The organism is Pseudoruegeria sp. SHC-113, assembly GCF_025376885.1.
GTDB lineage: Bacteria > Pseudomonadota > Alphaproteobacteria > Rhodobacterales > Rhodobacteraceae > Pseudoruegeria.
Genome location: NZ_JAHUBR010000005.1, coordinates 57084 through 113281, shown reverse-complemented (window position 1 = coordinate 113281; position 56198 = coordinate 57084). Strand labels below are relative to the sequence as shown.

The window sequence follows — 56198 nt, the reverse complement described above, 5'->3', positions numbered from 1 at the left end:
ATCAGGTCCAGCACCTGCGCCTGCACCGTCACGTCGAGCGCGGTCGTTGGCTCATCGGCGATCAGCAGGCGCGGGTCCAGCGCCACGGCCATGGCGATCAGCGCGCGCTGGCGCATTCCGCCCGAGAGCTGGTGCGGGTAGGCCTCCAGCCGGGCGGCCGGATCGGGGATACCCACGAGCGCAAGCAGCTCCTCGGCGCGGGCGCGGGCCGCCGCGCGCGTGAGCTTGCGGTGATGGCGCAGCATCTGCACGATCTGCGTGCCGATGGTGAAACGCGGGTTGAGCGAGGTGAGCGCGTCCTGAAAGATCAGCGCCATATCCCGGCCCCGCAGCGCGCGATAGTCCCGCGCGGGCAGTGCAAGCAGATCCTGCCCCTCGAAGCTCAGCCGCGCGGCGCTGACCTGCCCCGGAGGCTGCGGCACCACCCCGAGGATGGCCTGCGCCGTGACGCTCTTGCCCGAGCCGCTTTCGCCCAGCACCACCAGTGTTTCACCGCGCTCTAGGCGCATGTCCACGCCGTTGACGGCGGCCACCTGGCCCAGATCGGTGGCAAAGGTGACGCGCAGGCTCTGCACGTCCAGCAGGGGCGGCGTTTCGGATGTGGCGGGGCGGGTCATGTGCGGGCCTTCCGGGCGTTCGTGTCGGACTGGGCGGGTTTGCGCGGCAACAGCCAGCGCCAGCGCTGCACCGGATCAGAGACAGCGCGCAGCCATGCGGCGAGCAGGTTGGCCGAAAGCGCGGTGAGGAAGATCGCCATGCCGGGGAAGGCCACGAGCCACCACGCCAGCGAAACGTAATCGCGCCCCGCCGCCACCATCAGCCCCCAAGAGCTTTCCGGCGGCTGGATGCCAAGGCCCAGAAAGCTGAGCGTGGCTTCGGCGAGGATCAGCTTGGCCACTTCCATCGTCGCCAGCACGATCAGCGGCGAGGACATATTGGGCAGGATATGGCGGCGGATGATCCAGCTGTTGCTGGCCCCCAGCGCCCGCGCGGCCTCCACGTAGGGCGCTTCCCGCAAGGACATCGCCAGCCCCCGCGACACCCGCGCGTAGACAGGCCAGCGCACGATGGCGAAGATCAGGATGATATTGGCAAGGCTCGGCCCCAGCGCATAGAGCACCAGCAGCGCCAGCATCAGGAAAGGAAAACCCAGCTGCAGATCGGCCAGCCGCATGATCACATCATCGGTGCGCCCGCGCAGGGTTCCGGCTGTCACCCCCGCCGCGATGCCGATCGCGCCCGAGACCGCCACGCCGCAGACCGCCACCAGCAGCGAGACCCGCGCCGAGTAGATGATCCGGCTCAGGATGTCCCGGCCAAGCGCATCGGAGCCGAGCAGGTACACCGGGCCATCTGCGGGCCATGCGAGCGGCGGGCTGTTGCGCATCCGCAGCGATTGCGCGGTGGGATCATAGGGCGCAAGCACGCCGGGCATCACCGCGCAGAGGATCAGCAGCAGCACGAAGAGAAGCGCGGCCAGTGTCACCGGATCGCGCAGCAGCGCGCGCATGTAAAGGCTGGCGGAAGGGCGGTCCGGCAGGGCGGAGGCGGCCTCGGTCACGGGTGGGGTCATCGCGGCGGCCTCACTCATAGCGCAGCTTCGGGTCGAGCCAGGCGTAGGCGAGGTCGATCAGCAGGTTCACGAGGATGATCACCACGACGATCACGGTGACGACGGCCTCGATCAGGAACAGATCGCGGTGATAGATGGCCTGCACCAGCAGCCGCCCGATGCCGGGCCATGCGAAGACGGTCTCCACCGCGATGGCGCCACCCATCAGCATGGCCATCTCGTCGCCCGCGATGGTGAGGATCGGGATCGAGGCGTTCTTCAGCGCATGCACGAAGACGGTGGTTTCCGGCAGGCCATTGGCGCGGGCCACGTGGATATAGGGTTTGGCATATTCATCCAGCATCGCGGAGCGGGTGATCTGCGCCATGCGCCCTACCGAACGGTAGGAGAGCGCCAGCGCGGGCAGCACCACGTGGGAGAAGGAGCCGTAGCCGGAGGTCGGGAACCAGCCCAGCGTGAGCGAGAAGACGATGATCAGCAGAAGCCCGAGCCAGAAATCCACCGTGGAAATGCCGCCCAGCGTGAAGACGGTGATCGCACGGTCGATCCATGTGCCTGCGTTGAACGCGGCAAGCGTGCCCAGCAGCAGGGCGAGCGGCAGCGAAAGCGCCAGCACCGTCATCGTGAGGTAGAGCGTCGGCACGATCCGCTGCAGCGCGATCTCCAGCGCCGGGGCCTTCTGCCAGAGGCTGTCGCCAAAGCCGGTAGCCACCCGCTGCAGGAAGGCGACGAACTGGACGGACAGCGGCTGATCGAAGCCGAATTTCGCGCGCATCTCCGCGATCAGCTCGTCAGAGGCTTCGGCCGGGAGCATCAGCTCCACCGGATCGCCGATCACATGGCCCACGAAGAAGACAAGGATCAGCACGGCCGCGGCCACGAAACAGGATTGGAACAGGCGCCGCAGGATGTAGGTCTGCACGGTCGGGGCCTCTTGGTCTAAGCGCCCGTTGCGGGGCTTTTTGGGCGGTGTCGGGCTCCCCCGCGCCCAGAAGGAGCGCGGGGGATGGTTTCAGGCAAGCGACCGGAGCCGGGGAGGATCAGCAGCCTACCTGAGCTTGATATCGGTCAGGCGCACGCCCGCATGCAGCGGTGGCTCAAAGCTCACCCTGTCCGATATTCCGTGAAAGCGCACCTCGTGGTGCAGCGGGATGTACCAGAGATCCTGATAGGTGAGCGCCGCGATCTCTGCGAGCGCCGCCTGACGCTCCGCCCCCACGAGCGAGACAGCCGCGGCGATCTTGGCGTCGATCTCGGGGTTGCAGGCCACCGAAAGCCGCCCCTCGCAGGTGTAAAACGCCATCACCGTGGAGGCGAAATCATAGGGATCGTTGGTGTGCTTGTGCAGCGCGATCAGCCCGCGGGTCGGGTCGGTGGGCTTGGGCGCATGGATGAACACATCCTGCCACGCCGGGCCGCGCTCCATCACCTCGGCGCTCACATTGGTGATGCCGATCTGCTTGAGTTGCTCCAGCATCACCTCCATCACCTGATCGTTGCCGATGAAACCGCCCGACATGGTGGCAAGCTTGAGCGGCGTTGCCTCCACCGGCACGCCATCGGCCTTGGCGGCCTCCACCAGCGCGCGGGCTTTCTCCATGTCGTAGGGCAGCGGCGCGAGATCGCGGTTGTAGCCCGTCGACGCCGGGCCGACGATCATCGTCGCGGGCGCGGCCCCGCCCAGAAGCAGTTCACCGATGGTCTCGCGGTCTACCGCGAGCGACATCGCCTCGCGGATGCGGTGATCGGCCAGCACCGGGTTGGTGCTGTCGAGCCGGAAGTAGGTCGAGGTCGTGTCCGGGCTCTCGATGCAGTTCTCCGCCAGCGCGGCCTTGCACAGCTCGCCCGGCAGGCGCTCGGAGAAATCCACCTCGCCCGCCTGCAGCGCCGCGATGCGCGAAGCCGGTTCGGGGCGGAACAGGAAGGTGGCCTCGGTGAAATCAATCGCGCCATAGGCATCGGCGGCGGAGCTGCCCCACCAGCTTTCGTTGTCCTCCAGCGTGATCGAGGTGCCGCGCGTCCAGTCCTTCACCTTGTAAGGCCCGGTGCCCACGGCCACCTGCCCCCATTCCTCCGGGTGGCTGCGGATATGTTCAGCGGACGGAACGTAAGTCTGCCACACGCGCGTCAGCAGCAGCGGATCCGGGGTTTCGGTCTGCACCTGCACCACCATGTCCGAAACGGCCTCAAAGGACATCTCCGGCCCGCCAAGCGCGCGGATCTGGAAGCCGTTGTCCTTGCTCCAGACATAAGCCAGCGCCTCGGCGACACCGGCGGCGGTGAGGGGCGAGCCGTCGTGGAAAGTCACGCCGTCGCGTAAGGTAAACTGCCAGGTGCTGTCGTCGATCTGCTCCCAGGCGGTGGCGAGCTCGGGCACGAATTCGTTGGTGGCACCATCGCGGCCCACGAGCCCTTCAAAGACATTGCCCAGAACGGTGCGGCTGTTGGCGTTATAGGCGTTGGCCACATCGAGCGAGGGCGGCTCCACCAGCGCCGCGATGGCGATGGTTTCGGCCTGCGCGGCCAGCGGCGCGGCCAAGGGCAGGGCCAGAGCAAAGGCCCCGGCGGCCAGCATCCGGCGCGCTTTTGCGGATTTGGGCGCGGCTGTCCCCGCCTGCGCCCGGAACGGATCAAATCTTGTGGTCATTGGGTCTCCTCCCTGTTTGCGGCGTTGCGGCTTCCTCCAACCGGCACCGTCTTTTCGAGGTGTACCGCCGCTGCACAAAGCGCAGAAGCGAGCGTGAATTTTGTTCCATCTAGTGAAACGCGCGGGCGGCGCGGGGGCGTCACGGCATGCGAAACTCCGGCTGCGCCACCCCCTGCGCCTGCACCCGAATCCGCAAAGGCACCCCTGCCTGCCCTGCCACGTCGAGGATCTCGGCAGGCACATGCATGCGGCAGTTGGTGACGAAAAGCTCCTGCAGGCTCCGGCCGAAAAAGCACAGGCCCGTGGGCAGCGGCACCGGCAGATCGATGCTGCCGATCAGGCGGCCTGAGGGATCAAACCGCAGGATCTGCCAGCCGCCGTAGATCGCCGCCCAGAGGCAGCCCTCGGCATCCACCGTGATCCCGTTGGGCGTGCCCGCGCCCGTGTGGCGTGCAAAGCGGCGCGGGTGGGCCGGGCGGTGGTTGCGCGGGGTCATCTCGAAGCGCAGGATCGTCTGGGAGCCCGCCTCGGTGAGATAGAGGAAGGCCCCGTCCGGGCTCCAGCAAAGCCCCTTCACGCCGCGTTCCAGCGTGAGCATCTTCTCGATCTTACCGTCCTGCCCGAAGGCGTAAAGCCGCCCCTCCGCCGTGCTTTCCGGCGCGGCGGGCTGCAATGTGCCGACCCAGAGCCGCCCGTCCGGGCCGACGCGGGCGACAGAGAAGCGGCGCAGAGGGTCTTCGGGCTCCGGGTGGCTCAGGGCGTGGCGGCGGCCTGTCAGGTAATCCACGATGGCGATGCCATCCCGCGAGGCGACGATGGCGCGCCCACCGGAGAAGGGCACCACCGCGCCGGGCAGGCTGGCGAAAGGCAGCCGCCCCGCCTGCCCGCCGGGGGCCAGCCAGTTCAGCGCACCGCCAAGGCTGTCGCCCCAGATCAGCCGCTGGCTGCGCGCGTCCCAGGCCGGGCTCGTGCCCACCTTGTCGGGCTCAGGCACGCCCGCCATCACGGCGATCTCGGCGGACAGCGCGGCCTTGGTGGGCTTGGGCAGAGGCGTTTTCACATCGCGTTTGCGCGGCCCCAGGTTTCGCCCCATCGAGACCTTCTGCGCCGCCAGCGCCACCTGCCGCCCGATCCGGTGGCGCTCGGCCTCGCTCACCTCGCCGGGCAAGCTGGCAACGCAAAGCGCGGCGACCGGCGCGCCACTGGCGTCGATCACGGCGGCGGCGATGTCATGGCGGCTTTCGCCGGTGTCCCATGTGGAAAAGCCGGTGGCGGCACAGACGCCAAGCCGCAGCGACAGATCGCTGTTGCGCGCGGAATATTCCGGCAGATCCGGCAGCAGCCGCGCGAGCCGTTCCGGCGGCATCGCGGCCAGCACGGCGGTGCCGGCGGCGGAGCGGTCCAGCGCGATCTTCTGCGGCGCCTGCGCCTGCGCCGCCGCGCCCGCGGACTCCATCCCGAAGGGCAGGATCAGCGCCTCGGCCTGCAGGCTTGCGCCCTCCAGCCGCCAATGCCGCACCGGGCGCTCCAGCAGATCGGCGAGCCGCTGGGTTTCAGCACGGAAGATCACGCGCTGCGCCAGATCCGGCTGCGCCGCCGCCGTCAGATCGAAAAGCTGCGGCCCCAGCGTGTAGCGCCGCCCATCCGCCCCCAGCCGCACAAACCCGGCCTCCCGCAACGTGGCGAGGATGCGCGAGAGCGTCGCCTTCGCCAGCCCCGTGCGCGCCTGAATCTGCGCCGAGTTCAGCCCGCCCGGCGCGGCCCCAAGGGCTGTGAGCACGCTCAACCCCCGCGCCAGCAGCCGCGCGCCGCCTGCCTCCTCTGCCATCGGCTCCTCCCGCCTCTGTTTCGCTCAGTGGAACACGAACCCGCGCGCCGGGAAAGAGCGGCGTGGCTTTGGCTATCCCCTTGGCCAGCCCTGCCCCGCTCCAAGGAGACCAAACCCCATGCCGCCCACCCCCAGCAGCCACCTGCGCGCCCCGATTCTGGTGACCTTCCTCGGCCTCGCCGCCGCCGCGGCCCTGAGCCAGCGCATGACGGCGGGCGGCGCGGAAGCCGTGGGCTTCGTGGCCACCGCGCTGATCCTTGCCGGGCTGGAAATCGCGCTCTCCTTCGACAACGCCGTGGTCAACGCCAACCGGCTGGACAATATGAGCGCGCTCTGGCGGCGGCGCTTCCTGACATGGGGCATCCTGATCGCCGTCTTCGGGATGCGGATCGTCTTTCCGCTGGCGATCGTCTGCGTCGCCGCGCGGATCGCGCCCTGGGCGGCGGTGGATGTGGCGGTGAACGATCCCGCCCGCTACGCCGAGATCATCACCGCCGCGCATCCCTCGATTGCCGCCTTCGGCGGGGTGTTCCTGATGCTGGTGGCGCTCTCGTTTTTCGGACAGCAATCGGCGCAGGGCGCGTGGCTGCCCGGTGTCGAGGTGCTGCTGCGGCGGCTTGGGCGCGGCCACATCACGCCGCCGCTGGTGGCGCTCGCCGTCGCGGCGGGCTTTGCCACCCTGCAGCCTGCGGGCCGTCAGTTGGAGTTCCTGCTCGCTGCCGGGGCGGGCGTGGCGGCCTTCCTCGCGCTGGAGGCCCTCGCACAGGTGCTCGACAGGCCCGCCGTCAGCGACAGCGCCCGCGCCGGGCTGGGCGGCTTCCTCTACCTCGAAATGATCGACGCCAGCTTTTCTTTCGACGGGGTGATCGGGGCCTTCGCCCTGACGACCAACCTCTTCCTCATCGCCATCGGCCTTGGCATCGGCGCGATGTATGTGCGCGCCTTCACGATCATCCTCGTGGAGTTCCGCACCCTTTCGCGCTTCATCTACCTTGAGAACGGCGCGTTTCTTTCGGTCTTCCTGCTCTCGGCGGGGCTTCTGCTGAAATCCGCCGTGCACCTGCCGGAACTGGCGCTTGGCACGGTCAGCGTGGCGATCATCCTCGCCGCCCTCGTGGCCTCGCTGCGCGCGCAGGAGGCGCGGGTACCGGGGGGCTGAGCCGCGCTAAGGTAGGATTTCTGTCGCCAGCCTTGTGTCGAGTAGCTCTTCCTCGACTAGCGCATAGATCTGCTCGGGCGGGGTTTTGAGCGAGAACACCATGAGAGCAGGCGCGATCCCCATCTCAAGCAGGTACTCCAGCGTTTCCCCTTGCCCGAACTGGATGCCCTCCACCGCCATCACAACTGGTAGAAACTTCGGCTGCTCGTAGTAGTGCTGATGCACCCCCACAACGCCCCCCTGCCCCACGGCGCGGTCCGGCCCGGCGGCAAGGATATAGGGGCAGCTCGACAGGCAATAGGCCCCGGAGGGCACCACCGTATCGAGCCCGTCCGCACGTATCCGGCGGCCGATCTCAAGAGCTTCCATCACGATCCCGCCGGGGCTGTGCAGGGCAATGCGGGCGGGCGGTGTGGCGCGTTCGGCCAGATGGGCGGCGAAGCGCGCGGCGTCGCCTTCGCCGATGGTGCCCGACAGCAGCAGGACATTGCCAAGCCCTTCGATCTCCCGCTCCTCGAATTCCAGCCGGTCAGAGAAGGTCTGCGGCAGCTCCAGCCCCGGCGGCGCATCGGGGCGGCGCAGCGTGGGCAGGGTGCGGTCGGGGCGGTATTCGCGCGTCTGATCGCCGGGGGAGACAGGGCCGGTGGGCAAGGGCGCGGACGGCGTGAACAGGCCCGACAAGGCCCCCAGCCCATCGGCGGCCACCAGAACACCGGCCATCGCCAGCTGCGCCACGAGGATCAGGCGCAGGCCCCGGGCAACGTCCAGAGCCATCAGCCCGCGCCGCCCTTGTCGGGCTCGGGTTTCGCGCTCGCGCGTTCCTGCAGGGCGGCATCGGCGGCGCCCATGGTGATCTCCACATCCTTCATGGCGTTCATCGCCGCCTTCAGATCCGCCAGCGTGAGGGTTTCCTCAATGCTCATGCCGTCGCGGCCCGAGCGGATCGCGGCCTGCGTGATCGCAAGCACAAACACGAGCACGGCCGGCAGAAGGTCTATCGCGATGGCCCCGGCCCAGCTGGGCGCGAAGTTACCAGCATAGCGCACCACCGCATCGGCGCGGGAGATCGGGTTGTAGGCCGTTTGGATCGGCGGCTCCATCGCCAGCACCTCTTCAGCCGCCGTACGCAGGGTGCGGCTGCGCTGATCCAGCGCGTTCAGCACCGATGTGATGGTGGCCGATTGCGCATCGCGCACCGAGGTGGAGCGCCCGTCCAGCTCCGGCAGCACCACCGAGGCCGGCAGATCCTCCGCCGCGCGGGCCACCAGCGGGGCCACGCTATATTGGTTCAGCTGCGAGATGACGCCCGCGAGCTTCACGCTTTCCTCCGAGAACTGCACCGAGCGGAGGTCCACCGGGCCGGGAGCGACGGTCAGCTCGCGCATCCGGGCCAGAATTGCATTGCCGCGTTCAAAGGCCTCTTCGATCAGCGGCTGCTGCGCGGCGATCTGCTCTTCGAGGTTGCGCAGTTCCTCGCTTTTCTGGGTAAGCACGCGGAAGACGGCCCCGCGCCCCGCCGTGCCGGAGAGATCGCCCGATTGCTCCAGTGCGGCCAATTCCTCAAAGCTCTGGCGCGCGCGCTCAACCTCGCGCCCCAAGGCCTGCCCGCCAAGGGCAATGTCATGGGCCTGTTCCAGCGATTGCTGGTAATCGCGCACGGTGTTCTCCAGATGCTGCTCCACCGCCGCCGAGCCCGCCAGCGCGGCGGCGTTCAGCCAGCTCGACATGGCAATGATCGCCAGCGAGCCGACCACCGTGGCTACGGTGAGGCCGATGAACCCCCCCGCGGTGCGCATCGCCGGCAGGAGCCGCAACATGTAGCTCCAGAACACAAAGATCCCCACCGATACGGCGATGGAATAGGCCACGGCGGCGATGAAAGTGATCGCGCCGTTGTCTTCCAGCAGGGAGGAAACGCCGAGGTAGGTGTAGATGCCCGAGGCCACGGCCAGCACGCCAAGGGCGGCCGAGGTGAAGGAGTCGAGCCAGCGCAGATGGCCTTCCAGTTCCTTGGCGGTGCGCAGGCCCTTGGCCTCTTCCGCCGTCAGGCCGCTCTTCGTCTCGCTCATGTCGCCTCCGCCCAATGTTGCGCCCCTTGCCGGGGCGCTGCCCTGTCATACCTGTGGGCTTCGGGCCAGATTGGCAAGGCGCTGTCGCCCTGCGCGCTGATTCCCGCACCCCCGCCAAAGCTCAGCCACACTGCCCAGTTTGCACAGGCCGCGCCGCAGCCGCTTCCGTTTTGGCAGCCAAAGTTGCCAGTTTGGTTTTTTCGCGCAAAAAATAAATGCTGACGTCGGGTCTGGATCGGCGCGGAGCCGCCCATTCGCGTAAGTTGTATCTTGAAAACCGCCCAAGTTTTCATCTCAACTGAAGCATCCGAACACACAGGGAGACAGACAATGTCGCGTTCGTTCGCGCTTTCCGCGCTTATGCTTTCCACCGCTCTCAGCACCGCTGCCTTCGCCGCAGACGTCCCCGAGGGCACCAATCTCGCCGCAGATCAGACCTTCACCTACCGGGTGCTGGACGAGTTCTCCTCCTTCGACCCGCAGGTCGTTGAGGATGTGAACGGCTCCGAAGTGGTCCGCGATCTGTTCGAAGGCCTCTACAACCAGGACGCCGACGGCAACAACGTTCCGGGCGTCGCGCTGAGCCACGAAGTCAGCGCCGACAACATGACCTACACCTTCACGCTGCGCGACAACGCCAAGTGGAGCGACGGCAACCCGGTGACCGCTGGCGATTTCGTCTACGCCTGGCAGCGCGCCGTAGATCCGGAGCTGGCCTCCCCCTACGCGTGGTTCATGGAGCTGATGTCGATCGAGAACGCCTCCGCCATCATCGCGGGCGAGAAGCCGATCACCGATCTGGGCGTCTCCGCGCCGGATGACACGACGCTCGTCGTGAAGCTCAGCCAGCCGCTGCCCTATTTCGACAAGATGGTGACCCACGCCACCACATTCCCGGCCCCGAAATGGGCGATCGATGCCCACGGCAAGGAATGGACGCGCCCGGGCAACATCGTGTCCAACGGTGCTTTCGTGCTGACCGAGCACGTGCTGAAAGAGCGCTCCGCCCGTGAGCGCAACACCATGTACTGGGACAACGACAACACCGTTCTGGACAAGGTCGTGACGCTTGTGATCGGCGACGATGCGCAGGCCCTGACCCGCTGGCGCGCTGGTGAAGTCGAGAAAACCGAGATCCCGGCAGGCCAGTACCCGGCCCTTAAGGAAGAGTTCGCGGAAGAAGCCTACGCGCTGCCGCGCCTGTGCAACTACTACTTCACCTTCAACACCGTCAGCGGCCCGGAAGCCTTCAAGGACGCCCGTGTCCGTCAGGCTCTGGCCTATGCCATCGACCGCGACGTGATCGTGGAGCGCGTGCTGCAGGGTGGCCAGTTCCCGGCCTACACCTTCACCCCGGCCGCCACCGCGGGCTTTGAAGTGCCCAGCGTGGAGTACGCCGGCATGAGCCAGGCCGACCGCGACGCGAAGGCCAAGGAACTGCTGGCCGAAGCCGGCTACGGCCCGGACGGCGAGAAGCTCGCCTTCACCTACCTCTACAACACCAGCGAAGCCCACAAGCAGGTTGCCATCGTGGCAACCCAGATGTGGAAGCAGAAACTGGGCGTCGAGGTCGAGCTGTCCAACCAGGAATGGAAGGTCTTCCTCGAAACCCGCGGCAACCAGAACTTCGACATGGCCCGTGGCGCTTGGTGTGGCGACTACAACGAAGCCTCGACCTTCCTTGACCTGCTGACGAGCCCCTCCGGCTACAACGACGGCAAATACTCCAACGCCCGTGTGGACGAGCTGATGACGGAAGCGAAATCTTCCGCCGACGCGCAGCCGCTCTACACCGAGGTGGAGCAGATCCTCGCCGACGAAATGCCGGTGGTGCCGGTCTATCACTACTCCACCAACATGATGCTGGCCGACAGCATTCAGGGCTGGCCGGTGAACAACGTCGAGCAGAACTGGTACTCCAAGAACCTCTACAAGGTCTCCGAGTAACCACGTCCCGCAAATCAGGGGCGCGCCCGACCCGGAGCGCCCCGCACCCGCCGCCAGAAGGCGGCGGGTCTTTCGTTCGGAGATCGCATGTTCAATTACAGCGTCCGCCGCCTGCTCACAGCGGTGCCGACAATCCTCATCCTGATTGTCTTCGCCTTCTACCTGATGCGGCTGGCCCCCGGTGGCCCCTTCACCTCGGAAAAGCCATTGCCCCCGGCGGTGATGGAAAACGTGCTCAAGCGCTACGGGCTCGACGAGCCGCTGCACGTCCAGCTTTTCACCTACATCAAGAATATCGTCTGCTGCTTTGATTTCGGCCCCTCCTTCTCCCAGAAGGACCGCTCGGTGAACGACATCATCGCACAGGGCTTCCCGGTGACGCTGACCTATGGCTTCTGGTCGGCTGTCTTCGTGCTGATGCTGGGCATCCCGTTGGGGATCATCGCCGCGCTGCGCCACAACGGCTTCTGGGATTACCTGATGACGGGTCTTGCGATCTTCTCCCAGATCTTCCCGAACTTCGTGCTCGCGCCCTTAATGGTGCTGCTGTTCACGCTGAGCTGGGGCCTGCTGCCCGGCGGCGGCTGGAACGGCGGCCAGTGGCAATACATCGTGATGCCCGCCATCGCGCTTGGCACCTCCTACATGGCTGGCGTCGCCCGCCTGACGCGCGGCTCGCTGCTTGAAGTGCTGAACGCGCCCTTCATCCGCACCGCCCGCGCCAAGGGCCTGCCCGAACGCACCATCCTGATCCGCCATGCGCTGAAACCGGCGCTGCTGCCGACGCTCACCTACATGGGGCCGGTCTTCGTCTACATGATCACGGGCTCCGTGTTCATCGACGTTTTCTTCTCCACCGGCGGCATCGGGCAGGATTTCATCGACGGTGCCTACAGCCGCGACTACTCCGTGCTGCTCGGCCTTGCGATCATTTATTGCGTGCTGACCTTCTCGATCAACCTTGTGCTCGATCTGCTCTACGCCTGGATCGACCCGAAAGTGAGGGACTCCCTGTGACCTCCGCCAAAGCCCGCCTGCAATCGCAGGACTTCGCTCAGGATGTCGCCGAGGAGATGCTCTCCTCGCGCTCCTTCTGGGCCGACGCCCGCGCCCGCTTCTTCAAGAACCGCATGGCACTGGTCTCGATCTTTATGCTCTTCCTGCTGGTGCTCTTTGCCATCTTCGGCAATGTGATCGCCCAGTGGAACTACGAGGAAATCGACTGGAACCTCCTTGGCCAGATCAAGGAGGAAGGCGGCCCCTCCATCGCCAATGGCCACTACTTCGGCGTCGATGAACTGGGCCGCGACATGTACGCACGCGTCGTGCAGGGCAGCCGCACCTCGCTGCTAGTCGGCTTCGTTGCCGGCATCGCCTCGGTGCTGATCGGCTCCACAATCGGCGCTTTCGCCGGCTACTTCGGGGGCCGTTTCGACAGCATCGTGATGGGGGCCTACACGATCTGGCTTTCCGTGCCCTACATCATCTTCTTCGTTGTCTGGCAGGCCTTCTTCGGCCGCTCGCTCGGGCAGATGATCCTCGTGATCATCCTCGTGAACTGGACGGCTGGCCTTCTGATCGTGCGCGGTCAGGTGATGATGCTGAGAAACCGCGAATTCGTGGACGCCGCCCGCATGCTGGGCCTGTCGGACGTCGCCATCATCTTCCGCCATATCGCCCCCAACATCCTCTGGGTGGTGGTGATCTACACCTCCATGGTGGTGCCGGAAGTGATCATGATGGAGAGCCTCGTCTCCTTCCTTGGCGTCGGCATCCAGGAGCCCAACACGAGCTGGGGCGCGCTGATTTCCGAGGGCGCTTCCACCATGACCTTCGGCACGCTCTGGCAGCTGGCCTTCCCGGCGGCCTTCTTTGTGATCGCCCAGGTCTCCCTCTACTACATCGGCGACGGCCTCCGTGACGCCCTCGACCCGAAGGATCGCCTATGAGCCTGCTGTCTGTTCGCAATCTTGCCATCCGCTTTGCCACCGGCGATGGCCATGTGCATGCCGTCAACGACGTGAGCTTCGACATCGCCCCCGGCGAGAAGGTCGCGCTGGTGGGGGAAAGTGGCTCCGGCAAAAGCCAGATCGCGCTGTCGATCATGGGGCTGCTGGCCAAGAACGCCCAAGTGGAGGGCGAAGCGCAGTTTGAAGGCCAGAACCTGCTGGCCCTCTCGCAGCCCGCGCTCAACAAGATCCGCGCCAAGAAGATCGCCATGATCTTTCAGGATCCGATGAGCGCGCTGAACCCCTATATGCGGGTTGGCCGCCAGCTGACGGAAATCGTCGAGCTGCACGAGGGGCTGGGCCGCGCCGCCGCCCGCAAACGCGCCATCGAGGCGATGGAGGCGGTGCAGATCCCGGACGCCAGGAACCGGATCGACGCCTACCCCCACGAGTTCTCCGGCGGGATGCGCCAGCGCATCGTCATCGCCATGGCGCTGATCTGCAAGCCGAGCCTGATCCTTGCCGACGAGCCGACAACCGCGCTCGACGTCACGGTGCAGGCCCAGATCATGCGCCTGCTGGACGAGGTCCAGAGCGAGCTGAACACCGCCGTGCTGCTGATCACCCACGATCTGGGCGTGGTGGCGGGCTTCTGCGATCGCGCCATGGTGCTTTATGGTGGGCGGATGATGGAAACCGCGCCCACCAAGGCGCTGTTTGCCGCGCCAAGCCACCCCTACACGCGCGGCCTTCTGCGCGCCGTGCCCAACATCAACGACGACGCAGAGCTGAGCGCCATCCCGGGCAGTCCGCCCAACCAGCTGCGCCCGCTCACCCATTGCCCCTTCGCCGCCCGTTGCGCGGACGCAGTGGCCGAGTGCCAAAGCACCCTGCCCGCGCTCACCGGCGAGATCACCAAACGCGCCTGCCTGCGCCCCGTGGAGGCCCTGTCATGAGCGATGCCATCCTGACCGTCGACGATCTGAAGGTCGTGTTCGACACGCGGCAAGGCCGCAAATACCCGTGGTCGCCGATGAACAAGGTCCATGCGGTGAACGGCGTGAGCCTGCAGCTCGCGCGCGGCCAGACGCTGGGCGTCGTGGGCGAAAGCGGCTGTGGGAAATCCACCCTGATCCGCGCCATCGCCGGGCTTGTCACGCCTTCTGGCGGCACCGTGCGGCTTGAGGGCAAACCGGTAAACTACCAGAGCCGCTCCGAGGTGCTGGCCCTGCGTCACCGGGTGCAGATGATCTTTCAGGATCCCGTGGCCTCGCTGAACCCGCGCATGACGGTGCGCGAGATCGTGAGCGAGCCCGCCACCCGCTTCCGCAAGGATCTGGACGCGCCCGCGCAGGAAAAGCTCGTGCGCGACATGCTGGACCGCGTCGGCATCGCGCAGCGCAACTTCAACCGCTACCCGCATGAGTTCTCCGGCGGCCAATGCCAGCGCATCGGCATCGCCCGCGCTCTGGCGGTGAACCCGGCCATCCTGCTCTGCGACGAGCCGGTCTCCGCCCTTGACGTGTCGATTCAGGCGCAGGTGGTGAACCTGCTGAAAGAGCTGCAGGCGGAGATGGGGCTGTCGCTGATCTTCGTGGCCCACGATCTGGGTGTGGTGCGCCATATCTCCAACGACATCCTCGTCATGTATATGGGCGGGATGATGGAGAAGGCGGAGTCCGCCGCGCTGGTGAAAGCGCCGAGCCACCCCTACACGCAGGCGCTGCTGTCCTCGGTGCCGGTGCCCGACCCGAACGTGGTGGTCCAGCCGCAGGTGCTGGAAGGCGATCTGCCGAGCCCGCTCAACCTGCCCGAAGGCTGCCTGTTCCAATCGCGATGCCCGAAGCGTCAGGACGTGTGCAAGGCCACCAAACCCGCGCTTCTGACGGAAGCAGGCTGCGACGTGGCCTGCCATTTCGCCGGGGCTTAACTCTGCAGAGCTAAGCGTCCGCCCGGGTGGGCGCGAAAACGCGCCCGCCGTGGGGCGGGCGGGCGCGTGCCTGCCGCTGGCGCGACAGGCTCTCTCTCTAGTCTCCCCCCACCTCGGCCCGGCACCAGACACAATCGTGATCCGAAAGCGGCGTGCCCTCTTGCGAGATGGACGGCAGAACCCCTTTCTCTAGGCAGTCCAGATCGCGGCCCGCCAGCCAATCCAGCGTCATCACCCGGTCCGGGTGCGGCGTGATCAGGCTGGGCCGCGTTGTTGGGCCGTCCGCCGTGAAACCCCAATCGTAACCCCGCGCTTCGCCGAGCCCAAAAAGCGTTTCGCGGCGGTGATCGAAATCCGGCGGCAGGTGGTTACCGGTGTTCAGATCGCCTCCGATCAGCACCGGCATCCCCGGCGCAAACGCCTCCACCGCCTCCAGCAGGATCAAAAACTGCGCCTCCCGATGCGCCGCATCGGCGTTGCTTTCCAGATGGGTGGAGACAACGCAGAGCGGCCCCTCCGCCCCCGGCAGCACGGCGGCAATCGCCATCCGCCCGCCAAGGCGTGGCTGGCCCGGATCCACGTCGCGCTCGTCTGCCGAAAACCAATGGCCGTGATCGTCCAGCCGGATCAGGGCGAGCTTTTCAAAGGGCACCGAGGAGAGCACCGCATTGCCATGCCAGCCTCGCGCGTTGACATCGTCCTTGCAGAAGGCGCGCTCCGTCGCCCCGCCCAGATCCAGCTCGTGGAACTCCACCCCGAAGGCGTAGCCCATGCCAAGGGCGGCGGCCACTTCCTCGGTGGTGTGGCGCTGGCCGGTGCGAGCCATGCCGTGATCCACCTCCGAGAGCAGCACCACATCCGGCTTCAGCGGTGCCAGATGGGCGGCGGTGGCTTCGGGGAACAGGCAGCGCTCCACGTTCCAGGCCGCGACGGTGAAACGTTCAGGCAGCCGTGCGGCCCGGGCCGTGCCGCCCACCTGCAACGTGTTCATCGCAGGGACAGAGGCCAGCAAATCCCGATGCGCCTGCGCGGTGCGCGGGGCAGACAGGATCGCCGCGCGCTCCTCCGCCGTCACCAGCGGCAATGTAGAAACGACAGACTCAATCACAGCGCGCGCCCCGTTTCATGGTCAAAGAGGCGCAGGGCTTCGGGCTTCAACCGCACCCGCATCGCACCTGGGCTGGCCTCGCCGCCTTTCCCGATATGGACGGTGAACGGCTGCTCGGCCAGCCGCCCGTGCAGCAGGCGGTGGCCGCCCAGCTCTTCCACGATCTCCACGTCAAAGCCCAACTCGCCCTCCGGGTGCAGCTCCACATCCTCGGGCCGGATGCCCAGCGTCACGGGGCCAACGCCTTCGGCTGCACGCAGCGGCGTGCCACCATTGACGCGCAGCGCGCCCTCTTCCAGCCGCGCTTCAAGCAGGTTCATCGGCGGCGCGCCCATGAAGCTCGCGACGAAGGTCGAGGCCGGGGTGTGGTAGATCTCCGCCGGGGTGCCGATCTGCTCGATCCGGCCCGCGTTCATCACGATGATGCGGTCCGCCATCGTCATCGCTTCCACCTGATCGTGGGTCACATAAACCGAGGTCACCCCCAGCCGCCGCTGCAAGGCCTTGATCTCGATCCGCATCTGGTGGCGCAGCTTGGCGTCGAGGTTGGAGAGCGGCTCGTCAAACAGGAAGAGCGCCGGATCGCGCACCACGGCGCGACCCATGGCCACCCGCTGGCGTTGCCCGCCCGAAAGCTGGCTCGGCTTGCGATCCAGATACTCCGTCAGGTTCAGCATCTCGGCGGCCTGCGCCACTTTCGCCGCGATCACATCGCTGGCGATGCCCCGGTTCTTCAGCCCGTAGGCGATGTTCTTGCGCACCGTCATATGCGGATAGAGCGCGTAGTTCTGGAACACCATGGCGATATCGCGATCCGCCGGATCAACGTCGTTCACCACCCGATCGCCGATGCGCAGCTCGCCCTCGGTGATCTCTTCCAGCCCCGCGATCATGCGCAGCAGCGTGGACTTACCGCAGCCCGATGGGCCGACGAGCACCAGAAACTCGCCATCCTTGATGGAAAACCCCGTCCGCTCAAGGGCCTGAAACCCATTGGGGTAGACCTTGCGAATATTGCTCAGGGAAACATGTGCCATTGTTGAGCGTCCTTACTTGTCGGAATCCGTGAGGCCCTTGACGAACCAGCTCTGGAAGAAGATCACCACCAGAACCGGCGGCAGGATGGCGATGAGCGCGAGCATGTTGGCGCGCCCGTATTCGGGGATGTTGGTGCCTTCCAGATCCTGCGTGAGCTGCTTGATGCCGCGCACCAGCGTGTACATGCTCTCGTCCGTCGTGATCATCGTCGGCCAGAGGTATTGGTTCCAACCGAAGACGAACATGATGATGAACATGGCGGCGATCATCGTCTGCGACAGCGGGATCAGGATATCGATGAAGAATTTCACCGGCCCCGCGCCGTCGATCCGGGCGGCCTCCACCAGCTCTTCGGGCACCGAGCGGAAGAACTGCCGGAAAAAGAAGGTGGCCGTGGCCGAGGCGATCAGCGGCACGATCAGGCCGGTGTAGCTGTTGAGCAGCCCCAGCTTCTGCGCGATCTCGTAGGAGGGCAGGATGCGCACCTCCAGCGGCAGCAGCAGCGTGGTGAAGATCAGCCAGAAGGCAAAGGTGGCAAAGCGCAGCCGGAAATAGACAAGCGCATAGGCCGCCATCATCCCGATCAGGATCTTGCCAAGGGCAAAGCCGAGGCCAAGGATCAGCGAGTTCGCCAGCATCGACACGCCGGTGTTCTCGCCCGAAAAGCCCGAGGCCTTGAACATGGCGGATTTGAAATTCGCGCCCATCTGATCGCCGATCACCAGCTGGGGGCCGTGTTTGATCGTGTCCAGATCGCTGGTGGTGGTGGTTTGCAGCACCACCAGAAGCGGCACCAGCATGAAGAGCGCGCCGAGGATCAGCACCGCGTGATCCACCACGCGGCCAAGGCGGAAGCCGCGGCGGCGCGGCGCGGGGATCGCGGGGGCCTGTTGCAGAACATCTGTCATCGCGTATTGCCTCAGGTGTAATGGATGCGGCGGTCGATCAGGCGGAACTGGAACACCGTCAGCGCAAGTACCAGAACCATCAGCACCACCGATTGCGCCGAGCTTCCGCCCAGATCATTGCCCCGGAAGCCGTCCACATAGACCTTGTAAACCAGCGTCATCGGGTTGTTGCCGGGCTCGCCCTTCACCATCGTGTCGACGATGCCGAAGGTATCAAACAGCGCATAGGTGATGTTGACGATCAGCAGGAAAAAACCTGTCGGCGCGAGCAGCGGGAAGGTCACGCCCCAGAAACGGGAGGTGGCGGAGCCGTTGTCGATCAGCGCCGCCTCGCGCACCGCCTTGGGGATGGATTGCAGCCCCGAGAGGAAGAAGATGAAGTTCACCGGCACCTGTTTCCAGACCGAAACAAGCACCATCGCGGCGGCGGTATCGGTGAAATTCACCCCCAGTTTGAAATCCCAACCAATCGCGCGGGCGGCCTCGGTGAGGGGGCCCCAGCTCTGGTTGAACATGATCAGCCCGATGAACCCGGCCACCGGCGGGGCCACGGCATAGACCCACATCAGAAGCGTGCGGTAGGTTTTCGCGCCCCGGATCACATTGTCGGCCTTCACCGCCAGCAGCAGCGCCAGCGCGAGGGAAAAGAATGTCACCAGAAGCGTGAAAAGCAGGGTAAACCGCGCGATCTTCAGGTATTCGCTGCTGGCGGCAAGATCGGTGTAATTGTCGAACCCCACGAAGGTCGCGCCGAAGCCGAAGGGATCCTGCAGGAAAAAAGAAGACTGCACCGCATGGGCGGCGGGCCAGTAGAAGAAGATCGTGATGATGGCGAGCTGCGGCAGCAAAAGCAGCATGGGCAGCCAGCGCGTGGTGAAACCGGCGCGTTTCATGGGGACTCCCGGAAAAAAGGGGCGGCCGCAGGGGGGTGCGGCCGCCAGTCGTGTGAGGGTGGAGCGGGTTAGCTCTGGGTCTTGGAGAAGCGGGCCAGCAGGGCGTTGGCTTCGGCTTCGATGGCCTTGAAGGCCTCTTCCACGGTGGTTTCGCCGGTCAGGATGCGGCCGTATTCCCGGTTCATCACGTCGCGGATCTGCACGTAGAAGCCCATGCGGTAGCCCTTGGTGTGCTCACCGGCGGGCAGGGACAGCTGCTGGATGCCCACTTCGGCCGCCGGGAAGCGGTCATAGTGGCCGTCGGCCTTGGCCAGTTCGTAGGCGGCTTCGGTGATCGGCACGTAGCCGGTGTCCTGGTGCCAGAAGTACTGGGTTTCAGGCTTAGTAAGGTATTCGAAGAAAGCAGCGGTGGCCGCGTTTTCCTCGGCACCATGGCCGGCCATGGCAAAGAGCGCCGCGCCGCCGATGAACGTCTGTTTCGGCTCGCTCGTCACGGCCTCCCAATAGGGCAGGTAGGTGGCGGAGAAATCAAAGCCCAGATCCTTCTTGGAGAGCCCGCCGAAGGAGCCCGAGGAGCCCAGCCAGATCGCGACCTTGCCTTCTTCGAACGGGGTCTGGTTGTCACCCCAGCCGGTGCCGAACCATTCGAAGTAGCCTTCTTCCTGCCACTCGGTCACGGCGGTGAAATGGGCTTTGATGGCGTCGTTGTTCACGAGGATCTGGGTGTCGTCGCCGCCGGTGTAGCCGTTGTCGTTCGTGGCGAACGGCAGATCGTGGCGGGACATGAAGTTCTCGGTGAAGATCCACGGCAGGTGGGATTGGCTCAGCGCGGTGTAGCCGGCCTCTTTCAGCGCGGGCGCGGTGACGGTTTGAAATTCTTCCCAGGTCTTCGGCGCGCTCACACCGGCTTCTTCCAGCGCCTGCACGTTGAAATACATGATCGGCGAAGAAGAGTTGAACGGCATGCCGACCATCTTGCCTTCGGCGTCGGCGTAGAAGTAGCGCACGCCCGAGATGTAGTCTTCGATATCGAAGGCGACACCGTTCTCGACCAGCAGATCCTGCACCGGGATCGTCGCGCCTTTGGCGCCGATCACGGTGGCGGCACCGGCGTCAAACACCTGCAGGATGTTGGGCTGCTCACCGGCGCGGAAAGCGGCGATGCCAGCGGTCAGGGCTTCCTCGTAGGTGCCTTTGAACACGGGCGTGATCTTGTAGGCGTCCTGCGAGGCGTTGAAGTCCTCGGCGATCTTGTTGACGGTCTCTCCAAGGGCGCCGCCCATGGCGTGCCAGAAGGTGATTTCGGTTTCGGCCGTGGAAGCATTGGCCACCAGCGCGAAGGCCGCGGCGGCGGCAAAGGACAGGGATTTCATCAGGTCTCTCCGGTTCGAATTGGGCCCGGTGCCGCGCCCGGTCCGGTTCGGGCCGGGGCGCGCACCGGGGCGGTGCATGACCGCCCAATTCGCCGAAGAGGGTGACAGCCGCGTGACGCTTTTGTTTCAGCTCCGCGAAACCTGTCAGGATCGTTTCAAGCGCGGCTCAGGCCGCCGCCATCAGCCGCTCACGCTTGCGCTTTTCCAGCGTCACGTGCCGCCGGTGGGTCGAGAGCCTGTCCACCACCACCGCCGCCAGCAGCACCGCGCCGCGCACGGCGTCGTAGATGTAGGGCGAGGCGTTCATCAGGTTCAGCCCGTTGTCGATCAGCACCAGAAACACCGCGCCGATCACCGATCCGGCCACGGTGCCCGTGCCGCCCGTCAGCTTGGTGCCGCCAAGGATCACCGCCGCGATCACGGTAAACTCGATCCCGATGCCGATGCCCGATTGCAGCCCCCCCACCCGCGCGAGCAGCACGAGCGCCGCGATCCCCGTCAGGAAGCCGCCGATGCCATAGGCCAGCACCGTGACGCGATCCACCGGCAGGCCGGTTTCATGGGCCGAGCGCTGGCTTGCACCAAGCGCGCGGATGTAGACGCCAAAGCGCGTCTGGGTGAAGAGATAGACGCCGAGCAGGAAGACCACCGCAAGGATCAGGATCGGCACCGGCACGCCGAAGATCCGCCCATTGCCCAGAAAGCCCATCTCGCGCGGCACCGGGATGTTCTGCGCCTCCGTCAGGTGGATCGCCGCGCCGCGATAGATCGAATAGGTCGCCAGCGTGGTGATCAGCGGCGAAACGCGAAAGCGCACGATCAGCAGGCCGTTGAGCGCCCCCAAGAGCGTCGCGCAGAGCATGGCCGCGGCGAAAGCCAGCGGGTAGCTGCCGGTCTCCAGCATCAGCTTGGCGAAGAGCGCCGACGTGAAGAAGAGGATCGCGCCCACCGAGATGTCGATCCCGGCCGTGGTGATGACGAAGGTCATGCCGATGGCCATGATCGCGGTGACGCTGGCCTGCACGAGGATGGATTGCATGTTGGCAAACGACAGGAACGCAGGTGCCGCCACCGAAAGCAGCGCGGCCAGCCCCAGCGTGGCCAGCAGGATCGGCATCCATTTCTGCCGTGTCAGCGGGTTCTTGCGGGATTGGCCACTCATGTCTGCTCTCCGGCTTCACCCGTGCTGGCGGCAAGGGAAATGATCTTCACCGCGTCGTAATCCTCGCGCTGGAAGCTGCCCGCAATCCGCCCCTTGCGCATCACCAGCAGGCGGTGGGTGGTGTGCAGAAGCTCCGGCAGATCGGAGGAGACGATCAGCACGCCGCGCCCCTGCCGCGCCAGTTCGGCCACGGCGGCGTGAATGTCGAACTTCGCGCCGATGTCCACGCCCTTGGTGGGCTCATCGAGGATCAGGATATCGGGGGCCATCGCCAGCCAGCGCGCGATCAGCACCTTCTGCTGGTTGCCGCCCGACAGATCGCCGACCGGGTTTTCCACATGGGGCACGGCGATGCCGCGCGTTTCCACGATGCCCTCCGCCACGGCGCGCTCGCCGCCAAAGCCCAGCTTGCGTTTCACGAAGGCCTTCAGCGCCGCCGCCGAGAGGTTCTCGCGCACAGGGCGGTTCAGGAACAGCCCGTTTCGTCGGCGATCTTCCGGCACGTAGCACATGCCGCGCGCCTTCATCCCGGCCACGGTGGCGCGGGGCACGGGCGCGCCCTTCACGGTGATCGCCCCGCCAGAGGGGCGCAGGCCGAAGATCGCCTCGGCCAGCTCCGTGCGCCCGGCCCCCATAAGGCCGGATATGCCCAGAATCTCACCCCGGCGCAGGGCGAAGCTGATGTCGTGGAAATCGGCGGAGCTCAAACCTTCCACGCGCAGGATCTCCTCCGCACCGTGCGCGCCCAGATCGAGCGTGGCATCCGCCATCGCCCGGCCCACCATCATCTCTTCCAGCTGCCGCCGCGAGACATCCGCCAGCCGCCCCTGCCCCACCTGCTTGCCGTCGCGCAGCACGATGAAGCTTTCGCAAAGGCGGTAGATCTCCTCCATGAAGTGGGAAATGAAGATGATCGCCACCCCACGCGCCTTCAGCATGTCGACGATGGCAAAGAGCTTTTCGCGCTCCAGCGCAGTGAGCGAGGTTGTCGGCTCATCGAGGATCAGCACCCGGTCGGCGTGGCGCAGGGCCTTGGCGATCTCCACCACCTGCTGATGCCCCGCGCCAAGCGTTTCCACCAGCGCGCGGGGGTCGATCTTGATGCCGAGGATGCCCAGCTGCTCTTCCGCCACGGCCTCTGCCGCGCGCCAGTCGATGCGCGCCGGGCGGCCCGGCAGATCGGAGATGCAGATGTTTTCGGCCACCGAAAGCGCGCCGAAGAGCGAAAGCTCCTGGTGGACGGCGGAAATCCCGGGCCGCGCGCCTTCGCCCGGCGGCACCGGCGTGCCCGCGATGCGGATCTCGCCCTTGGTGGGCGTCAGCAGCCCGCAGAGCATGTTCTTCGTGGTGGATTTGCCCGCGCCGTTTTCCCCCACCAGCGCGATGGCCTCGCCGGGGTGCAGCGCGAAGGAAACGTCATCCACCACCGTCTTGCCCGCGAAGGCCTTGGACAGGTGGCGCACCTCCAGAACGGGGGCCGTGGTGGCGGGCGTCTCAGCCGCGGGTAGGGATTGCAGCATCACAGGGCCCTCCGGCCGCTCAGTTTCATGGCGACCCATGTGCCAAGGAAGATCAGCACGCCCTGAATGATGAGCTGGTCGTAGAAGGGAATGCCCATCAGGTTCAGCCCGCTCGTGAGTACCGCCAGCAGCGCGACGCCCAGCACGGTGCGCCCGATGCTGCCTTCGCCGCCCGTCATGCTGGTGCCGCCCAGCACCACCGCGCCGATGATGATCAGCAACAGCGTGTCGCCCACGCCGGGGATCGCGTTGCCGAGATTGGCGATGGAGACAAACCCCGCCACCCCGGCCAGCACGCCGGAGAGCAAGTAGACCTCGCATTCGATGCGGGCCACGTTCAGCCCGGCGTAGCGCGCGGCCGAGGGGTTGGAGCCCGTCAGCATCACGTGGCGGCCCCATGTGCTGTGGCCCAGCACCACCGCACCGCCGCCCGCGATGGCCAGCGCCACCACCATGACGGCGGGCAGGCCGAACCACAGAAGAAAGCCGAAATCGAGCAACCCGTAGGGCGTGCCCTTCACCGCGATGCCCTCGCTCATCACGAAAGCCAGCCCGCGCGCGATCAGCTGCGTGGCCATGGTGGTGATGAAAGGGGTCAGTTTGAAATAGCCGATCAGCACGCCGTTCAGCAGGCCAAAGCCCGCACCCACGGCCACGGCAGTGAGCACGCCCAGCGGGATGCTGCCCGTCTGCGCCATCACGATCCCGGCCAGCACGGCGGAGGCGCTGATCACGGTTGAGATCGAAAGATCAATGCCGCCGATCAGGAAAACGAACGTCATCCCCACGGCGGCGATCAGCACTACGGCATTCGCGCCCAGCATCGCCTCGATATTGCCAGCTGTGGCAAAATAGGGCGAGGCGGCAGAGAACAGCGCCAGCAGCAGAAGCACCACCGGCACGGCGGGGTAGGATTTCAGGGCGGCGATGGCCTTGGGCAGCATGGCGGTGGCACCGGGCATTCAGGAAACGTACGGAAAGGCGAAAGCGGGGCGCGCCGGGAAGGCGGCGCACCCCGCGGATCGGTGCGCGAATTACTTCGCGCCCCAGATCTTGGCCTTGTTGGCCTCGGCATCGGCCATCGTGTAGAAATCGCCGGGGATCACGTTGATGCGCTCAACGGCATTGCCCGCGAGGATGTCGGCCACCAGCGCAACCGCCTTGCGGCCCGTCGCCTCGGTGCCCATCACCACGAAACCGTCCGCCACGCCGCCGACAACGGCCTGATAGCCATCGTTGGAGCCGTTCACGCCGGTCACAACCACATGGCCCTCTTCGCCCAGCTTCATCAGCTTGCCGGTGTCCGTCAGTACGGTTTCCACCGCCGGGATGTGGGTGTCGGTGGCGGCGAACACGGCCTTCACGTCCGGGTTGGCCTGAATGGCGTTCTGGGTGCCGGAGAGCGCGCGGGCGGAATCCCAATCGGTCGGCACTTCGATCAGCTTCACGTTCTCAAGCGTTGCGATGCCTTCGCGGAAGCCCTTGGAGCGGTCGATGCCGTTCTGATCGTTCAGCGCGCCGATCAGCTCGACGATGGTGATCTCGCCTTCCACACCGGCCAGCGCCTTGGCGGTGTATTCGCCGGCCAGGCGACCATCAAACAGCGAATCCGGGCCGACGAAGGCCTGCACCACGCGGCTGTCGGGCAGATCGCGGTCATAGGCGACAACCGGGATCCCGGCGCGCTGCGCGGCGATCAGGGCGCGCTCGATGGTGTTCTGGTCCACGGCGCAGACGAGGATCGCGTCCACATCCTGCGCGATGAGCGACTGGATCTGCGCGTTCTGCTGCTGGGCGTCGCCATCGGCCACCACCTCAACCACCTCGTAGCCGCGGTCGGCGGCCTCGGCCTTGATGCCGTTGTTCACCGCCACGCGGCTTTCAAACAGCTGGTCCACCGACAGGCCGATCTTGATGCCCTCGGCATAGACGCTGGACGCGGTGGCAAGCGCGATCGTGGTGATCGCGGCGAAAATCTTCTTCATGGGTCTCTCCTCCCTCTGGTGATGCCCGAATGCGGGCAGACGCGCGTGTCACCGGGCCGAAACGGGCCACACAGGCGAGTCGAATCCCATATGCGCAAATTACTTTTATATGCGCAAATGATTTTTCATATATTTTTCGGTAGTGACAGTCATACGCAGCAGGCGCGACGCTGCCTCAGGCCTGCGCGCTTGTCTCGCCTCCGGGTAAGGTGAGCTGTGCAGATGGTAAGATCACGCGAGCGCCCAAGCCCGCGCGCAGAAAAGCGCCACCCACCGGCAGGCCGGGAGCGTCAACGCGGCGCGGCGAAAGCGGGCTTAAGCGCTTGTTTGCAAACGGCTTCCATGGGCGCGGCGGAAATCCGACGGGCTTGCGCCGGTGTGTTTGCGAAACACCCGGTTGAAATGCGACAGCGAGCCGAAGCCCGAGTCCATCGCGATGTCCACGATGGAGTCCTCCCCCTGCATCAGGAGCGCCTGCGCATAGGAAAGCCGCAGCAGCAGCACATATTGGTTGAGCGTCATCCCGGTGGATTTGCGAAACACGCTCATCGCGTATTTCGGGTGAATCTGCGCCGAGCTGGCGATGGAGGAGGCGTCGATCTCATCCTTGAAATGGCGGCTCATGAATTCAAGCATGGAGCCGATCCTGTCAAAGCTGGGCTGATCCGGCGCTTCCGAGGCCGATTCCCCGGCCGCAGGCGGGCAGCGCACCTCGTAGGGCGCAAGCACCAGCCGTTCGATGCGCAGCAGCATCTCCTCGGTGGCGATGATCCGCGCCGCCGGATCGCCGGAGCGAAAGTAATCCGCCCAGCGGGCAAAGGCGAGGTGATCCTCCGCATGGGGGGCCTTGGTGATCAGCGCGCCGCCGCGCATGAGGGCTTCGCGTAAGGAATCCGGCAGGCGCAGGCGGAAGAACTGCAAGAGCGGCAGATGAATCGCCTCCATCTCGCCATCGGCGGCGCAATCGCTCAGGCGATGCGGCAGCCCACCCCAGAACACCGCCATATGGCCCTCGGGGATCTCCATCGGGAAGCCGTGCATCTCGTAAAACACGCTGCCGCGCCTTGCGTAGTTGATCTCGATCTGCGCGTGCCAGTGCTGCGATTGCATGATCGCCGGGTGCCCGCGGCCAAGGATGATCTCGTTGGGCAACTGCTCCACGGTGCTGCCCGCCGGATCCCACAATCTTTTTTCGACGATCTTACGATCTGGTGACTCGCGCTTCCCCACGGATGAGACGTCCCCCTCGGACTCAGGCATGTTCACGTTCTCATCGATCGTATCAGACAGGGGGAGGAACTCGAAATGAAACGATTCACTGCAAGCGTCGTGGCAGCCATCAGCCTTGCGGCTCCGGCTGCGGCCACGGCGGAAACCGAAATCACCGTCTGGGGCTGGGGTGTCGCCGCCAAGGCGCTGGACGCCACCGTGGCGGGCTTCAACGCCGAGAACCCGGACATCAAGGTCACCGTGGAAAATCTTGGCTACTCGCAGGTGAAAAGCCGCGTGCTGGCCGCCTGCGCCGCCGGGGGCACGGGCCTGCCGGATGTGTTCCAGTTCCAGAACATCGAGATGGAGCTGATCAAGGCACAGTTCCCCGATTGCGCCACCGATCTGGTGCCGCTGGGCTTTGACGCCGACAAACAGGCCGGCTTCCCCGATTTCAAACTCACCGCCCTGCGCGATGGCGAGCGGGTGATCGGGATGCCGTGGGACACCGGCCCGGCCGTGCTCTTCTACCGCCGTGACTTCTATAAGAACGCGGGCGTCGATCCCGAAAGCGTTGTCACCTGGGAGGATTTCCACGCTGCGGGCAAGAAGATCATGGAAGCCAACCCCGGCGTCACCATGTCCAACGACAACCTCAACGGCGGCGCGGAATGGTTCCGCATGATCGCCAACGAGCAGGGCTGCGGCTACTTCTCGGAGGATGGCGAAAGCATCACCGTGAACCAGCCGGGCTGCGTGGCCGCGCTGGAGGTGCTGGGCCGCATGGTCAATGACGGCTTGGTGACGGCGGGCGATTTCAGCGAGCGCGTGCAGAACGCGGGCGCGGGCGTCGTGGCCACGGCGATGAACGGCGCGTGGTTTGACGGCACCCTGCGCGACAACGTCCCGGCCGAGCAGGCAGGCCTCTGGGGCGTCACCCTGATGCCGACAGTCGCCGAAGGCGGCAGCCGCGCGGCCAACGTGGGCGGCTCGCTGCTGGCGATCGCCGACAACAGCGACCAGAAAGACGCGGCCTACAAGTACCTCGCCTATACGCTGGGCACGAACGAGGGCCAGATCACCATGCTGCGCGAATACGGGCTGGTGCCCTCGCTGCTGAGCGCGCTGGAGGATCCCTTCGTGAAGGAACCGCACCCCTTCTACGCGGATCAGACCGTCTGGGAAACGGTGCTGGGCCGGCTCGACAAGATCAAGCCCGCCACCGGCACCCCCTTCTTCGGCGACGCCGATCAGGTGATCCAGGCCACCCAGATCGCCTACATCAAGGGCGAGCATGAAAGCGCACAATCCGCGCTCGACGATGCCGCCAAGCAGATCAGCTTCGCCACGGGCCTGCCCATCGCGAAGTGATCCAGCCCGGCGGGCGTCCTCCCGATTGCCCGCCGGCACCCCTGACCCGGACCAAAGACAATGCGCCTCAGAACCAAAGTGGCTTACGGCTTCCTTGCGCCCTACCTCGCGATCTTCGCGGTGTTCTGGTGCTGGCCGATCCTCTACTCTTTCTACCTCTCCTTCATGTCCACCCGGCGCGCGCCGTGGAGCTTCAACCCGGGCATGACATGGGGCCGCGTGGTACAGGATCCGGCCTATTGGAACGCGCTGGAAAACACGCTCACCATCCTTGTGATTCAGGTGCCGGTGATGCTCACGCTGGCCACGCTGCTGGCGGTCTTCCTGAACTCGCCCTTGCTGCGCGCCCGCGGGCTGATGCGCTTTGCCTTCTTTGCGCCGGTGGTGATCGGCGAGGCCGCCTATGCTGCCGTCTTCCGGCTGATGTTCAACGCCGAGTTCGGCATCGTGAACAAGATGTTCGAAAGCGTCGGCCTGCCCGCGCTCAACTGGTTCGGCGATCCCGACGCCGCCATGGCGGTGATCATCGTCGCCGTGACGTGGCGCTGGGTCGGCTATAACGCGATCATCATCCTGTCGGGCCTGCAATCCATCCCCGAGGATGTCTACGAGGCCGCCACGCTGGACCGCGTCACCCCGCGCCAGCAGTTCTTCCACATCACCCTGCCGCTTCTGCGCCCGATCATCCTGTTTTGCCTCGTGCTCTCCGTCATCGGCTCGATGCAGATGTTCGTGGAGCCCTACCTGATCACCAACCAGGGCGGCCCCGGCGGCGGCACCGAAACCCTCGGCCTCTACCTCTATCGGCAGGGTTTCCTGAACCTCAACTTCGGCTACGCCTCCGCCATCGCCTACACCATCGCGATGCTGGCGGTCGCCATTGCTGCCCTGAACCTCTGGCTCGGGAGGGACCGCACATGACATCCCGCTCCAAGACCCTGCGCCTGCGCGCGCTCGCGCTGCACGCCGTGCTGGTGCCGCTGGCACTGCTCTGGCTGCTGCCGATCTGGATGATGCTCGTCTTTGCCACCATGGGCGATGAGGCGATCTTCTCGCCCCGGATCGAGCTGATCCCGTCGGATCAGTTCCTTGAAAACTTCCGCAAGCTGCAGGCCGATCTGGATTTCGTGCGCACCATCTTCGTTTCCGTGGTTGTGGCCAGCGTTTACACCGTGCTCTCCATGGCGCTCACCTCCATGGCGGGCTGGGCACTGGCGCGCTACCGCTTCCACGGGCGCGGCGCGGTGATCGCCATCATCCTCGGCACGATGACCCTGCCCTATTTCGTCGTCGTCATTCCGCAGTTCATCATGGTGGCGCGCGATTTCGGCCTCTCCGACACATGGGTCGCGCTGATCGTGCCGCCGCTGTTCAACTCGCTCGGAGTTCTGTTCATGCGGCAGGCGTTTTCGATGATGCCCGCCGATCTGTTTGACGCCGCCCGCGTGGAGGGCGTCAGCGAATGGCGCATCTTCTTCTACGTCGCCCTGCCGCTCGCCCGCCCCACGCTGGCCGCGCTCGGCATCATCCTCTTCCTGCACAGCTGGAACAATTACCTCTGGCCGCTGCTGATCGCCAATGACCCGGCCATGATGACGGCCCCCGTCGCGCTTGGCTCGCTGATCGGCATCACCGAAGTGAGCTGGGGCGGCATCATGGTGGGGGCGGTGCTGCTCACCACGCCGATGCTCGCCGTCTTCGTCTTCCTGCAACGCTATTTCATGTCCGGCATCACCGCCGGGGCCATCAAGTAAGGAGCGCCCCCATGGCATCGGTCACCCTGCAAGGGCTCAGAAAATCCTACGGCGCCCATGCCGTGATCCACGGCGCGGATCTGACGGTGGAGGACGGTGAGTTCGTCGTCTTCGTCGGCCCCTCCGGCTGCGGGAAATCCACACTGCTGCGCATGATCGCCGGGCTGGAGGACATCTCCGGCGGCGAGCTGCAGATCGGCGCCACCCGCATGAACGACACCGAGCCGGGCGAACGCGGCGTGGCCATGGTGTTCCAGACCTATGCGCTCTACCCGCATATGAGCGTGGAGGCCAACATGGGCTTCGGCATGCGCATGACAGGCCACGCCAAGCCCGAGACCGAGACGCGCGTGCGCTCCGCCGCTGATGTGCTGCAGCTCGCCCCGCTGCTCGCCCGCCTGCCCAAGGCGCTGTCCGGCGGGCAACGCCAGCGCGTCGCCATCGGTCGCGCCATCGTGCGCGAGCCGGATGTATTCCTGTTCGATGAGCCGCTCTCCAACCTCGACGCCGAGTTGCGCGTGAAGATGCGGGTGGAGATCGCCCGCCTGCACGGCGAATTGGGCGCGACGATGATCTATGTCACCCACGATCAGACGGAAGCCATGACGCTGGCCGACCGCATCGTCGTGCTGCGCGACGGGCGCATCGAGCAGGTCGGCGCGCCGCTGGATCTCTACCACCGCCCCGCCAACCGCTTCGTGGCGGGCTTCATCGGCTCGCCGATGATGAATTTCTTTGAAGGCACCGTCACCGGTGCGGGCCAGGTGACGCTGGAAGCGCACCCGGAATGCCGCCTTGCCCTGCCGCAGGCGAAAGCCCTGCCCCACGGCGCTGCCGTGACGCTCGGCATAAGGCCCGAGCACTTCGCCCCTGCGCCGCTGCCCGAGGGCAATCTCACCCTCACCATCGACGTGATCGAACGCCTCGGCGCGCTGAGCTACGCCTATGCCGAAACCAAGGGCGACGCGCCGGTGATCGTCGCCCGCCCGGAAGACGCAAGCGAAGATCGCCCCGGCGGGCAGATCACCGTCGGCATCCGGCCTGAGCGCGCCCATCTCTTTGCCGCCGACGGCACCCGCCTGCCCTGACACCCTTTTCATCCGACGCTTTGCAAGGACACCAACCCATGCCCGCTTCCGCACGCCCCGCCCAGACCCTCGGCGTCTGCTATTACCCCGAACACTGGCCCGAAGAGCGCTGGCCGTTGGATGCCCGCATGATGGCCGAGGCCGGGATCGAATATGTCCGCATCGGCGAGTTCGCCTGGGGCCTGATGGAGCCAGACCCCGGCACCTACGATTGGGCGTGGCTGGACCGCGCCATCGAGGTGCTGCACAAGGCGGGCCGCAAGATCGTGCTCGGCACCCCCACCGCCACGCCGCCGAAATGGCTGGTGGACAGCATGCCCGACATGCTCCCCATCGGCCCCGACGGGCGCGTGCGCGGCTTCGGCTCGCGGCGGCATTATTGCTTCAGCCATCAGGGCTACCGCGCCGAATGCCTGCGCATCACCGAGGCCATGGCGCAGCGCTACGGCACCCACCCGGCTGTGGCGGCCTGGCAGACCGACAACGAATACGGCTGCCACAAGACAACGCTCTCTTATTCCCAAGCCGCGCTCCACGGCTTCCGCGACTGGCTCGCCCAGAAATACCAAAGCCCTGAAGCGCTGAACCGGGCATGGGGCAATGTCTTCTGGTCGATGGAGTACCGTAGCTTTGACGAGGTCGAACTGCCCATCGGCGCGGTGACGGAAACCAACCCCGCCCACAAGCTCGATTTCCGCCGCTATGCCTCCGATCAAGTAGTGGCCTTCAACCGCCTGCAATGCGACGCGATCCGCCGCCATTCGCCGGGCCGCCCGATCAGCCACAACTTCATGGGCAAGTTCTTCGAGTTCGACCATTACGACGTCAGCGCCGATCTGGACATCGCCGCATGGGACGCCTACCCGACAGGCTTTCTGGACCGCGAGTTGGGCGATCCGGAACTGATCAAACGTTACATGCAGATCGGGCATCCGGATTTTGACGCCTTCCACCACGATCTCTACCGGGCTTGCGGCGATCTGCGCAACGGCACGGCCGCAGGGCGCTGGTGGGTGATGGAGCAGCAGCCGCCGGGGCCGCTGAACTGGGGCAGCTACAACCCTGCGCCACACCCGGAAGCCGGGCGTCTCTGGGTCTGGGAGGCCTTTGCGGCCGGGGCGGAAGTCGTCAGCTTCTTCCGCTGGCGGCAGCCTTCTTTCGCGCAGGAGCAGATGCACGAAGGCCTCCTGCTGCCTGATGGCACCCCCAACAAGGGCTATGCGCTCTGCGGGCAGATCCACGAGGAACTCACCGCGCTTGCCCCGCTCTCTGACCCGGCCCGCGCAGAAGTGGCGCTGGTGTTTGATTATCCCAGCCAGTGGATTACCGAGATCCAGCCCCACGCGCAGGACGCCTCCCATTTCGACACCGCCTTGCGCGCCTACGCCGCCCTGCGCCGCGCCGGGATCAGCGTCGATATCGTGCCGCCCACAGCCGAAGCCATTGCCGGGCGCAAGCTCGTGGTGCTGCCCATGGTCACGCTGATCGAACCCGCTTTCGCCGAGGCGCTCGCCGCCTGCGAGGCCACCGTGCTCGCCGGGCCCTGGGCGGGCAGCAAGGGCCATAACCTGACGATCTCCGAAGGCCTGCCCCCCGGCCCCCTGCGCGCGCTGATCGACATCCGCATCCCCCGCGTGGAAACCCGCCGCCCCTTCGCGCCGATCCCGCTCGCCAAGGGCGGCGCATTCGCGGGCTGGCGCGAGTTCGTGGAGCCCGGCGCGGGCGTCACCGTGGTCGAGGAAACCGTGGACGGCACACCGGCGCTCCTGCAACAGGGCCGCGCCTTCTACCTGCCGGGCCGCCCGGACGAGCCCGCCTTTGATCGCCTCATGCGCCATGTGCTGGACGCGGCGGGCGTAGCGTGGCTCGACCTGCCCCCCGACGTGCGCCTGCGCGACAACGGCCCCCACCGCTTCCTGTTCAACTACAGCGGCGATCCGGTGGACCTCACCGCCCTTTTCGGCGCAGAGGATTTCGCCTTCGGCAGCCCCGAACTGGGCCGTTGCGGCGTGGCCTGCATCACGCGCAAAACCTAAACGCAGGCGGAAACGGGCGGTGGCTCATGCCCCGCCCGCCACCGCGCGCAGGCAATCGGCAAAGACGCTGCGCTCCACGCTGATCGGTGCGGCCCGCGCCACGCTGATCCCCACGGGGCCAGAAAGGAGCGGGCTGGCCAGATCCACCGCCACGAGACTGCCCGCCGCGAGTTCCACCGCCACCACCCCGCGCGAGATGAACCAGAGCGCGTCCGACAGCCCCACGATCCCCCGCCCCACCGGCAGCGAAACCGTCTCGATCCCCGCGCGCCGCTCCGGCAGGCCGATGCTCGCCAGATAGCGCTGAACCGTCTCCCAGATCACCGCGCCCGTCGGGGGCAGGATCAGTTCATGGGCGGCGATGGCCTGCTCGGGCCGGGCCTCGTTCAGGATCGGGTGGCCGGGGCGGCAGACGAGCACCACGTCCTCGATGTAGAGCTGCTGAAAGCTCACGCCCGCACCCGCCTCCCGCTCTGGCATCCGGCCCAGTACCAGATCCACCTCGCCATCGCGCAGCTGGTTGAACAGCAAGCCATTCGGCCCGGTCAGGATATGCAGCCGCACATGGGGCATCTCTTCCCGGAACGCGAGGGCGGCACGGGGCAGCAATTGCGACGAGGCCGTCGGCAAGGCCCCGATCGACAGCCGCCGGGACAGATCGCCCTCCTGCGCCAGCCGTTCCTGCCCGCGCATCAACTCCACCATCGCCGCCGAGGCATGGGCCTGAAACACCCGCCCCGCCTCGTTCAGCCGCAGCCCCCGACCTACGCGATCAAACAGCGGCGTGCCCAGCATCGCCTCCAACTCCTTCAGGCTGCGCGACACCGCCGGCTGGGTGATGTGCAGGGCTTCAGCGGCGCGCGACACGCTCTGCGCGCGGGCCACCTCCAGAAAACAGCGCACATGGCGCAGGCGCATATGGGAGTCGAGATTCATATCCGTATGATTATGAATTAACACAAAACTATCAATATTCATCTGCGATTTGCATGATTAGCCTTCTCCCACCGGCAGGCGCTATCCTGCTCGGGCCAGACTGGGACCAGACTGGGGCCGGACCAAAAGGGAGGAGGATCGGCGCGTGCATCACCCCGTTGTCATCATCGGCGGCGGCCCCTCGGGGCTTCTGCTCGCGCAGCTTCTGCACAAGCGCGGCATCGAGAGCCTCGTGCTGGAGCGCAAGACGAAGGCCCATGTGCTTGGCCGCATCCGCGCGGGCGTTCTGGAACAGGGGCTCGTGGCCTTGCTGGAAGAGGCAGGCTGCGCGGCACGCCTGCACCGCGAGGGCTTCGTGCATGATGGCACCTGCATCGCCTACGGGGATGAGATGTTCCGCCTCGATTTCACCGAACACACCGGCACGCCGGTGATCGTCTACGGCCAGACGGAAGTGACCCGCGATCTCTACGAGGCGCGCGAGGCGGCAGGCGGGCCTATTGCCTTTGAGGTGGAAGACGTGGTGATCCACGGCGCCGAGACCGACAGCCCCCATGTCACCTACACAAAGCACGGCGAAAGCCACCGCGTGAGCTGCGATTTCATCGCCGGATGCGACGGCTTCCACGGCGTGAGCCGCCAGACGATCCCGCTCTCCGTGCGGCGCGAGTATGAGAAGGTTTACCCCTTCGGCTGGCTCGGCGTGCTAAGCGAAACGCCCCCCGTTTATCCTGAACTGATCTACGCCAACTCCCCGCGCGGCTTTGCGCTTTGCTCCATGCGCAACGATCACCTGAGCCGCTACTACATCCAGTGCTCGCTCTCGGACGCCCCCGGCGACTGGAGCGATGCGGCCTTCTGGCAGGAGCTCAAGCGCCGCCTTCCGGCCGACATCGCCGGGCGGCTTGTTACCGGGCCCTCGATCGAGAAATCCATCGCGCCGCTGCGCTCCTTCGTCACCGAGCCGATGCGCTGGGGGCGGCTTTTCCTCTGTGGCGACGCCGCCCATATCGTGCCGCCCACCGGGGCCAAGGGGCTCAACACGGCGGCCAGCGATGTGCATTACCTCTACACCGGCCTGCGCGCCTTTTATGAAAGCGGCAGCGAGGCCGGGCTTGAGGCCTATTCCGAAAAGGCGCTCGCTCGTGTCTGGAAGGCAGAACGCTTCAGCTGGTGGTTTTCCAGCCTGCTGCACCGCTACCCCGATCAATCGGCCTTCGATCTGAAAATGCAGATCGCCGAGCTGGAGTTCCTGCGCGCCAACACCGCCGCCCAGCGGGCCATGGCCGAAAACTACGTGGGCCTGCCCTATTGAGCCGCGAAAGGATTTTGTGATGAGCAACAGCCGTTTTGACACAGGCATGGACGTGCGCCGGGAGGTGCTGGGCGAGGATCACGTCGCCCGCGCCGACGCCGCCAAAACGCCCTTCGACGCCCCCTTCCAGACACTGATCACCGAGGGCGCCTGGGGCACGCTCTGGGCCGATGACACCATCACCCGCCGCGAACGCTCCATGCTCACGCTGGCTCTGCTCGCCGCCACCGGCAATTTCGAGGAGATCCCGATGCACATCCGCGCCTGCGCCCGCACCGGGGCCAGCCCGGAGGACGTGATGCAGGCCTTCCTGCATGTGGCCGTCTACGCCGGGGTGCCCCGCGCCAACCACGCGATCAAACTGGCCAAGGAAACCTTCGCGGAACTGGAGGAAGGCGCATGAAAAATACCGGCGATTACTACCAGCGCGACCGCAGCCTCCAGCCCCCGGCCCTGACACCGGGCTACAAGACCTCCGTCGCCCGCTCCCCGCGCTACGCCTTGATTTCGCTGGAAAACACCGTCTCCGAGATCACCGGTCCGCGCTTTGGCCATAGCGACATCGACGCCGGCGACAATGACCTGCTCAGCAACTACGCCAAACCCGGCGAAAGCCCCATCGGCGAGCGCATCATCCTGCATGGCCGCGTACTGGATGAGAACGCAAAGCCCGTGCCCAACACGCTGATCGAGATCTGGCAGGCCAACGCGGGCGGGCGCTACCGCCACAAGAAGGACACCTACCTCGCGCCCATCGATCCGAATTTCGGCGGCTGCGGGCGCACGCTGACCGATGAGACCGGCCATTACGCCTTCCGCACCGTGAAACCCGGTGCCTACCCGTGGCGCAACATGGTCAACAACTGGCGGCCCGCGCATATCCATGTGTCCGTCTTCGGGTCGGGCTTCCTGCAGCGGCTGATCACGCAATGCTATTTCGAAGGCGATCCGCTGATCCCGATCTGCCCCATCGTGCAGACGATCCCCGATGCCCAAGCCATCGACCAGCTCACCGCAAAGCTCGATCTCAACGCCACCGTGCCGCTGGATTCCATCGCCTATAAGTTCGACATCATCCTGCGCGGCCGCCGCTCCACGATGTTTGAGAACCGCATGGAGGGCAACTGACATGGCGCAGAAGCTTGAGTACCTGAAGGAAACCGCCTCCCAAACGGCAGGGCCCTACGTCCACATCGGCCTTGCGCCGGGGGCGGCGGGGTTTGACATCTACCGCGAGGAACTCGGCCACGACATCACCGGGCCGAACGCAGAAGGCGAGCGCATCCGGGTGGAGGGCGTGGTGACCGACGGCATGGGCGCGCCGATCAAGGACGTGCTGCTGGAGGTCTGGCAGGCCAATGCCCAAGGCCATTACGCCCACCCCGAAGGCGGCGGCGCGGTGGAAGAGGGCTTTCGCGGCTGGGGCCGCGTGATCACCGATTTCGACACCGGAGTCTGGGCCTTTGAAACCGTGAAACCCGGCGCGAGCAAGGGCCGGGGCGGCGCGCTGCAGGCCCCGCATCTCAACCTCTGGCTGGTGGCGCGCGGCATCAACATCGGGCTCAACACGCGGATGTACTTCGCCGATGAAGCCACTGCCAATGCCGCCGATCCGGTGCTCACCCTCATCGAATGGGAACACCGCCGCGCCACGCTCATCGCCGCGCGCATTGATGGCGGCCCCCTGCCCGTCTACCGTTTCGACATCCGCCTGCAAGGCGAGGACGAAACCGTGTTCTTCGATATCTGAGGCCCGCAATGTCTGATCCCGCGAAAACACCCTGCATCATCTGCGTCGCCATCACCGGCTCCGTTGCCCAAAAATCCGACAACCCCGCCGTGCCGATCACCGTGCCCGAGCAGGTGGAGAGCGTGCACGAAAGCTTCGAGGCCGGGGCCGCGATCGCCCATTGCCACGTGCGCAACGACGATGGCAGCCCGTCCTCGGACCCGGAGAAATTCGCCGCCCTGAAGGAAGGGATCGAAGCCCATTGCCCTGGCATGATCGTTCAGCTCTCCACCGGCGGGCGCTCCGGCGCGGGGCAGGCGCGCGGCGGGATGCTGCCGCTGCGCCCCGACATGGCCTCGCTCTCGGTGGGATCCAACAACTTCCCCACCCGCGTCTATGAGAACCCGCCGGATCTTGTGTCATGGCTCGCGAGCGAGATGCGCACCTACGATGTGAAGCCCGAGATCGAGGCCTTCGATCTGAGCCACATCTTCCGCGCCCAGGAGATGGCGGAAGCCGGCGAACTGCTGGGCACGCCCTATGTGCAATTCGTCATGGGGGTGAAGAACGCCATGCCGGTGGATCGCGAAGTGTTTGATTTCTATATCAAAACTGTCCACCGCCTGTTTGGCACTGATGCCCCGTGGTGCGCCGCCGGGATCGGCCGCCACCAGATCACGCTCAACGAATGGGCCGTGGCGGCGGGCGGGCATGTCCGCACCGGGCTGGAGGACAACGTCCGGCTCGACAAAGCCACCCTCGCCCCCTCCAACGCCGCGCTGGTGAAACGCGCGGTGGAGGTCTGCGAGGCCCATGAGCGCCCCGTGGCGACCCCACAAGAGGCCCGCAGCATTCTAAGCCTGAGGGCCGCCTGAGATGCCCGCCTTTCTGGATACCGGCACCCGCGTGCTGCACTACGCCTTGAGCCCCGGCACAGACGCGGCGCGGCCCATCGTTTTCGCCAACTCGCTGGGCACCGACTTCCGCATCTGGGACGGCGTCTTGGCCCGCCTGCCGGACGGCACGCCCACCCTGCGGTATGACAAATCCGGCCACGGGCTTTCGCAGCTTGGCGCGGTGTCGATTGCCGATCACGCCGTGGATCTGGCCGCGCTGATGGATGCGCTGGGGCTACGGGACGCGCTAATCTGCGGCGTCTCCGTCGGCGGGCTGATCGCGCAGCAACTGGCCGCCACCCGCCCCGATCTGGTGACGGGCTTGCTGCTCTCCAACACCGGTTTCAAGATCGGCGACGATGCCACGTGGAACGCCCGCATCGCCACGCTGGACAAAGGCGGGCTTGGGCCCATGGCCGATGCCATACTCGAACGCTGGTTCTCGCCCGATTTCCACACCACGCGCGCGGCGGAACTGGAAGGCTACCGCGCCATGCTCACCCGCACGCCGCAAGCGGGCTACCGTGCCACCTGCGAAGCGATCCGCGACGTAGATCTCGGGGCCTCGACTGCACAGCTCACCTGCCCCGCGCTCTGCCTTGCAGGCGGCAGCGATCTTGCCACGCCGCCGGAGGTGGTGCAGGCCCTCGCCGCCCGCCTGCCCGGCGCGCAGTATCATTGCCTAAAAGGCATCGGCCACCTGCCCTGCATCGAAGCGCCAGAGGCCGTCGCCCGCCTGCTCACCGATCTTTCCGCCGGGCTGCCCTAGCCCGCGCGCACACCCCGCCGCCCTGCCCCGCGTAGAAGGCGCAGGCGGCCCAAACCGCAACCATCCAGGGAGGATAGGATGAACCTGAAACTCACGCTTTCCGCGCTCGCGCTGGCCAGCACCGCCTTCGCCGCTCAGGCGCAGGAGGTCACCCTGCGCGTGCATCATTTCATGTCGGCCAAGGCACCGCTGCACAGCCAGTTCCTTGTGCCCTTTGCCGAGCGCATCAAGGAGGCCTCCGACGGCCGCATCGAGGTGCAGGTGTTTGACAGCATGTCGCTGGGCGGTGGCCCGCCCGACCTGTTCGATCAGGCCTCCGACGGCGCGGTGGACGCGGTCCTCACGCTGCCGGGCTACACGCCGGGCCGCTTCAACCACACCGAGGTGTTCGAACTGCCCTTCATCATGGAAGACTCCGTGGCCACCTCCAAAGCCTTCTGGGATCTGGTGGAGAGCGATCTTCAGGACGGTGAATTTGCCGATGTGAAGGTGCTGGCGGCCTGGGTCCATGGCCCCGGCGTGATCCACACCGCCGAACCGGTTGAGACACTGGAAGATCTCGCCGGGAAGGATCTTCGCGGGCCGACGCGGCTTGTCACCGATCTGCTGGGCGAACTGGGCGCGAACCCGGTGGGCATGCCCCTGCCCGCGATCCCTGAAAACCTCTCCAAGGGCGTGATCAACGGCACGGTGATCCCGTGGGAGGTGACGCCTTCAATCCGGCTTGCCGAGCTTGTGACCAACCACACCGAGATCGGCGGCAGCAAGGCGCTCTACACCGCCGCCTTCGTGCTGGCGATGAATTGGGACAGCTACGAGGGCCTGCCCGATGATCTGCGCGCGATCCTTGACGCCGAGACCGGCAAGGCGCTGTCGGCCACCGCGGGCGAGGTGATGGTCGGGGCCGATGCCTTTGGGCGCAGCCTAGCCGAGAAGGCGGGCAACACGCTGATCACGCTGGACGAGGCCGAAGTCTCCCGCTGGATCGACGCCGCCGCCCCTGTCTGGACGCGTTTCGTGGAGCGCGCGGGCGGGGAAGGTATCGACGGCGATGCGCTGATCGAACAGGCCCAAGGCCTGATCGCCGCCAACCAGTGAACCGGCGGGGGCGCCTCTCGCGGCGCGCCTCCCCTGCTTTCGGATCCCCCCCATGTTTGACCGCCTTGAAACCGCGCTTACCCGATTTGCCGGAGGGCTTGCCGTGCTCGGCGGGCTTGGGCTGCTGTTTGCCACGCTGATCACCTGCCTCAGCATCCTGCTGAAACTCGCAGGCCGCCTGCTCGATCCGATCACCGGCCCGCTGGGCTGGACAGGGCCCATTCTGGGGGAGGAAGAACTGGTGACCTACGGCGTGGGCTTTGCGCTCTTTGCCGCCCTGCCCTGGGCCATGATCCGGCGCGGCCATATCCGCATCGACCTGTTTGAGCCGCGCTTCTCACCCGGTTTCAACCGCTGGCTGGATCTGCTCGCCGACCTCTCGCTTGCCGCCATCGCCTACCTGATCCTGACCCGCCAGTGGTTCCAGATCCTGCGCCCCGCGCGGCGCAGCGAGGAGACTTTGATGACCGAGGTTATGGCCGGGAACTGGGGCGTGATCGGCGAGCGCCTGCGTGATGCGCAGGAAAGCCAGATCCTCGGCATCAAGCTCTGGCCGACCTATATCGTCGCCGAAGCCTGCGTGGCCGCCTTCTTCGTGATCGCCTGCTTCTGCGTGCTACGCAGTGCGCGGGCGCTGATCCTCAAATCCGGGGCGGCGTGATCTATGGCCGCGTTCCTGACCTCGGTGATGACCGACTTCCAGATCGGGCTGGCGAGCTTCGGCGTGCTGCTCGTGCTGATCGCCTTCCGCATCCCGCTCGCCGCCGCCATGTTCGGCGTTGGGCTGATGGGCACCTACATCCTCGCCGGTGACATGCGGATGGTGGATAACCAATTGAAAACATTTACCTACGGCACGTTCACGAACTATTCCCTCTCGATCATCCCGCTGTTTCTGCTGATGAGCGAGTTCGCCACGCGCGGCGGCATGTCCACGGCCTTGTTCAGGGCGGCGGAAGCCTGGCTTGGGCACCGCAAGGGCGGCGTCGCGATGGCGGCCATCGGGGCGTCGGCGGGCTTTGGCGCGGTCTGCGGCTCCTCGCTGGCGACGGCCTCGGCCATGGGCAAGGTCGCCCTGCCCGAGCTGCGCCGCTGCGGCTATTCGGGCGCGCTGGCGACGGGTTCACTGGCGGCGGGCGGCACGCTCGGCATCCTGATTCCGCCCTCCATCGTGCTGGTCGTCTACGCGATCCTGGCGGAAGAAAACATCGAGAAGCTCTTCACCGCCGCGCTGGTGCCCGGCCTGCTGGCGATGTTTGGCTATATGCTCACAATCGCGATCTACACGCGGCTGGTGCCGGACTGGGGCAACACGATCCCCAAGCGCAGCCTTGCGGAGCGTTGCGCTGCCCTCGTGGACGTCTGGCCGGTGATGCTGATCTTTCTCGCCGTGATCGGCGGCATATACACCGGTGTCTTCTCCCCCACCGCCGCCGCCGCCGTGGGCGTGGCCGGCACCGCGCTTGTGGCCGTGGCCAACCGGGGGCTGGATTTGGCGGGGCTGCGCAACTCCCTGTTGGCCACCGCGCAGACCTCGGCGATGATCTTCTTCATCGTGCTGGCGGCAGGCTTTTACAATTCCTTCCTCTCCTCCGCCCTCGTGCCGCAGACGCTGGCAGGTTATTTCCTCACCTCGGGTCTGAGCCCCTGGACCATTCTGATCGGCATGCTGCTGCTCTATCTGGTGCTGGGAACGGTGATGGATTCGCTGGCGATGATCTTTCTCACCGTGCCGATTTTCATCCCGATCATCACGCAACTGGATTTCGGCATCCCGCCCGCCGAGGTGGGCATCTGGTTTGGCATCCTCGTGTTGATGAGTGCGGAGATCGGGCTGATCACGCCGCCCGTGGGCATGAACCTCTTCGTCATCAACGCCCTGTCGCGCGATGTGCGTATCGGCGAGACCTGCCGGGGTGCCCTGCCCTTCGTGCTGTCCGACATCCTGCGCATCGCGATTTTGGTGGGTTTCCCGCCGATCACCCTGGGGCTGGTGCGGCTGTTTTTTTGACGGAGCGGGGGCTCTGCCCCCGCACCCCCGAGGTATTTAAAGCGAGAGGAATGAAGGGGCGTCCCCGCGGGGACAGGGGGCAGAGGTGCGCCTTTGGAAAAATTTTTTATATTTTTCAATGCATTAGGTGAATTTCGGAAGCATCGGGGACGCTTCCGGGGGCGTTTGGTTTACTCGTCCAGCGCGGCAAGGAAGGCGGCGAGCGCTTTTTCGAGGCGGGCGCGATCGATGCTGGAATAGTCCCGCTCCGAGCGTAGCTCCAGCCGGCCCTTGGTGGCGCTGCAGCGCACTGTCCCCGCGGGGACGGAGAGGCGGAAGGTTGTTTTCACCTTCTCCGCCGCCCCCGCCCTTTCGCGGCTGGGCTTTGGCGCGGCCTCTTTCAGGAAGCCGCGCAGCACCTCCAGCTCGGCCTCCGCCGTGGTGGCCATCGCGGCGGCAAGCCGCGAACGCAGGCGGGCGGATTGGCCTGAGTCCGACACGAGCTTCTTCTCCAGATCGAGCCCCAGCGCGCGGGGGATTGCCTCGGGGAATTTCAGCCGTTCGCCGACCGCGCCGAGCAGCACCGCGAAGTGGCGGATATAGGCGCGCTTTTGACGCCCGGCGGAAGCGTAGAGCCGCGCTACGGCCTCCTCCACGCTGTCGCAATCGGTTCCGGGATCGGCGGCGTAATTGACCGCGAGCGCCGCCATCTCGGCGAAGGAGATATCGCGGCGCACGAGGTTCTCATCGACCATCCGGCGATAGAGCGCATCGAGCCCCTCCCCCTTCGGCAGCAAGCCGGCAGGGATTTTGGCATAGGCCGCATCGCCGGTCTCCTCGAAGAGTTCGCGGAAAGCTGAGAGCCGCCGGAAGCCCTGCACAAGTTCGTAGCCGCCTTCGACCTGCTCCACCCGGATCGGGTTCGAAAGCCCAATTGCGCGGATCGACTCCTTCAGCTCGTCAAGCTCCGGGTCGCGGCTGGCGCTGCGGTCCCGCGTCAGCTTCTCGCTGCGGATCTGATCAAGCGGCAGCGCATCGACGATCAGCCCTTGTTTCTTGAGCCGCACGTATTCCTCGGCAAGCGCGGTGTTTTCCTGCTGGATCGCCGCCTCGGCCTGTTGGCGCTGCCGTAGGGCTTCGGCGTTTTCGCTGATGGCGCTGGCCATCGGGCCGCGGCGCGCGGGCTTGGCCTCGGGCGCATCCGTCCCCGCGGGGACGGGCGTTTCGTCTTCCCCGGACGGGAAATCGATATCGAACATCCGGCGCTTGCTCATGCCTCATCCTCCAGGTTTTCCCAGGCCGCCAGCATATGGGTGCGGAACTCCTCGTAAGCCTGATCGAAGGAGGAGCGCGCCCGGCGCCAGGTTTCGCGCGTCATATCGCGGTAATCGGTTTCGTAGATCGAGGCGAGGAAGCGCCCGGATTGCTCGACGGCGCGGGTCATCTCGATCGGGTGGGTGGCCAGTCTTTCGCCAAAGACCTTCTCAAAGGCCGAACGCATCGCGCGGTGCAGATCATTCCCGGGCTCAAAACGGGTGAGCAGGAAGCGGATGTCCTGGAAGGCTTTCTCGGGGCTGCCTGTCCCCGCCGGGACGGGGCCGCTGAAGGCGGAGAGATCCTCGAGCGCCTCGGCGAGCTGGCCGATGAAGGAGGTAGTGGAATCATATTCCCAATAGCCGGGGCCGGAGGGAATATAGAGCACATCGGCGGCGAAGACGGCGTTCATCGACTGGTAGCCGATGGCCGGGGGGCAATCGAAGATCACCAGATCATAAGCGTCGGCGGGCAGGTGATCGAGGTAGCGGCGCACGGCGGCGAAGAAGGACCACTCTGGGTTCAGGTGCCGGTATTGCGCGGAGGCAAACTCCACGAAGGCGGCATTGGCGCAGGAGGGAATGAGATCGATCGTGGGCCAGTTCGTCGGCTTGATGAAATCGGCGTCGCGCAGATCGGAGAGGCCCATGCCGGTGATCGAAGCGGGCAGGCGGCGCTGGGGCAGGGCGGTGCCGCTTTCAGCCCCGCGCGCAGCGGAGTTCATCCGTTCGGTTTCCTGCACCAGATCGCGCGCCATGATGCCCCAGACGGTGTATTCCTCGGCCACATCGGTGAGGCCCATGGAGTGGGAGAGCGTTGCCTGCGGGTCGAAATCCACGCAGAGCACGCGGTAGCCATCCAGCGCCGCGGCATGGGCGAAATGCAGCGCCACGGTGGATTTGCCTGCACCGCCCTTGAAGTTGGCGATGGCGGCGCGGATGGCGCGCTTGCCGGTGGGGCGGGGCGGCATCAGCGATTTGCGGGAGACCTTCAGGCGGCGGCGGATCTCGTTGATCTCTTCAAGGCTGTACCAGCGCTGGCGGCCGTCTTCTTCCACATAGCCCTGCGGCAGGGTGGGGTCGGCGGCGAGCCGGCCGCGCAAGGTGGATTGGTTGACCTTGAAGATCAGCTCCGCCACCTCCCAACTGGAGAAGCGGCGCAGGGTTTTCTCGCGCTCGGGCGAATAGGTCTGCTGCCGGATGAACCCCTGCATGCGCAAGGATTGCGCCTGCAGCTTGCTCAGGTCCTCATGGGTGAACATCGTGCCTCCTGTCCCCGCGGGGACGTTGATTATCATTGCTTTCGGATTTACGCTGAAAACGGAAAATTTGCAAAAGTAAAAATCGTAGATTACGCTGTTTTCGGAAAGAGCGTTGAGAGGGCGCGGTATCAGGCCCGCACCAAGCGGGATTGGCGCTGAGGCCCGCAGAACACAAGCGCCTCCGATTCGGAAGCGATCTGGGGCCAGACGGGGAAAGAGGCCCGTTTCGAGGCCAGGCGGGGCGCATATTGGGGGGGACACTTTGGGCGCGCGCCGAGATGTTGAGGGGACATTTCCGCGCGATAGGGTGTCAGATGTAATGTCCCCCAATACCATAAATACCTTTCTTTAGATTTTTGAATGGGATTTGAGCGAGGGGCCGCTCCGTGCTTCCCCTTGACAGAATCGCAAAACACAACGCTAATCATCCACAACAACGAAAGAGCGCTGAGAAATCGCAAAAGCGGGCTGGGGCGGAAGAGGCCCTGCACAGAAGCGCTCACAGAGGCAGTCAAACCATCGCCTTCATCAGAAAGGCGGCGCGCAGCGGCAAGGGGCGGGCAATGCGGCTTGTAAAGCCAGTGGGGCAGAAGGCCCCCGCGATCAAATACGATGTGCTCACCGCCATCGGCGCTTTCGCGATGTCTCAGCCGCGCACGCAGCAGGTTCTGGCCTTGCGCTTTCTCACCCTTCTGACGGCCCGCTACAATTGGCAGCGCGATGAGTTGGCCGTGGGGCAGCGGGAAATAGCGCGGCTCTGGTCGGTGGATGAGCGCACGGTGAAACGGGAGATGGCGCGGCTGCGGGGGCTGGGCTGGCTCGTGGTGAAGCGGCCCGGCGCGCGCGGGCGAGTGACGCAATACGGGCTGGATCTGGCGTGCCTGTTGAAACAGACGCAACCGGCCTGGGCGGCGGTGGGGCCGGATTTCGAGCAGCGGATGGGGCAGGGGGCTGAGGCACCTGCGCCGGACGGACAAGCGGCATCGGGTGCGAAGATCGTGGCGTTGGGCGCGCAGAAGGCGGCGCCACTGCCCGTGTCCGATGGCAGCGAATGGGCGCTGGCGGCGGGAGTGTTGCGGGCGGAGGATCCGGCGGCCTATGGCAACTGGCTCGCGCCGCTCACGCGGCAGGGGGTGCAGGGCCGCAGACTGGTGCTGCGCGCGCCGAGCCGGTTTCATGCCCATTACGTCGCCACGCATCTGCACGGGCTTTGCTTGAAGGCGGTGCGCAGCGTGACCGATGACATCGACGATGTGGTGATCGAGGCCTGAAGCAGTGCGCAAAACGCGCTGAAAACAGGGGGTTTTGCGATTTCCCTTGGTAATGTGCAAAACCTGCGTATTTTGCACATATGATTTCTCAACCCTCTGGCTCCCCTGACACCTCTGAAGACCCGTCAGACATGGCGGAAGAGGACCTTTGGTTCCTGCCGGGCCCTTTGGAGGCGGAGGAGGATGTCTTGCCGCCGGGGCCACGGGCGGAGCCTCGGGATGAGTCCGTTGTCGGCGATTGGCAGGCGGCAGAGGCGCAGAGTGCCGCGCGGCTTGCGAGCGTGGCCGCACGCCTTGGGGCACTGGATGACAGGCTTCTGCGCGGGCCGCAGGGGTGGCGGCATCGGCTGGCGCTGATCGAGGCGGCGGAGTTGAGTTGGTTCACCGGCGATCGGGTGAGTGCGGACCGGCTGGCGCTCTGGATCGCGTTGCGTCTGTCGGGCGCGCAGGATGACCCGGAGGCGCTGGCGCGTGTGGGCTGGGCGGTGCGGCGGCTCACTGGCGGGCCGGGGCCGCTGGACGGGCTTGCGGAGTTTCTGGATCGGCGCGACCCGGCGGCGGTTGGCCTGCAGGCCGACAGGTTTGAGGATCGCGCCTTTGGCTGGGCCCATGTGATGGGCGCGGCGCAGGCCTTGCATCCGATCACGCGCGCCTGCATGGGGTTTCACCTCTGGAGCCTCGCGGGCCTTGGGCAGAGCGGCGACCGGATCGAGGCGGCGGTGACAGCGGCGCGCATCGCGGCAGGCGACGGGCGCGGCGCGGTGTTTGCGCCGCTGGCCCTTGGCGGGGCAGGGGGGCTGCGGGCAGGCGGTCCGCCCGAGGCGCGGCTTGGGGTCTGGCTTGCCGGGATGGAGACCGCCTGCCTTGCCGCGATGCGCCACCTTGATGAGATCGAAAGCTGGCATGCGCAGGCGGAGGCCGCGATGGCGCGGCTTTCGGGGCGCACGCCGCCGGCCTTGCGGGCGGTGCTGGCCGACTGGCCGCTTGTCTCCGCACCCATGGCCGAAGCGCTCACCGGGGCCAGCCGCGCCGCCGTTCAGCGCAACCTGATTTGGATGGAAGCGCGCGGGCTGATCCGGGAGGTCACCGGGCAGGGGCGCTACCGGATGTGGAGCGCAGCGCCCTAAGGCCGGGGCAGGGCGCGCGGCCCAATGCGCGCCGAATGGGCCATACGTGACAATTGGACAGAGCCGAATTGGCTAGGCAGAGTGGAAGGCGCTGCCACAGCCGTTTTCAGGGCTCTCGTCCCGGCAGCCCCATGAAACAAGTAGTTGCAGGGCCTTTTCGATGACCGATTCCCAAACCGATTCCAATGCAGACCGCCCCCATTTCCACCCGAAGGGCAAAGCCCCCTCCGCCCACACCCGCGCGGTGCTGGAGGCCGCGGCACAGGCGCTGCCCTTCCACGATAGGCAGGATTTCGAGGAATGCGCGCGCGGGCTGATCGCGCAGATGCCGTCGAAAGTGATCAAAGCCGAGGCCGGCAATGACGCCTGGGACATGGGCAAGTTTGATTTCATCGATGAGGCGGAAGGCTACCCCAGCATCCACCCCTCGCTCATGCGGCAGGCCAAGCTCAATCAGGATTACGGCCTCTACGAGGTGATCCCCGGCATCTACCAGATCCGCGGCTTCGATCTTTCGCAGATGACCTTCGTGCGCGGCAAGACGGGGTGGATCGTGTTCGACGTGCTGATCTCCAAGGAAACCGCCGCCGCCGGGCTGGCGCTGTTCCGCGAGCATGTCGGGGGCGATCTGCCGATCTCGGCGGTCGTCTACTCGCACAATCACGTCGATCACTGGGGCGGCATCCGGGGCGTGGTGGAGGAGGCCGACGTGCGCGCGGGTAAGGTGGAGATCATCGCGCCCGATGGCTTCATGGAGAACACCGTGGCCGAGAATGTTTACGCCGGGAACGCGATGAACCGGCGGGCATTCTATCAATACGGCATCCTGCTGCCCGTTGATCCCTACGGCTTCGTTACGCAAGGCCTCGGGCAGGGCACCTCGCGCGGGGCGGTGACGCTGATCCCGCCGACGCGGCTGGTGAAGGAGGCCTACGAGACCTTCGAGGTCGACGGGATCGAGATGGTGTTCCAGAACACGCCCGACACCGAGGCGCCTTCGGAGATGAACACCTATATCCCCTCCATGAAGGCGCTGTGGATGGCGGAGAACGTCACCCACTGCCTGCACAACCTCTACACCCTGCGCGGCGCGCCGGTGCGCGATGCGCTGAACTGGTCCAAATACATCGCTGAGGCGCTCTACCGTTTCGGCGGCGAGGCCGAGGTGATGTTTGCCGCCCACCACTGGCCGCGCTGGGGCAATGCGCGGATTCAGGAGGTGATGCGCGCCCAGCGGGACATTTACGCCAATATGCACAACCAGGTGCTGCACCACGCCAACAACGGGGTGACGATCAACCAGATCCACAACGTCTACCAAGTGCCGGACGCGTTGCAGAAACACTGGCACGTGCGCGGCTATCACGGCTCGCCCGAGCACAACGCGCGCGGCGTGATCCAGCGCTATCTTGGCTATTGGGATTGCAACCCGGCCACGCTGATCCCGCCCTCGCCGGAGGACTCGGCGCCGCTCTACGTGCGGATGATGGGTGGGGCGGATGCGATCATTGCGGAAGGGCAAAAGCTGTATGACGCGGGCGAATACAAGCTCGCGGTGGAGATCCTCAACAAGCTCGCGCTGGCGGAACCGGGCAATCAGACCGGGCGCGATCTGCTGGCCGACGCGATGGAGCAGATCGGCTACCAGCAGGAAAACCCCGGCCTGCGCAACAGCTTCCTTGCCGGGGCTTTCGAGCTGCGGTCCGGCGTGCCCTCCGGTGCGATCCCGAAAACCAACAGCGCTGACGTGATGCGGGCGATGTCCACCGAGCTGTTCCTGAATTTCCTCGGCATCCGGCTCGTGAGCGAAAAGGCCGCCGGGCAGCGGTTCATCATGAACCTGCGCACGCCGGACAATGGCGAGGAATTCCTCGTGGAGCTTGAGAACGCGACGCTGACCAACATCAAAGGGTTTCAGGCCCCCGAGGCGGATCTGACGCTGACGATCAACCGCAGCGCGTTGGATGAAACGCTGATGGGCGTGAAGCCTCTGGAGGCGCATCTGGCCGAGGGCACGGCCACGGCGGAGGGCGATCCCTCGATCCTGATGAAGCTGGCGGCAATGCTCGTGGATTTCACCCCGACCTTCGAGATCTTCCCCGGCACCCGTGCGCCGGAAGAGGGCGCGGCGGCGCACGATCCCTTCGACGGGGCCGAGATGAAAGAGGTGGTGCCGGAGTAGCGCGGTGAACTGGCCGGACGGGCTGCGCCTGAAGCGCGAAAACCTCGCCTCCGATCTGGTGGCGGGGGCGACCTTCGCCATCGTCAACGTCCCGCAGGGCATGGCCAATGCGGTGCTGGCCTCGGTGAACCCGGTGGCCGGGCTCTACGCGCTGATGGTGGCGATGCCGGTGGGGGCGGTCTTCACCTCTTCGATCTACATGAACGTCTCCACCACGGGCGCGCTTTCGGTGGCGGCGGGCGAGGCGCTCTATGGTTTTGCCGAGGCCGACAAGATCGGCGCACTGGTGACGCTTGTGCTGCTCGTCGGCGCGTTTCAGCTGGTGTTCGGCCTGTTGCGGCTCGGCAAGCTGATCCGCTTTGTCTCCAATGCGGTAATGACGGGGTTCATCTCGGGCATCGCCTTCCTGATCATGTTCGGCTCGGTCTCCGACATCACCGGCTACAGCAGCACGCAGCCCAACCACATCCTGCGGCTTGCGGATACGATGCTGCGCTGGCGGCTGATCGATTTGCAGACGGTGTTGGTGGGGCTCTCGACGGTGGGGCTGATCCTGGCCTTCCAGCGCACCGCGCTGCGCCGGTTCGCGTTGATCCTTGCCCTTGCGGTGGCGACGCTGCTCGCAATGGGGCTCGTGGCGCTGATGGGGGGGCAGACGGCGGTTCTGGTGCGCGACATCGCGGTGATCCCGCGCAGCCTGCCGCTGCCGATCCTGCCCGATCTGGCGAGCCTTGGCACGCTGGCGCTTCCGGCTTTCGCCATCGCGGTGATCGGCCTCATTCAGGGCGCGGGCGTGGGGCAGAGCTACCCGAACCCGGATGGCCGCTTCCCCGACACCTCGCGCGATTTCGTGGGGCAGGGCGCGGCGAACCTTGCCGCCGGGGCCTTCGGGGCCATTCCCTGCGGCGGCTCGATGTCGGGAACGGCGGTGAACTATCAGGCCGGGGCGAAATCGCGCTGGTCCAACATCTTTGCTGGGGTGTTCGTGATCCTGATCGTGCTGCTGCTGGTGGATCTGGTGAAGATCGTGCCGATGGCGGCGCTTGGCGGGCTGCTCTTGGTGGTCGGCTATCAGAACCTGCAGCCCGAGGCGATCCGCACCGTCTGGGCCACCGGGCTGACGGCGCGCGCGGCCATGGCGGTGACTTTTGCCGCGACGCTCTTCCTGCCGCTGCAATTCGCGATCCTGATCGGGGTGGCGCTCTCGTTCCTGCTGCAGATCCTGCACATGTCCAATCGCGTCGAGGTGCGGGAGTTCGAGCTGGTGGAAAACGGCTTTCCCATCGAGCGCCCGGTGCGCCCGGATCTGGGGCCGGGCGAGGTGCGGGTGCTCCGGGCGCGCGGCTCGCTCTTCTTCGCTTCCGCACAGGGGCTGGAGGCGCAGCTGCCCAAGGTGGCGGGGGCCGCGCAGAGCACGCTGATCTTCATCTTGCGCGATGTGGATGATCTGGGCAGCACCGTGATCCGCCTGCTCACGCGCTATGCCAAGAGCCTGCGCGCGGCCGGGGGGACACTGGTGCTGACCGGCGTCAACGAGGAGCTGTACGGCCAGCTGGAACGCACAGGGCTGCTGGAGGCGATCGGGGCCGCGCATGTGTATCGGGAAAGCCCGGAACTGGGCGCGGCGCTCAATCAGGCGATCGCCGAGGCGCAGGCGCGGCTGCCCCACGGCACGGAGGCTTAGAGCGATGCCGCAAGCCGTGGTGATCTTCACCGGGATCGTTGTTTTCGCGCAGATGCTCGACGTGGGCCTGCGCTATGCGCCGGGCAGCCTGCGCGGGCTGCTGGCGGAACCCGCCCTTCTGCTGCGGGCGCTCTGCTCGGTTTTGGTCGTCGTGCCGCTGGTGGTGGCAGCGCTGATCTGGCTCCTGCCCCTGCCGCCCGAGGTGGCGATGGGGCTTGCGCTGCTGGCCGCCGCCCCCGGCGCGCCGCTCACCACGCGGCGCAGCGAGGCCGCCGGAGCTGATCGCGCCTTCACTTCCGCCCTGCAACTGGTGTTGGCTGCGGGGGCTGCACTGAGCTTTCCGCTGGTGCTCTGGCTGATGGACGGGCTGCTGGAGCTCGCGCCGGGGCCGTTTTCGCCCGCCAAGGTGGCGGGGCAGGTTGCGATGGTGACCTTCCTGCCGCTGGCGCTTGGTTGGGGGATCGCCCGTGTCACGCCGTCCGGGCTGAAGAGCTATACCGCGCATCTCTCGACGGTGGCGCGGTTGCTGTTTTTTGCCTTCCTGCTGGCGGTTGTGCTGGCGGTGGCGCTGATGGCGGAGCTGCGGCAGCAATTGCTGATCGGTGCAGCAGGCTGGGCGGCGGTGATCCTCATGGCCGGGGGCGCGCTTGCAGCGGGGCATTTGCTGGGCGGGCCGCAGGTGGCACGGCGTGCGGGGCTGGCGATTGCCAGCGTGGCCCGCAACCTTGGGCTTTCGCTCTATCTGGCGGAAAGCAGCCCTGAAACCCTCGTGGCGGTGCCGACGATCCTCACCTATGCGCTGCTCGCCATCCTGCTGGCGATGCCCTACTCCCGCTGGGTGCGGGCGCGCGTTTAGTGCAGGCTCAGCAGCACCTCAATGTCGCGCTTGGTGAGCCGCTTGAGCAGCACACGCTCCTCGGCATAGAGCTTGGCTTCGCCGTCGATGAAGGCTTCCATCTCCTCCGCGATTACGCTCGTGGGCTGGTAATAAAGATCCGGCCGGAGCGTGCTGAGCTCGCCCACCAGCCGTTGCAGAAGCTTCTTCTGCTTTTCCGCGTCGAGGTCTGAACGTTTGTCTTGCAGCATTGCCGGGCCCGCCTGTCGCCTTAGGTTTTCGATATGTTCAATGATAGCGCCCCGGATGGGCTGGTCTAGGGAGAGGAACGGAAGGGATGCGCAGCTTGGCGGAGGCGTTCGGGTTTTCAAAAGGCGTGCCGGGGGGCAGCGGGCCCTATGCGAAAGGGTTCGCCGAGGCGGTGCTGGCGCTGGACAAGGATCCTTTCCTTTCTGTGGTGGACCGCGATCTGCGGCTGATCTCGGTGTTTGACGATCTGAAATACGACCGCGCCGATATGGACATGATGTCGGGCCCGATGCGGCGCCGGGTGGTGCAGAAGCTCGCGCCGATGGGGTTTCGCCAGATCTCCGGTACGGTTCTGGAAAACCAGGTCGACAATATCCGCCTGTATATGCCGAAGTTCCGTGCGCTGGGGGAATCGCCCTTTGATGCCACCCGCTACACCGAGCGCCGGGAGCAGGATTGGTTCGTGCTTACGCCCACGCAGACGGCCTGCCAGCTGATCGATCATTATCCGCACATGGAGGCGGTGGAGCGCATCAAAGAGTTGGTGGTGAAGCATCCGATCAACCTCTACCGGCTGATGGACTACCTTGAGCGCAAACCGGCGCATGAGGCGTTTCACAACGCCATCGGCCATTTGAAATACGTGCAGCGCATGGCGGTGGAAGCCGAGCCTTTGCGCAGCCGCCGCGCGTTGCGCTGAAAGCTGAAGGCGGCCAGACTGTGCCAATCGTCGCATTTGCCCAAGGGGCGCGGCGATAGGCTTTTTTTAAGATCGATTTTGTCGGGTCAGCGGGAAGCGCGGCCCGAAAACCGTTTACCTGCCAAAGAGGATGAGTGCCCCATGACCACCCGCCGCGGATTTCTTGCTTCCCTGCCGACCACCGGCGCAGCCTTTGCCCTTGGCGGTGCGCTGTTTGAGGAGGCCTCGGCCCAGACCGCGGAAGCCGCCGCGCCGCTTGAGGGGCATTTCCACCCGCGCGGCAAGGCGCCGTCTTCCCACACCATCGAGGCGATCCGGGCCTCCGCCGATGGGCTGCCGTTTCAGGACACCCGTGATCTGGAAGAGCAGGCGCGCGGGCTGATCGCGCGGCGCAGCGATCCGCGCATCATGGCGGATGCGGGCAACGTGGCCTTCGACATGTCGGATTATGATTTCCTCAACACCGGTGAGGCGTTTGACAGCATCCACCCCTCGATGACCCGGATCGCACGGCTCAACAACAACTTCGGCCTCTACGAGGTGATCCCCGGCATCTATCAGGTCCGGGGGTTCGATCTGTCGGACATGACCTTCGTGCGCGGCAAGACGGGTTGGATCGTCTTTGACCCGCTCACCATGACGGAAACCGCCCGCGCGGCCTGGGATCTGTTGCAGGAACATGTGGGCGAAGGGCTGCAGCTGAAGGCGGTGATCTATTCGCACACCCATGGCGATCACTGGGGCGGCGTGCGAGGCATCGTGAGCGAAGAAGACATGCGCGAAGGGCGGGTGGAGATCATCGCGCCGCAGGATTTCATGCAGTTCACCATGTCGGAAAACGTCTTTGCCGGGAACGCGATGAACCGGCGGCTGTTCTACCAATACGGCCTGCTGCTGCCCGTGAGCCCCCATGGCTTCGTGACGCAGGGGCTGGGGCACCGGATCCCGAACGGCCGCACCGGGCTTGTCGCGCCGACGCGGTTTGTTTCCGAGCCGATCGAGGAGTTCGAGGTCGACGGGGTGCGGATGATCTTCCAGAACACGCCCAACACCGAAGCCCCGCGCGAGATGAACACCTACCTGCCGGACATGAAGGCGCTGTGGATGGCGGAAAACGTGACGGCGACGCTGCACAACATCTACACTCTGCGCGGCGCGGCGGTGCGCGATCCGCTGAACTGGTCGAAATACATCAACGAAACGCTCTACCTGTTTGGCGATGAGGCGGAGGTGATGTTTGCCTCCCACCATTGGCCGCGCTGGGGCAATGAGCGGGTGAAGGAAGTGCTGCGCGATCAGCGCGACCTCTACGCCAACATGAACAACCAGGTGCTGCACTTTGCCAACCAGGGCGTGACGATCAACCAGATCCACAATGTCTATGAGATGCCCGCGAGCCTGCAGCAGAAGTGGCATTGCCGGGGCTACCACGGCTCCCCCGAGCACAACGCGCGCGGCGTTATCCAGCGCTACCTTGGCTTCTGGGACTGCAACCCGACGACGCTGATCCCGAAATCGCCGGCGGACTCCGCGCCGCTCTACGTCGAGATGATGGGCGGGGCCGGGGCAATCCTTGCGCGTGCGGCCGAGCTGCACGAGGCGGGCGAGTATCTGCTGGCGACCGAAATCCTCGACAAGCTGGTGCTATCGGACCCTGCCAACCGCGACGCCAAGGAGGCGCTGGCGGATGCGTTTGAGCAGCTGGGCTACCAGCAGGAGAACCCCGGCCTGCGCAACAGTTTCCTCGCCGCCGCTTACGAGCTGCGGGATGGCATCCCGCAGGGCGAGGCCGCCAGCAGCGCCAGCCCCGATGTGATCCGGGCGATGTCCACCGAGCTGTTCCTGAACTTCCTCGCGATCCGCATGGATGGCCGCCGCGCTGAAGGCATGGCGCTGAAGATGAACCTCTCGACGCCGGACAATGGCGAGCAATTCGTGGTGGAACTGTCCAACGCGACGCTGACCACGATTGCGGGCTACCAGGTGGAGGATGCGGATCTGAGCCTGACGCTGAACCGCGCCGATCTGGAGCTGGTGATGGCCGGGCAGGCGGCGTTTGAGGATCTGCTGGCCGATGGCCGCGCAGTGGCCGAGGGCGATGTGGGCGTGCTGGTGCAGTTGGCGGGGCTGATGGTCGATTTCGATCCGCGCTTCCCGATCATGCCGGGCACCGGGCCGGAGGTCGAGATCCCCGGAACCGAGCCCTTCAAGGGCGCGATTGGCGCGGTGATCCCGGAATAAAGGCGCTGGACCAACTATAAGGAACGAGTGGAGGAAGACATGGGACGACGGTCAACGAAACTGCGGGCACTGGGGCTCATCGGCTGTGTGGCGCTTGCGGCGGGCTGTTCCAACAACCGCGACAGGAGCGCCTTCGTCGGCGCAGTGGGCGGTGCGGCTCTAGGCAACGCGATTTCCGGGGGCAGCGCAGCGGCGACGGCCGTGGGCGGGGCCACCGGGGCGCTGATCGGCGCGGACGGGGCGACCCGCGGCAACCAGGCTGGCCGCGCCACGCCGCGCCCGCAGCCGCAGCCCGCGCAGGACGAGGAGGCGTAGGGGCCATGAGGATATTGAGGGCCATCGGCGCGTTCTGCGCGGCAGCGGTCTCTGTGCTTGGTTTTGGCAGCGCGGCGCTGGCGCAGAGCGAGGGGGAGGATCTGGCGAAGCAGCTGGCCAACCCTGTCGCCGCGCTGATCAGCATTCCGCTGCAGTTCAACTACGAAGAAGGGATCGGCCCGACAGGCAGTGGCTCCCGCGCGATCCTCAACATCCAGCCGGTGATCCCGTTTTCGCTGGGCGAGGATTGGAACCTGATCTCGCGCACGATCGTGCCCGTGGTGCGAGTGGATGACATCATTCCGGGCAGTGGCTCCACCACCGGGCTTGGGGACATCGTGCAGAGCTTCTTCTTCTCCCCGTCCCGCCCCACGGCGGGTGGGCTGATCTGGGGCGTCGGCCCGGTGTTTCTGATCCCGACGGCCACCGATGATCTGACGGGCACCGGCAAATGGGGCGCAGGGCCCACGGGCGTGGTGCTCTGGCAGCGTGGGCCATGGACGTACGGCGGGCTGGCCAATCACATCTGGTCTTTCGCAGGGGACTCAAGCCGCAACGATGTGAACCAGAGCTTCGTGCAGCCCTTCGTCTCCTACACCACGCAGGACGCCTGGACGTTCACGGCCACGACGGAATCGACCTACAATTGGGAAACCGACGAATGGGCCGTGCCGCTCAACGTGACGGCCTCGAAGCTCGTACGTGTGGGCAAGCTTCCGGTGAGCTTTTTCGGCGGCGCGCGCTACTGGGTGGAATCGCCGACAAACGGGCCGGATGGCTGGGGCCTGCGCTTAGGCGCGACGGTGCTGCTGCCGCGTTAGCGACGATCTGGCACTGGCCAAAGGGCGGATGACGGCTACACTTACAACTGCGCATAATGCGCAGCCGTTGTTGTGAGCTTTTTTCCGTGACCAAGATTTCGCGCGGCCATCCGGCCGTTTTGCAACATCCGAACGTGCTGTCCCGCAAGGGCTGGCTTGCCGAGCAACCCGAGGATTTCCGCGCGCGCATGCTGGCACTGGCCCATTGGCGCAACTATCCGGCCGGGTCGGATCTGTATCAGGTGGGAGATGAGGTCAACGCTGTCTTCGGGCTGGAGCAGGGGCTGGCCGATGTGTCGATTCCCATCTCCAGCGACGAGATGGTGAACATTCACCGGGCGCAGCCGGGCTTCTGGATCGGGGATTCCGCGCTGATCGCCCAGACGGAACGGGGCATTTCCTTTCTGGCCCATACGGATTGCCTGTGCCTCGTGATCCCGGCGCGCAGGCTGTCGCGCCATCTGGACGAGAACCCGCGCGATCTGGTGCATTTCTTCAAGCTCAACCACGCCAATGTCATGCTTTCGCTGCAGGTGCTTTCGGAAACCATCGCCCTGCCGCCGCGCGCCCGTTTCGCGCGGATGCTGCTGCGGCTGCGCGATGAAGCCGGGGTTGTTCACGCGACGCAGGCCGAGCTGGGCGCGATGGCGGGCATGAGCCGCGCCGCCTTCCGACGCGCCTTTCTGGGCCTGAGCGAAACCAATATCGTGCGCACCGAATACGGCGCGGTGCGCATCCTTGATCTGGACGCTTTGCAGGCGGAAGCCGAGCGCCTCTAGCCGACAGGAATGGGGCGCTTGCAGCACGCCTGCGCGCCCCGTGCTGCGGATTCCCGCAAGTTGCCTGCGGGCATAGCTGTTCCCGCCTTCGCACCCCCGCCCTATGCAGGATCCATGCCCTCACGGCGGGAGGTTCGAC

The 56198-nt window shown here is 65.9% G+C and carries 51 protein-coding genes (1 of these 51 only partly in view); 30 read left to right on the top strand and 21 right to left on the bottom strand.

Features of this window, described 5'->3' with window-relative positions:
* From KVX96_RS18940 to KVX96_RS18920, 5 genes are all read right to left on the bottom strand, one after another.
* On the bottom strand, positions 1–617 hold the 5' portion of the coding sequence (locus tag KVX96_RS18940) for an ABC transporter ATP-binding protein (protein WP_261196416.1). Its footprint begins 382 nt before the window's first position; only the first 617 of its 999 coding nucleotides appear in the window; the start codon lies at positions 615–617; the stop codon falls past the left edge of the window.
* Complete coding sequence (locus KVX96_RS18935) at positions 614–1591, bottom strand: ABC transporter permease (protein ID WP_261196415.1); 978 nt, start codon at positions 1589–1591, stop codon at positions 614–616. Before KVX96_RS18935 ends, KVX96_RS18940 begins: the two co-directional genes overlap by 4 nt.
* Positions 1584–2495, bottom strand: a complete 912-nt coding sequence (locus tag KVX96_RS18930) for an ABC transporter permease (RefSeq protein ID WP_261196414.1) — start codon at positions 2493–2495, stop codon at positions 1584–1586. The genes KVX96_RS18935 and KVX96_RS18930 overlap by 8 nt, the downstream gene beginning before the upstream one ends.
* Positions 2496–2621: 126 nt before the next feature.
* Entirely contained in the window at positions 2622–4220 is a 1599-nt protein-coding gene (locus KVX96_RS18925) for an ABC transporter substrate-binding protein (protein ID WP_261196413.1), read from the bottom strand.
* 139 nt (positions 4221–4359) lie between these two features.
* Positions 4360–6048, bottom strand: coding sequence for an SMP-30/gluconolactonase/LRE family protein (locus KVX96_RS18920; protein ID WP_261196412.1), 1689 nt, complete (start codon positions 6046–6048; stop codon positions 4360–4362).
* A gap of 118 nt (positions 6049–6166) precedes the next feature.
* On the opposite strand from KVX96_RS18920, the gene KVX96_RS18915 reads away from it, so the two are divergent.
* Positions 6167–7207, top strand: coding sequence for a DUF475 domain-containing protein (locus KVX96_RS18915; protein WP_261196411.1), 1041 nt, complete (start codon positions 6167–6169; stop codon positions 7205–7207).
* Between the two features lie 6 nt (positions 7208–7213).
* On the opposite strand, the gene KVX96_RS18910 is transcribed toward KVX96_RS18915, so the two are convergent.
* Both KVX96_RS18910 and KVX96_RS18905 read right to left on the bottom strand, forming a co-directional pair.
* Positions 7214–7981, bottom strand: coding sequence for a hypothetical protein (locus KVX96_RS18910; protein WP_261196410.1), 768 nt, complete (start codon positions 7979–7981; stop codon positions 7214–7216).
* Positions 7981–9276 (bottom strand): hypothetical protein, encoded by a 1296-nt coding sequence (locus tag KVX96_RS18905; RefSeq protein WP_261196409.1) that lies wholly within the window; start codon positions 9274–9276, stop codon positions 7981–7983. Before KVX96_RS18905 ends, KVX96_RS18910 begins: the two co-directional genes overlap by 1 nt.
* 330 nt (positions 9277–9606) lie before the next feature.
* On the opposite strand from KVX96_RS18905, the gene KVX96_RS18900 reads away from it, so the two are divergent.
* From KVX96_RS18900 to KVX96_RS18880, 5 genes are all read left to right on the top strand, one after another.
* Positions 9607–11223 carry a peptide ABC transporter substrate-binding protein gene (locus KVX96_RS18900; RefSeq protein ID WP_261196408.1) on the top strand — a complete coding sequence of 539 codons (1617 nt, stop codon included), beginning with the start codon at positions 9607–9609 and terminating at the stop codon, positions 11221–11223.
* Positions 11224–11310: 87 nt separating this feature from the next.
* A complete protein-coding gene (locus KVX96_RS18895; RefSeq protein ID WP_261196407.1) occupies positions 11311–12240 on the top strand; it encodes an ABC transporter permease subunit in 930 nt (309 codons plus the stop codon).
* The gene (locus tag KVX96_RS18890; RefSeq protein ID WP_261196405.1) at positions 12237–13172 is read left to right on the top strand and encodes an ABC transporter permease; all 936 of its coding nucleotides are present in this window, start codon (positions 12237–12239) and stop codon (positions 13170–13172) included. The genes KVX96_RS18895 and KVX96_RS18890 overlap by 4 nt, the downstream gene beginning before the upstream one ends.
* A complete protein-coding gene (locus tag KVX96_RS18885) occupies positions 13169–14128 on the top strand; it encodes an ABC transporter ATP-binding protein (RefSeq protein ID WP_261196403.1) in 960 nt (319 codons plus the stop codon). Before KVX96_RS18890 ends, KVX96_RS18885 begins: the two co-directional genes overlap by 4 nt.
* The gene (locus KVX96_RS18880) at positions 14125–15102 is read left to right on the top strand and encodes an ABC transporter ATP-binding protein (protein WP_261196402.1); all 978 of its coding nucleotides are present in this window, start codon (positions 14125–14127) and stop codon (positions 15100–15102) included. The genes KVX96_RS18885 and KVX96_RS18880 overlap by 4 nt, the downstream gene beginning before the upstream one ends.
* A 97-nt stretch (positions 15103–15199) precedes the next feature.
* Here the strand turns inward: KVX96_RS18880 and KVX96_RS18875 are convergent, their stop codons facing one another.
* From KVX96_RS18875 to KVX96_RS18830, 10 genes are all read right to left on the bottom strand, one after another.
* Positions 15200–16210 carry an endonuclease/exonuclease/phosphatase family protein gene (locus KVX96_RS18875; RefSeq protein ID WP_314733147.1) on the bottom strand — a complete coding sequence of 337 codons (1011 nt, stop codon included), beginning with the start codon at positions 16208–16210 and terminating at the stop codon, positions 15200–15202.
* A complete protein-coding gene (locus KVX96_RS18870) occupies positions 16207–17247 on the bottom strand; it encodes an ABC transporter ATP-binding protein (RefSeq protein ID WP_261196400.1) in 1041 nt (346 codons plus the stop codon). Before KVX96_RS18870 ends, KVX96_RS18875 begins: the two co-directional genes overlap by 4 nt.
* A 12-nt stretch (positions 17248–17259) precedes the next feature.
* Positions 17260–18156: an ABC transporter permease subunit gene (locus KVX96_RS18865; RefSeq protein WP_261196398.1), complete on the bottom strand. Its 897-nt coding sequence runs from the start codon at positions 18154–18156 to the stop codon at positions 17260–17262.
* An 11-nt stretch (positions 18157–18167) separates the two neighbouring features.
* Positions 18168–19049, bottom strand: a complete 882-nt coding sequence (locus tag KVX96_RS18860; RefSeq protein ID WP_261196397.1) for an ABC transporter permease subunit — start codon at positions 19047–19049, stop codon at positions 18168–18170.
* A 68-nt stretch (positions 19050–19117) separates the two neighbouring features.
* On the bottom strand, positions 19118–20422 hold the full coding sequence (locus KVX96_RS18855; protein ID WP_261196395.1) for an extracellular solute-binding protein: 1305 nt from the start codon (positions 20420–20422) through the stop codon (positions 19118–19120).
* A gap of 166 nt (positions 20423–20588) precedes the next feature.
* Entirely contained in the window at positions 20589–21584 is a 996-nt protein-coding gene (locus KVX96_RS18850; protein WP_261196394.1) for an ABC transporter permease, read from the bottom strand.
* Positions 21581–23104: a sugar ABC transporter ATP-binding protein gene (locus KVX96_RS18845; protein WP_261196393.1), complete on the bottom strand. Its 1524-nt coding sequence runs from the start codon at positions 23102–23104 to the stop codon at positions 21581–21583. The genes KVX96_RS18850 and KVX96_RS18845 overlap by 4 nt, the downstream gene beginning before the upstream one ends.
* Positions 23104–24066 carry an ABC transporter permease gene (locus KVX96_RS18840; protein ID WP_261196392.1) on the bottom strand — a complete coding sequence of 321 codons (963 nt, stop codon included), beginning with the start codon at positions 24064–24066 and terminating at the stop codon, positions 23104–23106. Before KVX96_RS18840 ends, KVX96_RS18845 begins: the two co-directional genes overlap by 1 nt.
* A gap of 72 nt (positions 24067–24138) precedes the next feature.
* On the bottom strand, positions 24139–25089 hold the full coding sequence (locus KVX96_RS18835; protein ID WP_261196391.1) for a sugar ABC transporter substrate-binding protein: 951 nt from the start codon (positions 25087–25089) through the stop codon (positions 24139–24141).
* 315 nt (positions 25090–25404) lie between these two features.
* The gene (locus KVX96_RS18830; RefSeq protein WP_261196390.1) at positions 25405–26349 is read right to left on the bottom strand and encodes a helix-turn-helix domain-containing protein; all 945 of its coding nucleotides are present in this window, start codon (positions 26347–26349) and stop codon (positions 25405–25407) included.
* A 45-nt stretch (positions 26350–26394) separates the two neighbouring features.
* On the opposite strand from KVX96_RS18830, the gene KVX96_RS18825 reads away from it, so the two are divergent.
* From KVX96_RS18825 to KVX96_RS18805, 5 genes are read left to right on the top strand one after another with little or no spacing between them, the layout of a single operon-like run.
* Entirely contained in the window at positions 26395–27669 is a 1275-nt protein-coding gene (locus KVX96_RS18825) for an ABC transporter substrate-binding protein (protein ID WP_261196389.1), read from the top strand.
* Positions 27670–27729: 60 nt separating this feature from the next.
* Positions 27730–28590: a carbohydrate ABC transporter permease gene (locus tag KVX96_RS18820; protein WP_261196388.1), complete on the top strand. Its 861-nt coding sequence runs from the start codon at positions 27730–27732 to the stop codon at positions 28588–28590.
* Positions 28587–29423 (top strand): carbohydrate ABC transporter permease, encoded by an 837-nt coding sequence (locus tag KVX96_RS18815; protein ID WP_261196387.1) that lies wholly within the window; start codon positions 28587–28589, stop codon positions 29421–29423. The genes KVX96_RS18820 and KVX96_RS18815 overlap by 4 nt, the downstream gene beginning before the upstream one ends.
* An 11-nt stretch (positions 29424–29434) precedes the next feature.
* Positions 29435–30511: an ABC transporter ATP-binding protein gene (locus KVX96_RS18810; protein ID WP_261196385.1), complete on the top strand. Its 1077-nt coding sequence runs from the start codon at positions 29435–29437 to the stop codon at positions 30509–30511.
* Positions 30512–30549: 38 nt separating this feature from the next.
* Positions 30550–32547 carry a beta-galactosidase gene (locus KVX96_RS18805; protein ID WP_261196383.1) on the top strand — a complete coding sequence of 666 codons (1998 nt, stop codon included), beginning with the start codon at positions 30550–30552 and terminating at the stop codon, positions 32545–32547.
* 24 nt (positions 32548–32571) lie between these two features.
* Here the strand turns inward: KVX96_RS18805 and KVX96_RS18800 are convergent, their stop codons facing one another.
* Complete coding sequence (locus KVX96_RS18800; protein WP_261196381.1) at positions 32572–33483, bottom strand: LysR substrate-binding domain-containing protein; 912 nt, start codon at positions 33481–33483, stop codon at positions 32572–32574.
* A 145-nt stretch (positions 33484–33628) separates the two neighbouring features.
* Between KVX96_RS18800 and pobA the strand changes: the two genes are divergently transcribed.
* The 9 genes from pobA (at position 33629) to KVX96_RS18755 (ending at position 41301) form a co-directional block, all read left to right on the top strand.
* Positions 33629–34798, top strand: coding sequence for a 4-hydroxybenzoate 3-monooxygenase (pobA, locus tag KVX96_RS18795; protein WP_261196379.1), 1170 nt, complete (start codon positions 33629–33631; stop codon positions 34796–34798).
* Positions 34799–34817: 19 nt separating this feature from the next.
* Positions 34818–35201 carry a 4-carboxymuconolactone decarboxylase gene (gene pcaC, locus KVX96_RS18790; RefSeq protein ID WP_261196377.1) on the top strand — a complete coding sequence of 128 codons (384 nt, stop codon included), beginning with the start codon at positions 34818–34820 and terminating at the stop codon, positions 35199–35201.
* A complete protein-coding gene (gene pcaH / locus KVX96_RS18785) occupies positions 35198–35926 on the top strand; it encodes a protocatechuate 3,4-dioxygenase subunit beta (RefSeq protein ID WP_261196375.1) in 729 nt (242 codons plus the stop codon). Before pcaC ends, pcaH begins: the two co-directional genes overlap by 4 nt.
* Before the next feature lies 1 nt (position 35927).
* Positions 35928–36548 carry a protocatechuate 3,4-dioxygenase subunit alpha gene (gene pcaG, locus KVX96_RS18780; RefSeq protein WP_261196374.1) on the top strand — a complete coding sequence of 207 codons (621 nt, stop codon included), beginning with the start codon at positions 35928–35930 and terminating at the stop codon, positions 36546–36548.
* 8 nt (positions 36549–36556) lie between these two features.
* Entirely contained in the window at positions 36557–37402 is an 846-nt protein-coding gene (locus tag KVX96_RS18775; protein ID WP_261196373.1) for a 3-keto-5-aminohexanoate cleavage protein, read from the top strand.
* 1 nt (position 37403) lies between these two features.
* Complete coding sequence (gene pcaD, locus KVX96_RS18770; protein WP_261196372.1) at positions 37404–38192, top strand: 3-oxoadipate enol-lactonase; 789 nt, start codon at positions 37404–37406, stop codon at positions 38190–38192.
* Positions 38193–38270: 78 nt separating this feature from the next.
* Complete coding sequence (locus KVX96_RS18765; RefSeq protein ID WP_261196371.1) at positions 38271–39290, top strand: TRAP transporter substrate-binding protein; 1020 nt, start codon at positions 38271–38273, stop codon at positions 39288–39290.
* Between the two features lie 52 nt (positions 39291–39342).
* The gene (locus KVX96_RS18760; protein WP_261196370.1) at positions 39343–39951 is read left to right on the top strand and encodes a TRAP transporter small permease; all 609 of its coding nucleotides are present in this window, start codon (positions 39343–39345) and stop codon (positions 39949–39951) included.
* 27 nt (positions 39952–39978) lie between these two features.
* Entirely contained in the window at positions 39979–41301 is a 1323-nt protein-coding gene (locus KVX96_RS18755; protein ID WP_261196470.1) for a TRAP transporter large permease, read from the top strand.
* Positions 41302–41471: 170 nt separating this feature from the next.
* Here KVX96_RS18755 and KVX96_RS18750 read toward each other — a convergent pair whose 3' ends face one another.
* Together KVX96_RS18750 and KVX96_RS18745 are read right to left on the bottom strand one after the other, a co-directional pair.
* The gene (locus KVX96_RS18750) at positions 41472–42554 is read right to left on the bottom strand and encodes a ParB/RepB/Spo0J family partition protein (RefSeq protein ID WP_261196369.1); all 1083 of its coding nucleotides are present in this window, start codon (positions 42552–42554) and stop codon (positions 41472–41474) included.
* A complete protein-coding gene (locus KVX96_RS18745) occupies positions 42551–43855 on the bottom strand; it encodes an AAA family ATPase (protein ID WP_261196368.1) in 1305 nt (434 codons plus the stop codon). The genes KVX96_RS18750 and KVX96_RS18745 overlap by 4 nt, the downstream gene beginning before the upstream one ends.
* 563 nt (positions 43856–44418) lie before the next feature.
* Here KVX96_RS18745 and KVX96_RS18740 point away from each other — a divergent pair.
* The 5 genes from KVX96_RS18740 (at position 44419) to KVX96_RS18720 (ending at position 50975) form a co-directional block, all read left to right on the top strand.
* Entirely contained in the window at positions 44419–45126 is a 708-nt protein-coding gene (locus KVX96_RS18740; RefSeq protein WP_261196367.1) for a hypothetical protein, read from the top strand.
* A gap of 80 nt (positions 45127–45206) precedes the next feature.
* The gene (locus KVX96_RS18735; RefSeq protein WP_409977141.1) at positions 45207–46253 is read left to right on the top strand and encodes a hypothetical protein; all 1047 of its coding nucleotides are present in this window, start codon (positions 45207–45209) and stop codon (positions 46251–46253) included.
* A gap of 160 nt (positions 46254–46413) precedes the next feature.
* Entirely contained in the window at positions 46414–48435 is a 2022-nt protein-coding gene (locus tag KVX96_RS18730) for an alkyl/aryl-sulfatase (protein WP_261196365.1), read from the top strand.
* Positions 48436–48439: 4 nt separating this feature from the next.
* A complete protein-coding gene (locus KVX96_RS18725; protein ID WP_261196363.1) occupies positions 48440–50119 on the top strand; it encodes a SulP family inorganic anion transporter in 1680 nt (559 codons plus the stop codon).
* Positions 50120–50123: 4 nt separating this feature from the next.
* Positions 50124–50975: a hypothetical protein gene (locus tag KVX96_RS18720; protein ID WP_261196360.1), complete on the top strand. Its 852-nt coding sequence runs from the start codon at positions 50124–50126 to the stop codon at positions 50973–50975.
* Here the strand turns inward: KVX96_RS18720 and KVX96_RS18715 are convergent.
* Complete coding sequence (locus KVX96_RS18715; protein WP_261196359.1) at positions 50972–51205, bottom strand: hypothetical protein; 234 nt, start codon at positions 51203–51205, stop codon at positions 50972–50974. The genes KVX96_RS18720 and KVX96_RS18715 overlap by 4 nt on opposite strands.
* An 86-nt stretch (positions 51206–51291) precedes the next feature.
* Here KVX96_RS18715 and KVX96_RS18710 point away from each other — a divergent pair, with 86 nt between their 5' ends.
* The 5 genes from KVX96_RS18710 (at position 51292) to KVX96_RS18690 (ending at position 56059) form a co-directional block, all read left to right on the top strand.
* Positions 51292–51903, top strand: coding sequence for a hypothetical protein (locus KVX96_RS18710; RefSeq protein WP_261196358.1), 612 nt, complete (start codon positions 51292–51294; stop codon positions 51901–51903).
* 141 nt (positions 51904–52044) lie between these two features.
* Positions 52045–54144: an alkyl/aryl-sulfatase gene (locus tag KVX96_RS18705; RefSeq protein WP_261196357.1), complete on the top strand. Its 2100-nt coding sequence runs from the start codon at positions 52045–52047 to the stop codon at positions 54142–54144.
* A gap of 39 nt (positions 54145–54183) precedes the next feature.
* Complete coding sequence (locus tag KVX96_RS18700; RefSeq protein WP_261196356.1) at positions 54184–54459, top strand: hypothetical protein; 276 nt, start codon at positions 54184–54186, stop codon at positions 54457–54459.
* A gap of 5 nt (positions 54460–54464) precedes the next feature.
* On the top strand, positions 54465–55280 hold the full coding sequence (locus KVX96_RS18695) for a transporter (protein WP_261196355.1): 816 nt from the start codon (positions 54465–54467) through the stop codon (positions 55278–55280).
* 86 nt (positions 55281–55366) lie between these two features.
* Positions 55367–56059, top strand: a complete 693-nt coding sequence (locus tag KVX96_RS18690) for a Crp/Fnr family transcriptional regulator (RefSeq protein WP_261196354.1) — start codon at positions 55367–55369, stop codon at positions 56057–56059.
* The last annotated feature ends 139 nt before the right edge of the window (positions 56060–56198 follow it).

Excerpts from the sequence above, each read along its gene's own strand:
- KVX96_RS18935 (WP_261196415.1), bottom strand. The coding sequence starts at position 1,591 with ATGAGTGAGGCCGCCGCGATGACCCCACCCGTGACCGAGGCCGCCTCC.
- KVX96_RS18925 (WP_261196413.1), bottom strand. The coding sequence starts at position 4,220 with ATGACCACAAGATTTGATCCGTTCCGGGCGCAGGCGGGGACAGCCGCG.
- KVX96_RS18920 (WP_261196412.1), bottom strand. The coding sequence starts at position 6,048 with ATGGCAGAGGAGGCAGGCGGCGCGCGGCTGCTGGCGCGGGGGTTGAGC.
- KVX96_RS18915 (WP_261196411.1), top strand. The coding sequence starts at position 6,167 with ATGCCGCCCACCCCCAGCAGCCACCTGCGCGCCCCGATTCTGGTGACC.
- KVX96_RS18910 (WP_261196410.1), bottom strand. The coding sequence starts at position 7,981 with ATGGCTCTGGACGTTGCCCGGGGCCTGCGCCTGATCCTCGTGGCGCAG.
- KVX96_RS18905 (WP_261196409.1), bottom strand. The coding sequence starts at position 9,276 with ATGAGCGAGACGAAGAGCGGCCTGACGGCGGAAGAGGCCAAGGGCCTG.
- KVX96_RS18900 (WP_261196408.1), top strand. The coding sequence starts at position 9,607 with ATGTCGCGTTCGTTCGCGCTTTCCGCGCTTATGCTTTCCACCGCTCTC.
- KVX96_RS18895 (WP_261196407.1), top strand. The coding sequence starts at position 11,311 with ATGTTCAATTACAGCGTCCGCCGCCTGCTCACAGCGGTGCCGACAATC.
- KVX96_RS18885 (WP_261196403.1), top strand. The coding sequence starts at position 13,169 with ATGAGCCTGCTGTCTGTTCGCAATCTTGCCATCCGCTTTGCCACCGGC.
- KVX96_RS18880 (WP_261196402.1), top strand. The coding sequence starts at position 14,125 with ATGAGCGATGCCATCCTGACCGTCGACGATCTGAAGGTCGTGTTCGAC.
- KVX96_RS18870 (WP_261196400.1), bottom strand. The coding sequence starts at position 17,247 with ATGGCACATGTTTCCCTGAGCAATATTCGCAAGGTCTACCCCAATGGG.
- KVX96_RS18865 (WP_261196398.1), bottom strand. The coding sequence starts at position 18,156 with ATGACAGATGTTCTGCAACAGGCCCCCGCGATCCCCGCGCCGCGCCGC.
- KVX96_RS18860 (WP_261196397.1), bottom strand. The coding sequence starts at position 19,049 with ATGAAACGCGCCGGTTTCACCACGCGCTGGCTGCCCATGCTGCTTTTG.
- KVX96_RS18855 (WP_261196395.1), bottom strand. The coding sequence starts at position 20,422 with ATGAAATCCCTGTCCTTTGCCGCCGCCGCGGCCTTCGCGCTGGTGGCC.
- KVX96_RS18850 (WP_261196394.1), bottom strand. The coding sequence starts at position 21,584 with ATGAGTGGCCAATCCCGCAAGAACCCGCTGACACGGCAGAAATGGATG.
- KVX96_RS18845 (WP_261196393.1), bottom strand. The coding sequence starts at position 23,104 with ATGCTGCAATCCCTACCCGCGGCTGAGACGCCCGCCACCACGGCCCCC.
- KVX96_RS18840 (WP_261196392.1), bottom strand. The coding sequence starts at position 24,066 with ATGCCCGGTGCCACCGCCATGCTGCCCAAGGCCATCGCCGCCCTGAAA.
- KVX96_RS18835 (WP_261196391.1), bottom strand. The coding sequence starts at position 25,089 with ATGAAGAAGATTTTCGCCGCGATCACCACGATCGCGCTTGCCACCGCG.
- KVX96_RS18830 (WP_261196390.1), bottom strand. The coding sequence starts at position 26,349 with ATGCCTGAGTCCGAGGGGGACGTCTCATCCGTGGGGAAGCGCGAGTCA.
- KVX96_RS18825 (WP_261196389.1), top strand. The coding sequence starts at position 26,395 with ATGAAACGATTCACTGCAAGCGTCGTGGCAGCCATCAGCCTTGCGGCT.
- KVX96_RS18820 (WP_261196388.1), top strand. The coding sequence starts at position 27,730 with ATGCGCCTCAGAACCAAAGTGGCTTACGGCTTCCTTGCGCCCTACCTC.
- KVX96_RS18815 (WP_261196387.1), top strand. The coding sequence starts at position 28,587 with ATGACATCCCGCTCCAAGACCCTGCGCCTGCGCGCGCTCGCGCTGCAC.
- KVX96_RS18810 (WP_261196385.1), top strand. The coding sequence starts at position 29,435 with ATGGCATCGGTCACCCTGCAAGGGCTCAGAAAATCCTACGGCGCCCAT.
- KVX96_RS18805 (WP_261196383.1), top strand. The coding sequence starts at position 30,550 with ATGCCCGCTTCCGCACGCCCCGCCCAGACCCTCGGCGTCTGCTATTAC.
- KVX96_RS18800 (WP_261196381.1), bottom strand. The coding sequence starts at position 33,483 with ATGAATCTCGACTCCCATATGCGCCTGCGCCATGTGCGCTGTTTTCTG.
- pcaC (WP_261196377.1), top strand. The coding sequence starts at position 34,818 with ATGAGCAACAGCCGTTTTGACACAGGCATGGACGTGCGCCGGGAGGTG.
- pcaH (WP_261196375.1), top strand. The coding sequence starts at position 35,198 with ATGAAAAATACCGGCGATTACTACCAGCGCGACCGCAGCCTCCAGCCC.
- pcaG (WP_261196374.1), top strand. The coding sequence starts at position 35,928 with ATGGCGCAGAAGCTTGAGTACCTGAAGGAAACCGCCTCCCAAACGGCA.
- KVX96_RS18775 (WP_261196373.1), top strand. The coding sequence starts at position 36,557 with ATGTCTGATCCCGCGAAAACACCCTGCATCATCTGCGTCGCCATCACC.
- pcaD (WP_261196372.1), top strand. The coding sequence starts at position 37,404 with ATGCCCGCCTTTCTGGATACCGGCACCCGCGTGCTGCACTACGCCTTG.
- KVX96_RS18765 (WP_261196371.1), top strand. The coding sequence starts at position 38,271 with ATGAACCTGAAACTCACGCTTTCCGCGCTCGCGCTGGCCAGCACCGCC.
- KVX96_RS18760 (WP_261196370.1), top strand. The coding sequence starts at position 39,343 with ATGTTTGACCGCCTTGAAACCGCGCTTACCCGATTTGCCGGAGGGCTT.
- KVX96_RS18755 (WP_261196470.1), top strand. The coding sequence starts at position 39,979 with ATGACCGACTTCCAGATCGGGCTGGCGAGCTTCGGCGTGCTGCTCGTG.
- KVX96_RS18750 (WP_261196369.1), bottom strand. The coding sequence starts at position 42,554 with ATGAGCAAGCGCCGGATGTTCGATATCGATTTCCCGTCCGGGGAAGAC.
- KVX96_RS18745 (WP_261196368.1), bottom strand. The coding sequence starts at position 43,855 with ATGTTCACCCATGAGGACCTGAGCAAGCTGCAGGCGCAATCCTTGCGC.
- KVX96_RS18740 (WP_261196367.1), top strand. The coding sequence starts at position 44,419 with ATGCGGCTTGTAAAGCCAGTGGGGCAGAAGGCCCCCGCGATCAAATAC.
- KVX96_RS18735 (WP_409977141.1), top strand. The coding sequence starts at position 45,207 with ATGATTTCTCAACCCTCTGGCTCCCCTGACACCTCTGAAGACCCGTCA.
- KVX96_RS18730 (WP_261196365.1), top strand. The coding sequence starts at position 46,414 with ATGACCGATTCCCAAACCGATTCCAATGCAGACCGCCCCCATTTCCAC.
- KVX96_RS18720 (WP_261196360.1), top strand. The coding sequence starts at position 50,124 with ATGCCGCAAGCCGTGGTGATCTTCACCGGGATCGTTGTTTTCGCGCAG.
- KVX96_RS18715 (WP_261196359.1), bottom strand. The coding sequence starts at position 51,205 with ATGCTGCAAGACAAACGTTCAGACCTCGACGCGGAAAAGCAGAAGAAG.
- KVX96_RS18710 (WP_261196358.1), top strand. The coding sequence starts at position 51,292 with ATGCGCAGCTTGGCGGAGGCGTTCGGGTTTTCAAAAGGCGTGCCGGGG.
- KVX96_RS18705 (WP_261196357.1), top strand. The coding sequence starts at position 52,045 with ATGACCACCCGCCGCGGATTTCTTGCTTCCCTGCCGACCACCGGCGCA.
- KVX96_RS18700 (WP_261196356.1), top strand. The coding sequence starts at position 54,184 with ATGGGACGACGGTCAACGAAACTGCGGGCACTGGGGCTCATCGGCTGT.
- KVX96_RS18695 (WP_261196355.1), top strand. The coding sequence starts at position 54,465 with ATGAGGATATTGAGGGCCATCGGCGCGTTCTGCGCGGCAGCGGTCTCT.